A 57,671-nucleotide genomic window follows, 5' to 3' on the forward strand; every position below is an offset into this window, starting at 1 on the left:
GCGATAAATGAATCATTTTTAGAACAAGTGAATGCATAAATCTATTTTTTTTAACCGTTATGCTTAAAAATAACTACACTATTCTATTTTCTAAAAAAGAAATAATAGCATCGCTTCTAATCATATTATTTTAATTCCCAGCAAAAAACCAACTCCCAAAAAACAAGAGTTGGCTTTTTTATCTATTATTCTTTCGTTTATTACAAAAAAAGAGCAACCTTAGTCTGCTAAGGTTGCTACATTACGTTAAGTCTATTCTTCTTCAGCCATAAATGTATTGAACACTTCTTCAATCATGTCCCATTCTTTGTCTGTTTCAATTTGTTCTAAATTACCTTCTGTGCCATCTTCATTTTCGATATACGCATAAGCTTGTAATTCTACTTCTTCATCTTCTGGCACGCCAGCAGGATATAATAAAACGTAATTGCGGCCAAATTCTTCTTGCCCGTCAATTGTTAATAAAATTTCGTAAAGTGTTTCATTTCCTTGGTCATCTACCAAAGTAATATGTTCGTGACCTTCATGGTTATGGTCATGATTGTGATCATGTGTGTGTTCTGACATTTTATTTCCTCTTTTCTTGCATTTTAAGTTAAAATAACTTTTTTCCTGCACCATCTAAATAATTTTGTAAAATCATTACTGCTGCTAGCTTATCAATGACTTTTTTACGTTTGGCGCGCGATGTATTCGCTTGTTCAACTAACATTCGCTCTGCTTGCACCGTTGTCAATCGCTCATCTTGATAATCGACAGGTAAGTGGTACAGTTCCTCCAATTGTTTACCATAAGCTAAGGATGCTTCTGCTCTTGGTCCAATTGAATTATTCATATTTTTCGGAAGTCCAACAACAAAGCGTTCTACTTCGTACTCATCGATAAGTTCTTTCAAACGGTCAAAGCCGAATTTACCTTCATCTTCATTAATACGAATAATTTCTACGCCTTGTGCTGTCCAGCCCATCGGATCACTGACTGCAACGCCAACCGTTCGTGATCCGACGTCTAAACCCATAATTCTCATTACAAGTTAACTCCATGATTTTCTAGATAGAAACGGATTAATACTTCCAAAATTTCATCTCGTTCATGGCGGCGAATCAGATTACGTGCCTCACGATAACGAGGGATGTAAGCCGGGTCTCCAGAAAGTAAATAACCAACAATTTGATTAATTGGGTTGTACCCTTTTTCTTCAAGCGCACGATAGACGATTGCTAGTGTTTCACTTACTTCTTTTTTGCGACTGTCATCAAAATCAAAACGGACTGTTTCATCTGTAAAACCCATTAATACGACACCTCTTTCTTCATTTAAGTTTGTATGCTCTCCGAGTCCATTGTACTAAACATCCTCAGAAACTACAAACAAATACTTTATGATTAATTTTAGTATACCCTATTTTTATGATAAAATTGTGAAATTCCTGCTAGTTTTTTAAGCACTGCTAAAAAATGTTTCAAGTTTACCAATCAATCTACTAAGAAAAAAACATTTTCATCTCATTAAAATACGCAAAAACGTTACTTTATTACTTAAATCATTATTAATTGACGAAAAACTTGTTTTTCGCTTAAAGTAATCATAAAAGGAGGTTTTATGTATGCAATCTACAACATTTACACAATTTCAAAACGAATTAACGATGCATCCACTCGTCTTACTTTATATTTCTACACCTACATGCAGTGTTTGTCATGCTATCAAGCCAAAAATCGAACATGCTCTAACAGACTTGCCCATGTTTGTCTTAGATGCACATGTATACCCTGAAGTTGCTAGCGCCTATCAAGCCTTAACTGCCCCCGTCGTTTTATTATTTTTTGAAGGCAAAGAAGTTCATCGACAAGCACGATTTATTGATATTCCCAAACTAGTAAAATTCGTCCAAAGTTATCAGTCTATGAATCTATCGGTTACTTATCAAGATTTATTCAACTAAAAAACGTCCCATCATCTTCAAAAATGATTGGGACGTTTTTTTATTCTTCTAAATCAGCTGCTTCTGCACCAGAATGTAAGAAGTAAATCAATGTTTGCAATTCATTAGTTAAATCAACGTTTTGAACTAAAACCCCATTTGGCGCAGTAATTCGTGCAGGCGTGAAATTCAAGATTCCTTTAATGCCGGCAGCCACTAATTCGTTCACAACATCTTGTGAGCGTTGTGCAGGAACAGTTAAAATCGCAATATCAATTTGTTGAATCGCAATTTGTTCTTTCATATCGCTCATTGGATAGACTGGAATGCCATCCACGATACGTCCAACAATCTCAGGATTGACATCAAATGCTGCACTTACACGGATGCTATTGCTTTGATGGAATTTGTATTTTAATAGCGCACTTCCTAAATTACCGACCCCAATCAATGCGACATTTGTCATTTGATCGTCATTCAATGTTTTCGCAAAAAATTGCATTAAATCATTGACATCATAACCGTAACCTCGTTTTCCTAATTCACCGAAATAAGAAAAATCACGACGAATCGTTGCACTATCCACTTGGACAGCTTCACTAAGTTCAGTTGATGAAACTTTCTTCTTGCCCGCATTATTTAAAATTCGCAAATAGCGATAATATAAGGGTAAACGTTTTGCTGTTGCTTTTGGTATTTGATTTTCTTTCACTGTATTTAAACCTCCGATTGTGAAAAATTCACTTTTACAACGAGTATCATATCAAAAATATTTAGAAAAAAGCAATTTGATTGCTCACAGATCTTCTTTTTTTCACAAATTTTCGACAAATCGCGGTTTTGAGCATCTCGCTAACTCCTCTTAAATGTGATAGACTAACAATAAACTCGTATATTATACAAATTTGAAAGACGTGAAAAATTATGATTTTACTACAAGCAAACCAAATTGCTCGCTTGTTTGGAGCAGAGGTTCTTTTTGAAAATATCCATTTAGAAATTAGCACGCGTGCACGGATTGGTCTTGTTGGACGAAACGGTGCAGGGAAATCCACACTATTAAAAATTATTGCTGGTTTAGAAGCACCTGATGCCGGCACTATTTCTAAAAATAAAACGGCTACTTTAGGGTACTTAGCACAAGATACTGGTCTACATTCAAACGCAACCGTCTGGGAAGAAATGCTTGGTGCTTTTGCAACCATTCGACAAATGGAAGAACGCATGCGTCACTTAGAAGTTGCAATTAGTGAAACTAATCCAACCACTAGTAATTATGAAGCCATTTTAAAAGAATATGACCACTTACAACATGAGTTCTCAGAAAAAAATGGCTACGGTTATGAAAATGAGATTCGCTCAGTCTTACATGGGTTTAAATTTGATGAAACCTTCTATGGACAAACCATTGATACCCTTTCTGGTGGACAACGGACTCGTTTAGCTCTTGCTAAAATGTTATTGCAAAATCCTGATATTTTGATTCTGGATGAGCCGACTAACCACCTAGACATTGAAACTTTAGCATGGTTAGAAAATTATTTGCAAGGTTATTCAGGTGCATTACTAATCGTCTCTCATGACCGCTACTTTTTAGATAAAGTGGTAACCGAAGTCTATGAAATTAGTCGCCAAAAAATGCGTCATTATAAAGGAAATTATAGTCGCTACCTTGACTTAAAAGCAGAACAATTAGCCAGTGATTGGAAAGCCTATGAAAAACAACAAACAGAAATCAACAAATTAGAAGACTTTGTTGCTCGGAACTTGGTGCGAGCCTCCACAACCAAACGTGCCCAGAGTCGACGCAAGCAACTAGAAAAAATGGAACGTATGGATCGGCCACAAGGAGATGAAAAATCAGCGCACTTTTTATTCGCTATCGAAAAACCTTCTGGTAACGTTGTGCTACAAGTGGAAGATGCTGCTATTGGTTATACCGATAAAGTGTTATCTGCTCCGATTCAATTAGATATTCGTCGCAAAGATGCAATTGCCCTTGTTGGTCCTAACGGAATCGGCAAATCTACTTTATTAAAATCAATTATTGGCGAGATTCCTTTTGTCCAAGGAACTGCACATTTTGGAACGAATGTATCTGTCAGTTACTATGACCAAGGACAAACAAATTTACATGGCAATAAAACTATTTTAAAAGAACTTTGGGATGAGCATCCAACAACACCAGAAGTAGAGATTCGTTCCGCATTAGGTGGTTTCTTATTTTCTGGCGAAGATGTTGAAAAACCAATCACCTTATTAAGTGGTGGCGAAAAAGCCCGCGTTGCTTTAGCTAAACTTGCCATGAATAAAGAGAACTTTTTAATTCTTGATGAGCCAACTAACCATTTGGATATCGATAATAAAGAAGTCTTAGAAAATGCTCTAATTGATTACGAAGGCACGCTCTTCTTTGTTTCGCACGACCGCTACTTTATCAATCGGATTGCCACGAAAATTATTGAATTATCCGAAACTGGTAGCAAGTTGTATTTAGGCGACTATGATTACTACTTGGAGAAAAAACAAGAAGAACTAGAAATTGCTGCTTTATTAGAGGAAAAAGAAGAAATCATCCCCGTTTCGACAGGTAAAAAGAACTTCCAGCAAAGCAAAGAACAACAAAAAATTGTTCGCAGTCTGCAACGAAAAATTGAAAAAATCGAAGAAGGGTTGGCTACTTTGGAAGAAGAGATTGAAGCAGCACAACTTAAAATGACCGATCCAGCTATTTTGAATGATCATGTACAGTTAAATGAATGGAATCAAACAATTGAAATAGCACAACAAAAACAAGAAGCTTTAATGGAGGATTGGGAAGCGTTAAGTTTAGAATTAGAAGAACAAGCATAAATTTAGGACGTGTTAGGAGCGATCGGGTTGAAAAAGCAACAAAAAAATTGGTTACTTATTCTTTTAGGTAGCGGATTGATTCTTACAAGTTTCGTTGGATTTATGATTCAAAATAGGGCAACTAATAATTATGATAGTATGTATGAAGAAACAACTCTCTACGCAGAAGAAGGGCCACAAAGTGAATTTGCTTACCGAGCAACCGAACAATTACGTGGCAAAGGGATAGATATTCCTTTATTTCTACAAACCGATGAGCGTTGGCAAGAGGAATATGTAGACGACTCTTATACGTATACTCTAGCAGAAAATGGCAGTGGTTTTGCTTCCCTAGCAATGCTGTTGTCCTACTATGATGCTACTGAATATGTCTATGATGATTTATATGCACTGACATTTGGTGATTACTTCACAGCTGACGGTTCTTTGAAATGGAAGTTCTTTGAAGAAGCCAGTGAGTCTTTTGGGACACCTGTTACCAGCTTAGGGAATAATTTTGATAAAGCACAAACACTTTTAGCTAATCACCAACCAATTATTGTTTCATTCAAACCAGGAACATTTATTGATTCTGAACATTTTATCGTGTTATTCCAAACTGATGACCAAACAATTCGTGTGTTAGATCCACTTGATTCGCCCGAAAGAGAAATTTATACAATTGATTTTGCACCAAAAGATCTAACAGATAAGATTCAAAATTATTGGGCTGTTTTGTAAAAGACAGCTCTTTTATTGAACATGTGAAGTAGTAATCAATCCCATTTTAGTTTATACTAAAAGAAAAAATAGAATTGGAGTGATTTCAAATGAAAATTGGTATTCCAAAAGAAATCAAGAATAATGAAAATCGTGTCGCACTCCCTCCAGCTGGTGTATATGAGTTAACGCAAGCTGGTCATATTGTCCTAGTTGAAACAAATGCTGGGGTCGGTTCAGCAATTACCGACGATGCCTATCGTGAAGTTGGTGCTACAATTGTAAGTAATGCTGCCGAAGTGTGGGCTGCTGATATGGTCATCAAAGTCAAAGAACCTTTAGAATCAGAATATACTTATTTCCGTGAAGATTTACTATTGTTCACTTATTTACATTTAGCAGCCAATAAACCTGTTGCGCAAGCTCTTTTAGCCGCAAAAGTCAATACCGTAGCTTATGAAAACGTGCAACTCCCGAATGGTTCATTACCTCTTTTAGCACCAATGAGTGAAATTGCTGGGCGAATGGCTGCACAAATTGGTGCCGAATTTTTAGAAAGTCCAAAAGGTGGCAAAGGTATCTTGTTAGCTGGGGTTCCTGGTGTACGTAAAGGAAATGTAGTCGTTATCGGTGGTGGTGTTGCCGGAACTAATGCCGCGCAAATCGCACATGGTTTAGGCGCAAATGTTACTATCTTAGATGTCAACATTCAACGTTTGAAAGAATTGGATGCACAGTTTAATGGAAAAGTACAAACGCTACTGTCTAACTCTTTCAATATTCATGAACAATTACAAACTGCTGATTTAGTCATTGGTGCCGTACTCATTCCTGGACGTAAAGCACCAACTCTTGTCACTAGACAAATGGTCCAAGACATGCCGGATCATTCAGTCATCGTTGATATTGCGATTGATCAAGGCGGTATCTTCGAAACAGGTGCAAAAACCACTACGCATGATAATCCAACATATGTCGAAGAAGGTGTGATTCATTACGCCGTAGCCAATATGCCCGGTGCCGTTGCACAAACAGCAACCTTCGCCTTGAGTAATGCTACCCTTGCATTTGCTAAAAAATTAGCTGACACACCATTAGAACAATTAATTAAAGAAGATTCTGCCATCGCAAGCGGCGTGAACACTTATCAAGGACATCTCGTTCATTCGGCAATTGCTGCTGATTTGGATTTACCTTTTACTCAATTGAATGATTTAATTTAATGAAAAGACTAGGTTTATTATAAAAAACAGTGAGGAAAGTCAATGTACCGATTTTCCTCACTGTTTTTTTATTTTATGCATAATATTGAATCGCATCATTTAATGCTTGGGCTGCACCTGTATATTTTTCATCGTAGTACGCTGTAAATCGTTCATCACCGACATACATCAATCCTAATCCTTTATGCGCTTCTGGTGAATACGTTGGCCATGTATAACTCAACCATTTTTTGTGTAATTCATAAATTTCTTTGGCAACATCACTTTCTAAATTAGGATCTTGCAAATATACATCGATTTTTTCGAATAATTGTTGTTCTGTTGCTTGCATCTCCGCCATTTCTTGTTCGGTTAAATTCAAATATTTATCATTTGATGCTTCAACTGTTTTCTCCCCATATTTTTCTCTAATTTCTGTTCCATATTGACTTTCGTTTTCCGCTACTTTTTGTTGCTTAAATGCTTCAAATTTTTCTTTATCTGACATGATTCTCTCTCCTTTATAGTGTTTCATTGTTTGCTGAACAGTCGTTAATAGTCGGTCAATTTCATTTCGTCTTTCGAGCAATTGTTTTTGATGACTCCTCAACGCCTGTTCTACATTAAAGTCAGGATTGTCTAGTATTTCCTTGATTTCTTCTAATTTCATATCTAATTCACGGTAAAATAAGATTTGCTGCAGACGATCGACTTCTTTTTGTCCGTAAATCCGATAATTTGAAGAATTTACTCGGGAAGGTTTTAGTAAATCAATCTCATCATAATATCGAAGCGTACGCGCGCTCACTCCTGATAACTGTGCGATTTTTTTAATTGTATATTCCATTTTGACACCTGCTCTTCCGCTTTTTTTATCAAGTAACTTCCTGACAAACATATCATAAACCTTTACGTAACGGAAAGGTCAAGCGTAAAAATCAATTAATTTTTATTTTTTGAAAAAAAGAGTTCCTTCTATGAAAATACTACTTGTATCGTGAAAGATTTCGTGTACAATCAGAAGCGGTATTAGTTATTTAGGAGGGTTTCATGAAAAAGTTTATAGGGGATAAAACATTCTATCGGATGGTACTGACAATTGCCGTTCCCATGATGATTCAAAACGGTGTCACCAATTTAGTCAGCTTTTTAGATAATATTATGATTGGACAAGTCGGCACAGAACAAATGTCTGGTGTTGCTATTGTCAATCAATTGATATTCGTCTTTAATTTAAGTATTTTTGGCATTGTATCTGGTGCCAGTATTTTCGGAACACAATTTTATGGGAAGCGAGATTTTGTAGGGATGCGTCATGCCTTTCAATTCAAAATCATTGCCTGTCTTGTGGCAACCATCGCTTCAGCTGCATTACTTTTTTTCTTCAAAGATTCCTTGATTGCACTTTATCTTCATTCTGGGAATACAGGCGAAAATCTTCAATTAGCGTTACAATCAGGGCAAGAATTTTTGACAATTATGATTCTAGGTTTATTTCCATTCGCTATTTCTCAAGTCTATGCTAGTACTATTCGAGAAATGGGAAAAACCGTTGTTCCAATGTTTGCCAGCAGTATTGGGGTCGTGACCAACACCGTATTAAATTATTTACTAATTTTTGGTCATTTTGGCGCACCAGTCTTAGGTGTAAGAGGGGCAGCAATTGCTACAGTGATTGCTCGTTTTGTCGAATGTTTCATCATTGTTTATTGGGTTCATCGACATAACACTGAAAATCCTTTTGTCATCGGGGCTTTTCGTCAATGGCGATTACCAAAAAAACTCGTTTTACAAATTATAAAAACGGGTGCACCTTTAATGGCCAACGAAATTCTTTGGGCAAGTGGCATGACGATTATTCTACAAGCCTATTCTGTTCGCGGGTTAACCGTGATTGCCGGAATCAACATCGCATCAACGATTTCAAATATTTTTAACATTTTATTCTTAGCTTTAGGTGGTGCAACTGCCGTTATTGTTGGGCAACTATTGGGAGCGAATAAAATGGCGGAAGCCAAAGACAGTGCGCGTAAAATTATTTTCTTTTCCGTTGCAAGCTGTTTTGTGATTGGTGTGCTAATGTTTGCTATCGCACCAATGTTCCCAAGTATTTACAATACGTCAGAAGAAGTCAAAACATTGGCAAGTAGCTTTATTCGTGTTGCTGCCATCTGTATGCCAATTTACGCGTTTAATCACGCCAGCTATTTTGTCCTACGCTCAGGTGGAAAAACAATGATTACATTCTTATTCGATAGTGTCTTTATTTGGGTGATTATTTTACCACTGGCTTTCTTCCTAAGTACACACACGCAATTACCAATCGTAACTGTCTACTTTATTTGTCAGTTTGTTGAGATAATCAAGAGTATCATTGGCTATTTTTTAGTGAGATCAAGCGCTTGGTTGGAAAATATTGTGGTTGAAAATGAAGCAACAGAAACATAAAAAAAACGAGACATCTGTATATAGAATACAGATGTCTCAGTTTTTCTCATGACTATTGTACCAAAGATTTCTTACGCCACAACAAGACTTTATTATAGCCTTCAAAGAAATAATAAATCGGTAATGACCAAAAATATTGCATTAAATGAACATACTCTTTTTTAATTGGATGATTATTTTTAAATCGCATCAAGGCATACGTTTCCCCCATCTCAGTGATCTCTTCACCCGTTTGACAAAATCCTTGGCGTTCATAAAAACGTAATCGACGATAACGCTGCTCAATATTTGTCGCTTGTTCATTCAATTCTTCAATCACCAAAGCAATTTTTTTATCTTTGAATTGATTTGTAAAAAATTTCAATGCTTCTTTACCATACCCACGAGACTGAATAGCATCGTCAATCGCAAAGTAGAATAAATACACCAAATCTGCTCGTTCTATATAATACATCATACCCACAATCTTCTCTTTATCGTATAGACCTAGTAAATTTCCCTTGTTTTGTTTGATTTTATTCAATAAGTATTTGAAAGGTACGCGTTCTTCCGCAGGGAAAGATTTCTCATACAACTGATTGAATGCCGAAACTTCCGAAGAATCCGGCATAATTTTTTTAAATGTTAACATATTTGTTCCTCGCTTATTCTAAATTTTTAGCTTTTTAGGTTTTATCATGTACCTAATAGCTTAAATCTAGACTCTACTATAAAGGTTAGAACAATTCTAAGGTCAAGCTTTTTTCACTTGAATTTGTAATTCTGTTAAATATTCACTCGGTTGGTTCGTTTCATGAAAATCAAGTAAGTAAAATTCATAAATTGGCGAACATACTTCATAACCAGCTTGCGTAATTGCGGTTAAAAGAGTTTCCACATGTTTTGTTGAATAATGATAGGTTCCTTCATATAAATAGCTCGCATACTCTCCTGCAGGCAACGAAAACTGATTAAATCCCACATGCTGTTGATTATCTAAAACAAAAACCGATTCGTAGGACAAGCCCATCTGCGGGGTATAATGAGCCACACCACCTACATAATGGTAGTCATAGAAATTTTTGATATCCAATAATTCCCCATACAATTGCAACAACTCAGTTTCAAAACTAGCTTCTCCATCAAAATTGACTTCCCGTTGAAATGCTTGTCGTTCAGGAAGTGTTTTGATACGCATTTGTTGCACAAATTGTCGTTCTTTTGCTAACTGCGCTAAAATCTCAGCCCGCATGTCTAACCCCGCTAATTTCTTGTTTAATTCCGCAATTTCATTTTCCAGTAACACACGATTATTTTGAATAATATGATTGGTTTCCTCGATATTTCTTTTCGACAAATACGCTTGAATCGTCTCCAACGATACATTTAAGCCCCGTAAATCACGAATAATATTTAAATTGTAAATATCAGTTAACGAAAAGACACGGTAATTGTTCTCCAACCGTTTTGGATTCACTAGACCAAGTTTTTCATAATGACGAATCGTATGAGTAGAAATGCCATACAATGCTGCAATTTCTTTAATCGTAAAATATTTAGGTGTCATTTGTTATCCTCCGCTTATATTCATCTCAACTGTACCGTTTTTTGGAGTGGTTTGTCTAGTGATTATATATTCTTAGTATTGTCGCTTCTTTTTTGTACCCTTACAAAGATATAAACTACGTCTAAAATGAAACATATAACCTATAAAATTGGCGAAAGTTTGTATCATTTTAATCGGTCTTTCTCAAAGTTTCTTATCAACATTATGAATTCCTAACGCTAAATGATTAACTATTTAATAATCAGCATATCATTTTCATCGAATTGACAATTTTCTCCATAAGCGACCTCCCAATAATAACCATCACGGTCTTGAAAATATCTTCCATATCCGCCGCATTCAGTAGTTTGTGGTTCTTTAACTATAGTTCCTCCAACCTCTCCAACACGTTTCATCAATTGGATTATCATTCATTATGCTTTAGAGATAACAATATCATCTTCTATGAACCTTTTCCGCTATTACATATAAAAATAAAGTTTTAATAGACTGCTTGATACAACAAAATTACTCTTGAGTAGCGCTTGTGTTTTCTAGTAGATTCTCTTAAATATTACTAAGTCTTTCCAATTAAAATAGAGCCAAACTATCTCAATAGTTTGGCTCTATTTATAAATTATCATTCATCTATTGTTTTATTGCTCATCAATCGATTAATATGCACTGTTAAATAAGCTACTTCTTCTTTTGTTACTTTAGTATTGTTCAATATTTCGATATAGTCTTTAACATTAAAAGCAATGGTTAGAGCTTTTGGATAAAGTTGTGTGATTTGTTCAAATAATCCTGAATCATTCTCGGTAATCATTTTTCCTTCAAAATAACGTTCAACAAAAAATTTCAGATGAGTAATAAAGCGCTGGTAGTGCACATCTTCGCGATCAAAGTCGATTTTCAATTCATATTTAACGATATCTGATATGCCACCAACTAGTTTTGCATATGCCATGCCTTTGCTAGTAGAAGAATCCACGTTTTGTGCATTAATGATATGAAAAGCGATATTTGCTGCTTCTTCCGGAGGTAGAATCTCTCCTAACTCTTTTTTTAATAGCTTTAGAGCATACTCTCCCACCGAGAACTCTATAGGATAATAGTTTTTAATTTCCCAGTACACACGGTTAAGGATATTTAGACCATTCTTATGCCTTTCGATTGAGAAATTTAAATGATCGCTCAAAGTAAAGAAAATACTAGTATTCAGCTGCGTATTCAATAGTTCCTCTGCTTTTTTAATAATTTGCTGTGTAATATCAAAATAAACGGCTGGAATCGAGTCAAATAAACGTAAATATTCTTGAATTTGTCGGTTATCCACAGGTATGAATACACGGTTTACGTCTTCGTCAGCAACAGTTTGACCGATTTTTCGGCTATAGCCAATCCCTTTGCCAAAAAAGACATATTCCTGTTGCTCATCGTCTATAGCTAAGATAGTATTAGGATTTAGTATTTTTCTAATAATCATCCCGCATTCTCCTAGTCTAAATTCTGCCCATTGCTTTCAATAACCTTTTGATACCAGAAGAAAGAATCTTTCTTCATTCGTTTCAAAGTTCCTTGACCTAAATCATCTTGATCTACATAAATATAGCCATAACGTTTAGTCATCTGTGAGGTAGAAACACTGATTGAATCAATCGGTGCCCAGCTTGTATACCCAAACAAATCGACGCCTAATTCTACTGCTTCAATCATCTCTTTGATATGCTGCTTCAAATAGTTGATTCGATAATTATCGTGGATTTGTTTATCCTCAGTAATTTCATCCTTAGCCCCCATCCCATTTTCTACAATAATCAATGGAACATTATAACGGTCTTGAAGTTCAAGAAGCGAAATTTTCAAACCTATAGAATCTATCTGCCAACCCCATTCAGTCGAAGGAAGATAAGGTTTTTTTACGCCCATAATCGTATTTCCAGACGTTTGTTCCAAAGAAGAGTCTGCAGATTCTGTTCTAGACATGTAGTAGCTAAAAGCTAAATAATCAGCTGTGTGCTCTTTTAGTATTTTGTCATCTTCGGCAGTTTTTTGAATGTTAATGCCTTTGTTTTTAAGATGCTGTTGATATAAAGTTGGATACTCGCCAAAAATCTGAATATCTGCATGTGCGTAGTTATTTAAATTACTTTCGAAAGACAATAAGACATCTTCTGGTTTACAGGTATTCGGATATGTTGTCAATTTCGTAAGCATACATCCCATTTGACTTCCTGGAATTATTTCATGGCACAGTTTAGTAGCAATAGCAGCTGCTACATACTGATGATGAAGTGCTTGATAAATTGCATACTCTAAAGAATATCCGATACATTGTTCTTCAATTATTCCAGCAGTAGTAAATGGATGACGCCCTACACTGTCAATCTCATTAAACGTTAACCAATATGTCACATATTCACCGAATTCTTTAAAACAAACTTCTGCATATTTAACGAAAAGATTAATCAATTTTCGGTCTACCCAGCCATTGTATTTCTCCGATAAAGTCAAAGGCATTTCATAATGAGAGAGTGTTACAATTGGTTCAATGTTATATTTTTTTTATTCTTTAAAAATATTTTTATAAAACTCGATTCCATAGATATTGGGCTCACTTTCTTCTCCTGTAGGAAATAAACGTGTCCATGCAATAGAAATCCTCAATGCTTTAAATCCCATTTCCGCAAATAACTGAATATCTTCTTTATACCTATGGTAGAAATCAATTCCTCTGCGCTTAGGATACCATTGAATTTCTGAATCACTTTTGGCTTTTTCAATCATTTCACTTGTTACAGTATTATGTGCTTTGTAATCTTTTACATCCACATTAGGTTTAAACGTTGCTACATCTGCTACAGACATTCCTTTATTATCTAAATTCCAAGCACCTTCTACTTGGTTTGCGGCAATCGCACCGCCCCATAAAAAATCATTACGCAATGGCATCTTCTTCCATCCCTTCAATTATAAATAGTTTTTCTTCCTTGGTTACTTTTACTTCTTCTACAATATTTAATGTCACATTCTTAGGTTCTGTAATTACAATCATAGTTGTAGGATCAAATCCAGCTTTCTGAATCCCTTCAAGGTCAAACTTAATCAGTACTTCTCCTTGATTAACCTCTTGCCCTTCTCGAACAGAACTTTCAAAATATTGCCCGGACAAATTGACAGTCTCTAGACCAATATGGAAGAGAATTTCTATCCCTTCATCTGTCTGCATGCCTAGTGCATGCTTTGTATTATAAATCATTGTGACAGTTCCAGTAATTGGTGCATATAATTCACCTTTCGTTGGTATAATTGCTACACCATCTCCTAACATCTTACTTGCAAAAACATCATCATTGACTTTTGATAACGGAATCACTTTTCCTTCAACTGGTGCATTAAAAATAAGGTCATTTGATTTTATGTTCTCTTTTTTTTCGTCATTAGCTGGTTCCTTCCATAAAATCATTACTGCGACAAAAGAAGCTATGAAAGAAACTACTAATCCAATTATCGCATACATAAGGTTGCTCGGAAGAGTTTCTGAAATAAACATGGATAGACTAGCAATTCCTGGTCCTACCGCAACATAAGCTTCCACACTTAAAAGTCCTAGTGTAGCTCCACCAATCAAACTACCAAACATCACTCCGTATAAAACACGTCTGTGTAAAATTGTTACACCATATAAAGCTGGTTCAGTAATTCCAAAAAGCGCAGATATCCCCGCAGACACAGCTGTCGCTTTTAATCCCTTATCTTTTGATCGAATTGTTACAGCAAAGCATGCTCCTGCCTCTGCAATATTATGCGCTAAAGAAGCCGCATTATAAATAAGTTCTTTCCCAGTTTCTCCCAGAGACGTAATCACGTATGGAATCATCGCTTTATGCATGCCTGTTACTACCATAAACGGTAAGAAAGCTGCCAACAACGCTACTGCAATCCAGCCAAATCGAGAAAACACAGCCATAATTAGACTTGCAAAACCTTGCCCAAATGTAAATCCAATTGGTCCAAGCAACAATAGTGTTAATGGTACAACAATTAGTAATGACATCATCGGAACAAAGAAACTTCTAATAACTTTCGGGCTGATTTTTGTAAAGAATTTTTCTAAAAATGAGTAGCTGATTACACATAAAATTGCTGGAAAGACTTGGTAAGCATAATTGATGTTCTGAATCGTTATCCCTGCCAAATTTGTGCCCTCAGTAATTAATGTAGTCAAACCGGGAAGAAGTAAGGCACCGACTGCAGAAACCGCGACTAGACTGTTAACTTTCAGCTTGTTTGCTGTCGTAATAGCTACTAATAGTGGTAGAAAATATAATGGTGCATCTCCCACAAACGTTAAAATCTGATATGTTGGTGTTGCCTTGTCTAATAAACCTAATAAGTTTAGTAACATCAACAATGATTTCAAGATTCCGCCGCCAGCTATTGCTGGAATCAACGGTTGAAAAATACTAATAATAAAGTCTAGCACAATCGTTTGCCATTTTTGTTTTTTCTTAGATCCTTCACCTTTATCTAGTTCAATTCCTGAAAGTAATTTTTCGACTTCACGATATACTTCTACTACTGCGCCACCAATAATCACTTGTGTCTGAGCCGTTTGCGTGATTCCCAGTACGCCTGGAATACTTTTTATCGCCTCTGCATCTACCTTACTATCATCAACTAACGTAAATCTTAGCCTTGTCGAACAGTGTTCCAAATGAGAAACATTTTTCGCTCCACCTATATTTTTTAAAATTTCTTTTGCTACATTTCGCTCGTCCATTCTTTTCCCTCCATTTTTTAAGCAAAAAAAACCGAATCGAATCATTCCTCTAAGAGAGATGATTCAATTCGGTTATGCCTACTATTACGTAGTAACACGCCTTGTATTAAGTTAGCTTTAGTATATATCATTTTTAAGAAAGCGTCAACATTTCTTTTTAAATTTTATTTATGCATCAATACGTCTTATTTTCTCCCATTTTTTAGACCGTATTAATTCTAATTCATTAAGTTTGTTGCTAGCTTGAATATATTTGATAGCTATATTTTATATCTTATAACTTTCTTATTCAGTCAACAAAAATCGTTATCTATTTACGAATGTTTCACTTAACTCCATTCCTACTATCCAACAAAAATTCTAACATTATTCTCCGCAATAATTCCCCCATCATAATTTCGCAAAAATTGATTTTAATATTCGGCAATGAACACCTAAAATATCATTACTTACTTGAGTTACATGAAAATCGCCTTTCACACTTAAGATTGAATAAGCTAGCTCACGAGAAAGACCATAATGATTAACGAGAAAGGCGATTGCTTCCATCGCAGCTTGGTGCGTGGCTTCATCTAAAGTTTTTCCAAAACCATGTGTTTCCCAATGTGTTGACGATTCCAATAATGGATTTTTACCAATTTGAAGATTTTTATGCAAAATTAATTGCACGCGACCATTGACACTGCCCTCGATTGCTGTCCCACTTAATTCACCATCACCTTGAGCAAAATGGCTATCGCCAACGTAGAATCCTGCACCTGGAACTTCAATATTATAATACATCGATGTACCTATGACAAAATTTTTATTATCAACGTTGCCACCAAATCTTGCTGGATGCAATGTACTAATTTTTCCAGAATCTTTCGGTAAGACACCACACACGCCAAAATGATAATTGACAGGAATGTCAACTTGTTCTTGAATTGCTTTTCGTTCAACAGTACCTTTAGGTGTCACTAACCCTGGCGCATCAATTGGTCGTGGATAGTCATAAGTAAATAAGGGATACGCTACTTGACGTTCTTCATCCACTTGGTAAATCACAATCGATTCTTTTTGATCAAAGTCTTCTGCTAAATAGCCCCAATTTGCTAAAACATTCGAACCATAAGGCATACGTGGTTTCATATCTAAGATTTTCACTTCTAACACATCACCTGGTTCAGCATCTTTTATGAAAATTGGTCCAGTAATTAAATGATCACCCATTCGAGTCGTAATTGTTTCATAAATTTCTTGAATCGCATCATCAAACAACAAATCTGGTGCATCCCCTGATTGGTGATTCAATGCCTCAATCTCAACAATATCCCCCGATTCCACTGTTAAAAGACTTTCCCAATTACTCTCGTAGTAGCCCCATTTAACCGTGTTAACAGTAGCAGCAAGTGTATGAATTTTTGTCATGATATATCCCTTCTTTCTTATTTGTTTTCATTGGTATACATTGGTTCTTTTCTTAATTATACCTTGTTTTACAGTTATTATAAATATGAGTAGTGAAAGAATAAAAATATTGCAAAAATTTCTAGTCAGTTCTTTCGCCATAGTAAGAGAAAAGATAAAACAAAAAAACGGCTAAAAAGCCGTTTTTTTGAGAAAAAATTGATACTATTTCCGATACATTTTCAATTCCAAGAACAAGTCATTATATATCCCGATATATTCTGGTCCTAAGTCTTGATAGACTTCCAAATGAGATACTAATTCGTCAGATGGATAGAATTGTTCATCGGATGTGATTTCTTCTGGTAATAGATCCAACGCTTTTTTATTTGGTGTGGAGTAACCAATATATTCCGCATTTTGTGCCGCATTTTCTGGTTCGAGCATGAAATTAATAAACTCATAGGCTCCTTCTTGATTGGCTGCTGTTTTAGGAATGACGATGTTGTCGAACCACAGATTGGATCCTTCTTTAGGAATGACATAGTGCAAATGCTCGTTTTCCCACATCATATCAGCTGCTTCACCAGAAAAGGTAACAGCAACCGCACTCTCTTCATTTGCCATATACATTTTAATTTCATCGGCAACGATAGCTTTAATATTCGGTGTCATCTTTCGTAGCTTGGCTACTGCTTCATTTAGTTCTGTTAGATTTTTGCTGTTAAGTGAGTATCCTAGACTATTTAAACCAAGCCCTATCACTTCACGAGCACCATCAATCAACATAATATTATCCTGCAATTCTGGTCGCCATAAGTCATCCCATGAAGTCATATCCTCACTGTCGACTACTTTATCATTATAGACAATACCTAATGTGCCCCAAAAATAAGGAATAGAATATTGATTTTTCGGATCAAAACTCAAATCCAAAAAACGAGGATCAATGTTGTCTAAACCTTTGATTTTTGAATGATCTAATTTATTGACTAGTTTTTCATCCATCATTTTTTGAATCATGTATTCACTTGGAATCGCAATGTCATACGAAGTGCCACCTTGGCGAATTTTTGTTAGCATAGCCTCATTTGAGTCAAATGTGTCATAATTGACTTTATAGCCAGATTCTTTTTCAAATTTTGTCAACAATTCTGGATCAATATAATCGCCCCAATTATAGATATTCAGCACTTGTGCACCAGCCATACCGGTCGCTTTTTCTAATTGACGGACACCAAAAATTAAGACCAAAATAATGAAGACTAAACCAATAATTAATGATTGTAATCGTTTCATTGTAAATCGGTCACCTCGCTTTTTTGTCGGTTCTTACGTACACGGCGAGAAACATTTTCTTTACTAATAAAGTAATAACCCACGACTAAAACCATCGAGAACAAGAAAACTAAAGTGCTTAAAGCATTAATTTCTAAGCTAATTCCTTGTCTTGCCCGAGAATAAATTTCAACTGATAAGGTACTAAATCCATTACCAGTAACAAAGAAGGTTACCGCAAAATCGTCTAATGAATACGTAAATGCCATAAAGTAACCAGCAATAATTCCTGGTGTCAAAAATGGCAAGATAATATTTTTCACCACTTGAAAAGTATTCGCACCTAAATCTCTTGCTGCATCGACCATTGAATCGTTCATTTCTTTTAACTTTGGTAGAACCATCAGCACCACAATAGGGATACTGAAAGCAATATGTGATAATAAGACACTCACAAATCCTAAGTTAAAACTACGGAACAAACCACCAATCATGGTGAAGAAAATCAGAAAGCTTGCCCCAATAATAACATCCGGTGACACAAGTAAGATATTATTCATACTTAATAACGCATTTCGTGTTGAACGGTTCTTTGTATAATAAATCGCCATTGCGCCAAACGTACCAATCACTGTCGCAATCAACGCTGATAAAAAGGCTAACATAAATGTATTCAATACAATAATCAGCAAACGTGAATCAGCAAAGACAGCAGAATAATTCTCCCAAGTAAAACCAGTAAATTGATTCATGGTTCCCCCATCGTTAAATGAGTAAAAAATCAAATAAAAAATAGGCACATACAATAGTACAAAAACAATGGCTAGATAGAGACGAGACCATTGAAATTTCTTCATTTTCTTTGGCCTCCCTTCTTCTCACCAGTCAGTAGCATGACGACAAACATAGCAATGATTAAGACCACACCAATCGTTGAACCCATGCCCCAGTTTTGTGTGACTAGGAAATGTTGTTCAATCGCTGTTCCTAACGTAATCACACGGTTTCCACCGATTAAACGAGTCAACATGAATAATGAGAGTGAAGGAATAAAGACAGCTTGTACACCGCTTTTCACGCCATTTAAAGATAAAGGAAAAATAACACGACGGAAAGTTTCAAAATTATTAGCACCTAAATCACGACTGGCACTAATTAACGAAGGATTCATTTCTTCTAGTGCATTATAAATTGGCATAATCATGAATGGTAGCTCAATATACGCTGCAACGACGAGAAAACTAAAATCGGTAAACAAAATTTGCTTAGGACCAATGCCCATGATTTCTAAGAAATGATTGACCCCGCCATTAATACCAAAAATACCAATAAAGGCATACGCTTTTAACAATAGATTGACCCACGTTGGCAAAATAATTAATAATAACCACAAATCTTTATGCTTCAATTTGGTTAAAAAATATGCAGTTGGGTAGCTGATGAGTAAAGTAATTGCAGTAATCAAAAAAGCATACCAAACTGAATTGAAAGTCATCGTTAAATACTTACCCGAAGTAAAATACGCTTGGTAATTGACAAAAGAAAAGTTGCCATCCATATCAAAAAACGATTGATAAATAATCAACAGCACAGGTGCAATTACAAACAACAACAACCAAAATAAATAAGGAATCGCATAAATGCGTCTAATTCTTGTCATTTCGTCCCCCCTACTCTTCATAACTTTCTAAACGAGCATCGAAATCTTCTTCTGATTCATTGAAGCGCATGACATGAATGTCTTCTGGTTCAAATGAAAGGCCAATTTGACTACCTTCAACAGCTTTCTTCGTCGAATGAACCATCCACTCATTTTCTTGTTCATCATAACAAATAATTTCATAGTGCACGCCACGGAATAATTGAGTATCAACACGCACATTTAGTTTCCCTTTTTCCATAGATGTGAGAGTTAAATCTTCTGGACGAATAACCACTTCGACTGGTTCATTTTTCCGCATGCCACCATCAACACATTCAAATGTTTTGCCAACAAATTCCACTAAATTATCGTCAATCATCGTTCCGTTGACAATATTACTTTCGCCAACAAAATCAGCAACAAAATGGTTGATTGGTTCATCATAAATATCTACAGGCGTCCCACTTTGCACAATTTTTCCCTTGTTCATTACAAAGATTTCATCGCTCATTGCTAGTGCTTCTTCTTGATCATGCGTAACAAAAATAAAGGTAATGCCTAATCGTTGTTGTAATTCACGTAATTCATATTGCATGTCTGTACGTAATTTTAAATCCAGTGCAGATAAAGGTTCATCTAGTAATAATACTTTTGGTTCATTAACAATCGCTCTTGCAATCGCCACACGTTGGCGTTGTCCGCCAGACATTTCACTAATTTCACGATTGGCATACCCATCTAACTGAACAAGTTTTAAAGCATCTTTGACTTTCAATTCAATTTCTTTTTTTGGTAATTTTTTTATTTTCAAACCAAAAGCAACATTCTCAAACACATTCATATGCGGAAACAAAGCATAATCTTGAAAGACAGTATTCACTTGGCGTTGATTCGCAGGCACATCATTGATTCGTTGTTCTTCAAAGAAGACATCCCCTTCGGTTGCCTCAGAAAACCCAGCGATAATTCGCAAAATGGTTGTCTTTCCGCAACCTGATGGACCAAGCAGCGTATAAAATTTGCCTTCTTCTATCTCGAAATTCACACTCTTCAAAATCGTCTCATCATCGTACCGCTTCACCACATTATTAAATGAAATGATTGGTTTTCCCACTTCTCTTTCCCCCTCAAATTGATTGATTATATGTCTTCGTTTCGGAATGATTATACGTAGTTTTTGGTTGAAAATTTCACGTTTACTACAATTATATAGCTTCATTTTTTTGTTTCTTAAAACATACTGTATAAGAATAATTTTTTTTACACAAAAACACAAGTATATTCTTTCAAAAAGATAGTTTTTTTTCAGCAAAAAAGAAACTATGATATGATAATAGTATTAAATATTTTTTTGTAAATAATACACAAACTTTAAGTGATAAATAAGTTTCTGTTAAAACAAGGAGTGAATAAAATGAGCAACTTTTTAGCATTCGAAGTGACACAAACGGGAAATATGTTTTCACGAGGCGTTGTTCGTAAAGAACATCAAAAACTACAAAATAATCATGTAGAAATCCGTATTCATTTTTCAGCTATTAACTACAAAGATGCCTTGGCAGCTACTAAAAATGGCGGCGTAATTCAAGATTATCCAAAAATCCCCGGTATTGATTTAGCTGGGGAAATCGTCGCATCCAAAGATGAAAACTGGCCTGTCGGACAACAAGTTCTTGTAACAGGCTACGGTTTAGGTGTTAGCGTTGATGGTGGGTTTAGTCAATACCAACAAGTTCCTACTGATTGGTTAGTGGCTATCCCAGAAGCTTTTTCTACAAAAGATGTGATGCTTTTAGGAACAGCTGGGGTAACGGCAGCATTGGCAGTCCGCTCGTTAGAAGAAACAAATATTGCGAAAGAAGCCCCAATTGTTGTGACTGGCGCTTCAGGTGGTGTTGGTAGTATTTCCTTGGCCTTACTTCATTCCTTAGGATACAGTAATGTTATTGCATTATCTCGCAAAGCAGAACTTAGCGATTGGCTCACTCATCTTGGAGCAACAAGCGTGCTTTCACCAGAACAATTTTTCCCAGAAAAAATCAAACCTCTAGGTAAGCAGACAATTGCTGGCTTAATTGATACCGTAGGAGGCGAACAATTAGGTAACCTATTGCCACAAATAAGTTATGGTGGACGTGCTTTGTTATGTGGGAATGCAGGTGGCATTCAATTAAAGACAACTGTCTTACCCTTTATTTTAAGAGGTATCCAATTGATTGGGATTGATTCTGTCGCCATCGATGCGGACACACGCAAAGAGATTTGGCAATTTTTAGCCGAAAATCAGGCAATTTTATCTCAATTACATTATCAAGAAGTTTTATTAACCGATCTCGATGAAACAATTGAATCCTTATTAGAAGGCACACATCAAGGTCGTACACTAGTGAATATGGAAGTGAAATAAATGAGAATCTTAATTACTGCGGGCGGAACTTCTGAAAAAATCGATGACGTTCGTGCCATTACTAATCATTCAACCGGCCAATTAGGTTGTCTAATTGCCGAAGCTTTTTTAACACAAGAAATTACTGTGGACTATGTAACCACTGCCCAAGCCTTGCAGCCTGCTGCACAAGAAGAATTGACAATTTATACGATTGATGACACACATTCTTTAGCCGAAATGCTCGATTCCTTATTACAACAGCACACGTATGATGCGGTTATTCATAGTATGGCAGTCAGCGATTTTTCTCCTGTTCAAAGCTTATCGCAAGAACAATTCTTAGATAAAATCAATCAACTAATCGTCCGACAACAACCTGTAACCAAAGAAGATTTACAATTATTTTCTGAATCAACACAAGCAAAAGAAACCAAAATCTCATCTAATACTGATCAACTTTATCTGGTTTTAAATAAAACACCTAAAGTGATTCAACAAATCAAACAACGTCAACCAGAAACGATGCTGATTGGTTTTAAATTATTGGTGGATGTTCCAAAAGAAGAATTGATTTCTGTGGCTTATCAAAGCTTACAAAAAAACCAAGCAACCTATGTGTTGGCAAATGACTTAACTTCCATTCATAATGGGCAACATCATGGTTATTTAGTGAATCAAAACGGTGAAGTAGAAGCGGAAGCAACAAGTAAAGGGCAAATCGCTCAATTAATTGTCAAAGCAGTGACAAAGCACGTATAATAGAAAAAAATACGCAAAGGAGAATCATAATGGTAAAACGGATTTTATTAGCAGTCAGTGGCAGTATTTCGGCCTATAAAGCTGCTGATTTAACAAATGAGTTGACCAAAAAAGGCTATGAAGTGGATGTCATGATGACTGCCAGTAGTCAAGAATTTATTACACCCTTGACGCTACAATCATTATCCAAACGCCCCATTCATACCGATGTAATGAAAGAAATTAATCCTGACAAAATCAATCACATTGAACTTGCTAAACAAGCTGATGTATTCGTAGTAGCACCCGCTAGCGCAAATATTATTGGCAAGTTAGCAAATGGATTAGCAGATGATTTAGTCTCAACAGTTGCTATGGCATTACCTTTTGATACGCCAAAATTGGTGGCTCCGGCAATGAATACAAATATGTATTTAAACCCAATTTTACAAAAAAATCTTGCTATTCTAAAAGAAGTTGGGTATAAAGAAATAGCGCCTCGGGAATCATTACTTGCTTGTGGGGATTTTGGTTCTGGCGCGTTAGCAACCGTGGAAACGATTGTAGAAAAAATCCTTCAAACACTTGAGGGATAAGGAGGATTTTTAATGAAAAATACATTTACGATGGTTTTAACTGCTTTTTTTCTGGCAATCTTAATTTTATTAGCTAGTGTACCTTTCCTCGGATTCATTCCATTAGGCATCATCAATGCGACGACGCTACACATTCCTGTTATTATTGCTTCTGTTGTGTTAGGACCAAAAATTGGGGGCTTTTTAGGTGGTTGTTTTGGCATTATTAGTATGATTCGCTCAACAGTCATTATCACGCCACTTTCTTTTGTCTTCTCACCCTTTGTTTCGCCATTAGGAACAACTGGTGCCGGCAGCTGGAAAGCTTTATTAATTGCCTTGATTCCTAGGATTTTAATCGGGGTCGTTCCTTATTTTGTTTACAAATGGTGTACAAAGTTCTTTAAAAACAAACGCAGTGTAAGTCTTTTTATTGCTGGAATTGCTGGTGGGTTAACCAATACTATTTTAGTAATGAACATGATTTACTTCCTTTTCCAAAAAGAATATGCGGCACAAATTGGTGAAGTAGGTAATGCCGTTTATGCTGCGATTATTACCGTTATTTTCACTCAAGGAGTCCCAGAAGCGATTGTCGCAGGTATTGCAACCGCAGCAGTAGCTTCCGTCTTATTGCGAATGATGAAAAAAGAACCAATTTAAATAAAAAAACTTATGACCTCTGTTTTAAACAGTGATGTCATAAGTTTTTTTATTTTATTTAAGCCGTTGTTACTGCGGTAATCAAGACTTCGCCTGATTGAACCGTTGGCTGTGTGGTGCCAATCACATCAGCATAGTCTTGTGTATTTGTAACGATAATCGGTACTTGTGTACTGTAGCCTTCCGCTTCAATCGCTGCAATATCAAAGTTCACTAGTTTATCGCCTTTTTTCACTTTAGCATTTGATTCAACAAAACTTTCGAAATGTTTGCCCTCTAATTGAACAGTATCAATTCCGATGTGAATTAAAACTTCTAAGCCATCATCTGATACTAAGCCAATCGCATGTTTTGTAGGGAAAATTGTTAACACGGTGCCATCAAAAGGCGCAACTACTTCACCAACCGTTGGTTCAATCACAATACCTTTCCCCATGATACCTTCAGCGAAAGCCGCATCTTTTGCTTCACTTAGAGGTAACGCTTTTCCTGAAATTGGTGCAAAAGCTTCTTGTTTACCTAACGCTTTTTTCTGACCTGTAAATGATCCTTTTGCTTCTTCTTTACTCAATGCAGTTGGTGCATCATCACTAAATCCAATCACCCAAACTAAAGCAAATGCCGCAATCAATGCCGCAGCATCTAAGATCATTGCATAGATAGCAAATTTAGGATCGCCTTCATTCGTAATTAAGTTCGGATAACGGAAAATACCTAAACCACCCATACGATAAGATTGTGTGCCTAAAGCCATCGCAATTGCTCCTGTCACACCACCAACAATACATGATACCCAGAAAGGACGTTTTTTCGGTAAAGTAATACCGTAAATTGCTGGCTCAGTTACTCCAAAGATTCCTGAGATGAAGGCTGGAATAGACAATTCTCTTAATTTTAAGTTCTTAGTTTTTAACATAATCGCTAAAACAGCACCTGTTTGCGCAAATGATACACTGCCACTTGGAGATAATAAGGCTGTTGGTGTACCTTGAGATAATGAAATGATAACGAATGGAATGATTGCCCAATGCAAGCCAAACATTACCAATATTTGCCAAGAGAAACCTAAAACTAAACCAAAAAGAATTGGGCTAAAGTTTTGAATACCTAACAATAAATCTCCTAAAGCATCTGAAGCAACGTTCATCACTGGACCAATAATTAAGAAAGTCAACGGAATTGTAATTAAGGCTGTAAAGAATGGCACTAAGAATAGCTTCACAACATCCGGAATAATTTTTCTTAATTGTTTTTCAAGAAATGCAGCAAATGCAGTTGCTGCAATAATTGGCATTACAGAAGAGCCATAACCGGCTGCAGGTACAGAAAACGGAATGCCAAAGAAGTTTAACCCACCTGTTTCTGCAAATGTTGCCGCAATCGAACCATCAATAAATCCTTTGTAAATCATACTTGAGGCAATCATCATTCCGACGAACGGTGAACCGCCAAATTTTTGCATCGCTGTGTAACCAATAAAGAATGGCAAGAATAGGAATAGTCCATCACCCATTGCATTTAAGACAGCATACGTAGAAGTTGCTGCAAATTCAGACCCTAATGCAAATGAAAGAATGGCTGCTAGCCCTTTTAACATACCGGCTGCAGATAGTGGTGCCAAAATAGGTTGGAATATACTTGAAATAATGTCTACGAATTGGTTAAAAAGATTCCCTTTTGGCCCAGAATCTGTTTCTGGTTCTAACGTTCCTAAAACAGCGTCAACATCTTTTCTGACATCTGGTACATGATTGCCAATAACCACTTGGTATTGTCCACCAGATTTCATCACCGTTACTACGCCATCCATATTTTTTAAAGCTTCATCATTTGCTTTGCTTTCATCTTTTAATTTAAAACGCAAACGTGTAATACAGTTTGTTAGAGAATTGACATTTTCTTTACCTCCAACTTCTCTAACGATGTCTTTTGCTAATTCTTCATATTTTCCCATTATGTTTTCCTCCAAATTTAGATTGTTTGTTTTATTTAGAGGTTTCGCCAACTGAATGTCACGATCCTAGCCTTTCCACAGGCATTTTTATAACTCCTTTCTATTTGCTTTTATAATAAGAGTCACCTCTTAGTTCATCTTTTCAATAATTCGGGCAATGTGAATAGTGATGTATACCTGTTCATCTCTAGACGTATTGTAATCCCAGCGTGTTTTTAGTAAATCAACGACTTTTTTAGTTGCTTCAAAAGCCTCTGGATATTTTCTCACAACGAGCGTAAATAACTCATTTTCCACCATGTCCTCTTCAATTTTATTATGACTAGGGTTTAACACCCGTTCCGAAAAGAAACGTAAGTGTGTAATAAATCGTTGGAAATAAATATCGTTCTCAATAAAATTAATCTTCAAAGTGTATTTGATTACCGTCAAAATCTCTTCAATCATTTGCGTAAGATCGATTGCACTTTCATTTGTTGAATCAATCGCTGCATTCACAATGTGAAGCGTTAAAAAGCCTGCTTCATCATCCGATAACTGAATCCCCATTCGCTGATTGACGACTTGAATAGCTTGACGCGCAATCTCCAATTCATCTGGAAAAAAACGTTTCACATCCCAAAGAAGAAAGTTTTTCATTTGGATATTGTTTTTTGTTCGCTGAATAGCTGTATATAAATGATCGGCAATGGCAATAAAGGTCGTTTCATTCAAGTCTTTTTGTAATTGCTTACGTGCGTAGCTTAAGATTTCATAGGAAATTTTGATAATTTCTTCTGGAATTTCGGCAAATAATTTTTCAATACGTAATTTTTCAAATTGACCAGACATTTCAAATGTTTTTTCAACTTTTGATACATCCACTTCAAAGCCTGGTTTCTTCTGAAAACCCAAGCCATTTCCCATTAAAACAACTTCTTCACCCTCATCATTCAAAGCGATCACTACATTGTTATTCAAAATTCTAAGAATTTTCAAATGCTTCACCCTTTTCTTTATTCAGTTTCAGCATCTAAAAAGACAGAAAAAGACCTAAACGGATCCCTTTTTCCGTTTAGGTCTAGCTTAACTGAATAATAACTATCCTGATGTAAATATACTATAGCATCAAAATATTGTCAACGCTTCCATTAAAATTTATTTATTGTTTTTCACAAAGTTTATCATCTACAAAAACATCAAAGAAAAAAGACTGTAGAAATTGAAAAAAACTTTCTACAGTCAATCATTCATCTTTTATTTTTCTTCACCAATAATACGAACTTCTGTCTCTAGTGCCACATCAAATTTCTCTTTAATCACCGCTTGAATATGGGCAATTAATTCGACATAATCAGTTGCTGTTGCTTGGTTAATATTCACAATAAAACCAGCGTGTTTTTCAGAAATTTGCGCACCACCCCAAACAAGTCCTTGAATGCCTGCATCTTGAATTAATTTCCCAGTAAAATGGCCTTCTGGTCGTTTAAAGACACTTCCACAAGAAGGGTATTCTAATGGTTGTTTTGATTCTCTTAAATAGGTTAATTCATCCATTTTGGTTTTAATCACGTCTTTATCCCCTTTTTCCAAGGCAAAACGTGCATTCAAAATAATCCCTTGCATTCGTTGAATATCACTGTGACGGTAACTAAAATTCATTTCCTCACTTGTTAACGTACGAATTGTGCCATCAGGGAATAAGACATCACTTGAAACGAACACATCTTTGATTTCACCACCGTACGCACCAGCATTCATAAAGACAGCTCCACCGACACTTCCAGGTATGCCACAAGCAAATTCTAAACCAGTTAATTGATTATCTAGTGCCGCATAACTCGTATCGATTAAGCGCGCGCCTGCTTCCACTTCAATCACATCATCAGTCACTTGAATGGTATTCATTTCTAACAACATAATCACTACGCCACGAATCCCACCATCACGTACAATTAGGTTACTTGCATTACCTAAGACTAACCATGGTATATTTTCTTTTTGGCAATAATTCACCAAAGCTTCCACTTCATCTCTAGTTTTAGGAAAAGCTAAAACATCTGCAGGTCCACCAGTTTGAGTAAATGTATAATTCATCAATGGTTCATTTAACAATAAAGCCATTTCGGGAAATTCTTTTACTAATTCTTCGTTTTTCACTAACAAAAAGCTCCTTCTCTTAAACGTCTTGTACATTTTACCACGTTCTTCACAAACTGACTACTAGTTCCCACTTTCTTCAAGTTGTCTTAACATTTCTTGACATATTTCATGACTTTTGGCGATGTTTTCTTGACGTAAATCAGCCCTATCACCTGTTTGAACAGCGTGTAAAAATTGTCGCACTTGTTGCTCGAAACCGCGTTTTTCCAAGGTATTGGTCCAATCGCCGAATGTTTGCAGACACTCGTCATCACCTTCCAACGATTTAAAAGTCACCAAATCATCCACCATATAAGTTCCTTGTAAACAATTCACTTGATAGCTTTCACGATTCGCCCCACTTTTCAAATCCATGGTTAAAATAGCCGTCGTCGTTGCTGTTTCTAGTTGCAATAAAGCAGTCTCCATATTTCCCTGCGTTTCGCGAATTGTACTTTTGATTTGTAAAATCGGGTCATCTAATAAATAAACTGCTGTATCAACTAAGTGTAAAAAGACATCGAATATTTCGAAAGCTGTCGGTTGGATAGAATACGCACGATTTTTTTGTAAAAAAATCATCCGTTTATCCGTTAGTTGTTTCAATTTTTCAACCATCGGTGCAAAACGGCGATTAAAACCAACCATTAATAGTTTATTCCGTTCCTTGGCTAATTGTTGAAGTTCATGGACTTGCTCAAGATTCTCACTGATTGGTTTATCAACAAAAACGTGCACATCATGCAATAAACATGCTTTAATCAATTCATAATGACTGGCTGTTGCGGTATGAATAAAGCAAGCATCAATTTTTTCTGCAAGTACTTCTTGTAAATTATTCTTCATTGTTTTTAAGTTATAACTGTTTTGTAATTTGGTTTGTACTTCTTGATTTCTAGTAGCAAAAATGAATTCTGCTTGATCTTGCATTTTACTATAAGTTGGCAAATACGCTTTTTGCGCAATACCACCTAATCCAATAACACCAATTTTCATCCTGACACTCCTTGCAAAGTTATTCTTACTTTAATATTACACCTTTTTTCGTTAGAATACAGTAGTAGAGTTAAATTTGGAAAAGTTATCAATCGGCAAAGAGGTGAGGAAAATGAATTTTATCGCAATGGATTTTGAAACAGCAAATGCACAAAAACACAGTGCGTGCTCCCTAGCACTTGTCATGGTTCGCAATAGTCAAATTGTTGGCGAATATTATACCTTAATTAAACCAGAAACAGACTTTTTCTGGCGAAATATTCAAGTACATGGAATTCATCCAGAAGATGTCAAACAAGCACCGAAATTCCCAGAAGTTTGGGAAACTATTGCACAATACTACAATCAACATAGTTTGATTGTTGCGCATAATGCTGGTTTTGATACGGGTGTTTTAGCTGGTTGTTTAGATTACTACGGCTTACAACAGCCTAGTTACCTTTCTTTATGTACTGTCAAAACTAGTCGTAAACTGTATCCTGAAGTACCCAATCATAAATTAAATACGATGTGCGATTTTCTTAATATTCCCTTGAACAATCACCACGATGCATTAGAAGATAGCCGTGCATGTGCGAATATTTTGTTACATCAAGAAAGAACGTTTGGTGTGGAACCGTTGAAGAAATTGGTGTTGATGAAATAAAAAAAGTTTGTTCTGAAGTAATTAATAACCTCGGAACAAACTTTTTTTATTCCCCGACCAACAAGCTCATCAAACGAACATCCAAATACTCGCCATCTTCGCTTTTGGCACCACGTGCTAATATTGCTTCTGTTTGAAAATCAAATTTTTCATATAAATGAATCGCTCGTGTGTTACGTTCTTGAACCGTTAATTCAAGCCGTCCTAATGCAGATTCATCGTTTACGATTGCAAGTAACTCTTCTAACATTAAAGTTCCTAGACCTAAGTCCCAATAATCTTTAGCAATAAAAATACCAACTTCACCAATATGAGCAATTCGCGCTTCATCGCTAGCACGGATAGAAGCCGCTCCAATTGCTTGATCATCTGCAAAAGCTAACAATAAAAAATTCGTATCACTTTCATAGATAGTATCTAATTGTGTAGCTAACAAGTCTTCGGGTAAGTTCATCCCGCGCTCATCCATAATCAAAAAATCAGTTTCTTGGCTGACTTGCTGAGAAATCGCCAACAATTCTTTGGCATCGTTTCCAGTGGCTTCACGTAAGGTAATTTCTACTTCACTCATCCTTGTCGCTCCCATACGTCTAAAATCCGTTGTTTCAATTGTTCCGCCTGTGGACCAAACGTCTCCAAGTGCACTACTCGTTTTTGTTCATCTTGTCTATCTTTTTCTAGAATTAATTCTAAATAATCCTCAGGCAAAGCATCTTCCAATAAATTGCCCCATTCGATGACTGACAAGCCATCTCCTTCAAAATATTCATCTAATCCTAAATCGGCTGCCCCATGTTCGACACGATAGACATCCATATGATACAAAGGAATTCGTCCTTGAGTGTATTCTCTAATAATTGTATAGGTTGGGCTTTTTATCATTTGGTCAATTCCTAAACCTTTGGCAATACCTTTTGTTAATGTTGTTTTTCCAGCACCTAAATCACCGGTCAACACTAAATTATCACGAGGTTGTGCGACTTCCCCAATAATTGTTGCTAGTTTTTCTGTTTGTTTAAGGTTTTCTAAAGCAATCATAAGTTCTCTCCATTTTCTATTAATTCTTGCATTAGTATAGCTTCTTTTTTTTGAAATAGCAAAAAAGCTGTTACAACTTCCTTTTTGGGAAATTGTAACAGCTAGGAGTTCATTCTTAGCTCATTAATGATTGAGCAGCAGTAATAATTGATAATTTATATACATCTTCTTCATTACAACCACGAGATAAATCAGAAACTGGTTTGTTCAATCCTTGCAAGATTGGTCCAATCGCTTCAAAGTTACCAAAACGTTGCGCAATTTTGTAACCAATGTTTCCGGATTGTAAGTCTGGGAAGACAAAGACAGATGCTTTACCAGCTACATCTGATTCCGGTGCTTTTAATTGAGCAACTGATTGGATATAAGCAGCATCAAATTGTAATTCACCATCAATAGCTAATTCCGGTGCTAATTCTTTTGCAATTTTTGTTGCTTCAATTGTTGCATCAGCTTGAGGTGCTTTGGCTGAACCTTTTGTTGAGAAGCTCAACATTGCAACGCGAGGCTCAATGTCAAACATTTCAGCTGTATGTGCAGATGCAACTGCAATTTCAGCTAATTCTTGTGGAGATGGCGCTACGTTAATTGCACAATCAGAGAAGATATATTTCTCTTGTTCGTTTCCGCGCATCATTAAGAAAGCGCCACTTGTACGGCTAATACCAGGTTTTGTTTTGATGATTTGTAAAGCAGGACGCACAGTATCACCAGTTGAATGAATCGCACCAGATACTAAACCATCCGTAATGCCCATATAAGTTAACATTGTACCGAAGTAGTTTTCATCTTTTAACAATTCTTCAGCTTGTTCTTTTGTCACTTTGCCTTTACGACGTTCCACAAAAGCTTCCACGATTTGATCCCAACGACCACAATTGTCTGGATCGTAAATTGTCATATTTGAAATGTTGATTCCACGAGTCGCTGCTGCTTTTTCAATTTCATGTTGTTTACCGATTAGGACAGGTTCGATTAATTCTTCCCCTTTTAATCGAGCAACTGCACCTAGAATACGTGTATCAGATGCTTCAGGAAAAGCGATTCTAATCCCACGACGTACGATTTTAAATTTTAGACTGTCAAATAATTCCATGGATGATAACCTCCAGATTTTTTATACATTTCCATTCTACACCAACTTTTAAAAAAAGAACAGTTTTTTTCTCTGTATTAATTTAAAAAAAACTAATTTGTTACGACTTACACAGAGTTTTCATAATCTGCTACATGATAAAAAACCGTCTGTTATACTCGCTCTGGCAACTGCCAATCAATCGGTGTTTCGCCCAATTCAATGAGTGCCTGATTCGTCTTAGAAAATGGTTTAGAACCAAAGAAGCCACGATGTGCTGATAAAGGACTTGGATGAACCGAACGAATAATCACATGGCGTGAATCAATCATCGACATCTTTTGTTGCGCTGGTTTCCCCCATAAAATAAAAACGACTGGACGTTCACGTTCGTTTAATTTTTTAATAATGGCATCGGTCAATTGTTCCCAACCTTTACCTCGATGGGAATACGCTTGGCCAGCACGAACGGTTAGAACCGTATTTAGCAACAACACCCCTTGTTGCGCCCACGACGTTAAAAAGCCATGATTGACTGGTTTAATCCCCAAATCAGCTTCTAGTTCTTGATAAATATTTCGTAAAGAAGGTGGAATTTTGACACCGGGTTGTACAGAGAAAGACAAACCATGTGCTTGATTTTCTCCATGATAAGGATCTTGTCCTAAAATAACGACTTTAACCTTCTCATAAGGCGTTTGTTCAAGTGCTTCAAAAATGTGATACATATCTGGATAAATCGTTTGTGTCCCATACTCTTGCTTTAAAAATTGCCGTAATTCTTGGTAATAAGGCTTTTGAAATTCTTCTTCTAAGATGCCTTGCCAACTATTATGAATAATTTCTTTCATTCGCTACTGTTATCAAATCGTACATTGACGTTTAATAACCCACCCTCCTTTATTTAACACCTCAAGTGGATAAATCTTTTTTCTTCGTCTCTAGCTTACTATTTTTTCTAACACAAGCCAAGGATTCTCTTTTCGCTTCAAGAAAATTAAGAGATTTTATGGTAAACTACAAGAAAAGGAGAGGAATTATTGAGATGATAAAATTAATTGCTTCTGATATGGATGGCACGTTATTAAATGCCGAAATGCAAATTTCTGAAGAAAATGTAGCAGCAATCCGCTACGCACAGTCACAAGGGATTGAATTTATGGTTGCAACTGGTCGAAATCGAGCGGAAGCTCTTCCTCCATTAACGCAAGCTGGTATTGAGTGTGCAATGATTACACTAAATGGCGCACAAGTATTTGATAAAGCGGGAAATTCCTTGTTTAGCGCACCGATTGAACAGACAGTCGTCCAAAAAACGCTAGCACTTTTGGATGAACACGAAATTTATTATGAAATAGCTACGAATGAAGGAATTTATACTGCAAATAAAGAACAACGTATTGAAAATTTTGCTTCTGCCATTGCAGAAATGATGCCTCATTTAACTTACAATATGGCGATTGCCATGTCTGTCGCACGCTTAGATTTTTTCCCGATTCATATTGTCGAAGATTTGCATGAATTAGTTATGCGTGACGATCTTTCTGTTTTAAAAATTATTTGTTTCCACAAAGAAGGTGCCAAACGTCTCGGACCAGTAGCCAAAGAAATTGATGCTTTTGGTGATTTGGCAGTAACTTCTTCTGGGCAAAATAATATTGAAATTAATCATCGTAATGCACAAAAAGGAATTGCAGTGAGTCATGTAGCCAATGATCGCCAAATCCCCTTATCAGAAGTCATGACCATCGGTGATAACTTAAATGATGTGAGTATGTTGCAAGCTGCTGGTGTTAGTTTTGCTATGGGGAATGGTTTACCTGAAGTCAAAGAGTATGCAAAATACGTCACAGAAACAAATATCGAATCAGGCGTTGGCAAAGCGATTCGTCGAGCAATTGATGAAAATCTAGCTTAATGTCCTAAAAAAATAGTGGAGGTGAGAACATGTCTGAATTTTTTATTCAAGATAAGCAATTGAGCAATGTCACTCGTACAGTGGTCAAAGATGCAGATGGTCATTCTCTCTATTTACTGGTTGGGCGTTGGGGAACAAAAGGTGATGCACTTTCTCTTTATAGCATGGATGGTGCACTTGTTGCTCGGATTAAACAAATTAGTTTTACATTTGGCAAACGTTTTGAAATCTATGAATCGTACAAGAAAGTCGGTACTTTACATAAGATTTTTAATTGGCCGGGAGATTTTTATTACATTAATCAACTAAATTGGCGTGTTCACGGAGATATTTACAATCATCGCTACAAAATCCATCATTTTACCAAAGAAATTATGCGCATGGATAAAGCTAGCTATCTAACAGGTGATTATTATGTTCTCTCTGTCGTGCATGATGAAGATGCGCCAAAATGCATCTGTATTGCGGCCATCTTGGACTATTGGTTGTATAATCGTAAAAAAACAACTTATCCTTTGAAGCCATCAAAAATTTTTGATTAAAAAACAAAGCGCCCTGAACACTGACTTGTTCAGGGCGCTTTGTTTTACGTTAAATTTTCTTCTGCATATGGTAATAATCATGGCCACTTAGCACTTGTTGTCCGACAACGACAAAGCCTTTACGTTCGTATAAACGTTGGGCATTTGGATTGGCTAAATCGACACACAAGCCAATACGATGCTTGCCTTCTCTTTGCGCAATTGTTGGTAAAGCATCTAATAATTCGGAACCAACGCCTTGCCCGCGGAATTTTTCATCCACACAAATCGTATCTAAGTACCATTCATCAGGGAGTGTCTCCGGGTCTAAAAATAATCGTTGATCGTCCATCCCTCTAGCAAGGAGGACACGTGAAAAAGCTTCATCAATCTGTGGCTCATCTTCAGAAGGATAACCAAACGCAACCCCTGCCACTTGTCCATCAATTTCATTCACTAATCCTCGTTGATAGCCGTAGCGGTACGTCGGATCATTTACTGCTTCGGCTAAAATAGAGATGGTCTCTTGGTCTCCAACTTGTTGGACAAAGGGTAGTTCCATGTCTTTTAAAATAATCAAAACCAGTTTAGCAATAGCTTTGGCATCTTGTTTTGTTGCAAAACGAATCATCTTTCTCCCTCTTTCAATGAAAACTATAGTTATTTCTGCTGAATAATGAAAATTTTGTTATACTAATGCTAGGAGGTCAAACAATGAATATTCTATATATCACAATTTCAGGGAATACCCGCTCATTTGTTACCCGCATGCAAGCATTTGCTGCTGAAAAACATACAGAAAATCCTAAGTTCCCTATTATACAATTAAAAGAAATCCATGACAATAGTTTGAATGAAGTGGAAACAGAACCCTTTTTTGTCGTTGTGCCAACTTATTTAGAAGGTGGCAACGGTGTAGATAATGGCGATCAGGAAATTTTGACGGAAGCTTTACGTGAATATATTGCGTTCTCAGACAACGCCTCTTATTGTTTAGGTATCATCGGTAGTGGCAATAAGAATTTTGGTCATCAATATTGTTTAACTGCTAAACAATATGCAGAACAATTTCAAGTCCCCTTCCTCGCAGATTTTGAGCTACGAGGAAATCAAGGAGAAATTCAGAGCATTTACGAGAACCTTGTTCAACGATGGGAACAACATACAAATAAATAGATTATTTTTAACGAGGTGATTTTTTGTTTCACGTATTAAGAACTTTTCTCTCAGTTTATGAGACGCATAATTTTACACGCACGGCAGATTCTTTATTTTTATCACAGCCGACTGTCTCTGCTCAAATCAAGAAGCTGGAAGAACATTTAGGTGTCACATTATTTATTCGCAATGGAAAACAAGAAATTTTGCCTACGAAAGAAGCTGATTTCTTATATCCACGCTTTCTAAAAATCATTGAGGAATGGGAAGATGCAACTCATCATGTCAACACGCAACAACATTTTCGTGAACATTGCATTTTCGCGAGTTCGCAAACTTGTGGGGCCTTTTTAATGCCTAAATTAGCTCCTGTACTGGTTCGAAATTTTCCGTTGATTGATTTTAGTTTTCCAATCATGTCGAGCGAAAAAATTGTTTTTTCGCTTGAAAAATCAAAGATTAGTTTTGGTTTGATTGAAACACCTGAACGCAGCAATCAACTGGATCGTCATCTGGTTACAACGGATCAATTAGTTTTGGCTGGTGATTTACTTTCTGACCATTGGATTTTACCTGACTCTTCTTCACCATTAGGAAGTATCAATGAAAACTATTTAAAAGTCCGAAATTTAGTGCCTCATATCATTCGTACCAATAACCATGAAATGACGTTGTCGCTTATTAAAAACGGCCTAGGAAAAACGATTATTTCCAAAATTGCTTTGGACGACTCGATTCCTTGGGAACCTTTGGAACTAGAAAGTGAACGTAATATGTATTTCTTAACTAGACAAAAAATCGTCTCTGAAGAATTGGCGGTTGTTTCCACTTTTATTCAAGAATTGTTACAAGAAAAAAATAATGAATTTGAACAGCCAGATTTTTCTTAATTGAAAAATCTTGGCTCTTTTTTAAAGGAGGGAGTTCATGAGTGAACAGTTATTTGTTGTTTGTGTCGTCTTAGCAATTGTGATTTTTATTACAAGCATTGAAATTTATCAGCGCATAAAATTAAAAAGAATAGTGCAAGAAAAATGGGGCAAGCCCCCTTATCAACCTCGGTTTGATAAAGAAGAAAGCTTGAAAATGGCTTGGCAAGATGAACGATCTTTTGCTACATGGGATAGCGAAATTGATGATATCACTTGGTACGATTTAGATATGTTTACCATTTTTGAACAAATTAATGCGACCTATTCCAGTGTCGGTTCGGAAGCCTTGTACCAACAATTGCGTCACTATCATTGGCAACCAGATTTGCAATTAGAAGAATTGATTCAATTTTACCAAGCACACCCTGCCAAACGCGAGAAAATCCAATACCATTTTGCCCAATTAGGCAAACAAGATCGCAACTTTTCTAAACATTATCTTGCAAAAAAAGAAAAACAAACGCTTGGTTCGCTGCCATTTTTTCTATGCTTAGGTGCTCTACCTTTTGTTGGGATTTTTTTACTGCTATTCGGACAATCACTTGGTCTGGCTCTGTTATTAGGAAGTATCGTCTTTAATATGATTTATTACCATATTCAAAAAGCACGTTTAGAAACCGAATTGAACAGCATGCGCTACTTAGTACAAACCATTGCTATTGGGAATAAAATTGCCAAAATAGACCACCCCTTGCAAAAAGATATGCAGCACGCACTGACAGCTATTAAAAATATTCCACGCTTCGGTTTTTCTTTCCGTACCAAAAGTAACTCCGAAGCAGAATTACTTTTTGATTACTTCAATATGATGGTCATGCTGCCTTTTATTTCGTATGGCTTTGTGCTTGACCGCATTGTTCGTCACAACCAAGAAGCAATTCATTTGTGGGAATTGCTAGGAAAATTAGAAGTTGCTGCAGCTATTCTAAACTTTCGAAGCTTTATGCCCTACACTTGTCAGCCAGTTATACAAGACGGTCCCGTTCAAGCACAGGACTGTTATCACCCTCTTTTAACCGACGCTGTGGCGAACCCTGTCGATTGGTCAAAAAATACACTAGTTACTGGCTCCAATGCATCTGGCAAATCAACCTACGTCAAAAGTATTGCAATTAATTGTCTGTTAGCACAAACCATTCAGACCGCTCTAGCAACTTCTTTTACGTTACAAGCTGGACATGTCTTAACCTCGATGGCGATTGAAGATGATTTATCTGAAGGTGATAGTTATTTTGTCGCAGAAATCAAATCGGTCAAACGTTTACTTGATAAAGTTCAAACGCAGGAGCATTGTTACTGCTTTATCGATGAAATTTTGAAAGGAACAAATACGATTGAGCGCATCGCCGCCTCGTCGAGTATCGTCGATTGGTTGACTACTTTTCCGAGCTTAGCAATTGTCGCAACACACGATATTGAACTCACTGAGATGTTAAAACAGACCTGCGAAAACATTCATTTTTCAGAACAAGTGACCGAAGAAAAAGGCGTCTCTTTTGACTATCTTGTGAAACCAGGACCTGCCACCACACGCAATGCGATTGAACTGCTAAGTGTCCTGCATTATCCACAAGAAATTATTACAAAAGCCAAAAATGAAGCTGCCTATTTCGATCAACATCGTCAATGGCTGTAAAAAAGAAGCGAACATCCTGCTAGGGCTTCGCTTCTTTTTTATCCACACTTCATTTAGGAATAGACCATTTTGTTTTGGCGTTTCACAAAAATCCAACGAGTCATTTTATAGGAAAACAGACTATTTTCGACCTTTGTTCCGCTTTCACATAAATGCAGTCTTTTTTGATTGTGAAACAAACAAGACTCATTCAAAAAATTGAAGGGCTTGACTGTACTGTTTACCTTGAACGATATCATATTGAATCATTTGGTAATCCTTATAAACTTCTTGTGCTTGCTTGTTTAAAGGCAACGTGTCATGCCATTTATCGGTTAAATACATGCCTTTTTCAAAAGCAGGCATCTCTTTTTCAAGAGTTAAGAGTAATTGATAAAAAGGCGTCAACGCTAAGCCACTACGTTGAAATAAATTGGGTGCAAAATAAAAAGGACTTGTCACCTGTTTAGCTTCGGTTGGTAATGCTTGTCGCGAATCCCACATCAAAAATTCCGTCTCATGAAGAGCGATTGAATTCGCTGCTTGCGTTTCTTCGGAATAAATCCCTGGTAAATGATCGCCCCAGAAAACGACTAATGTTCGTTTTGGCAATGACGCTAAAGCATCCAGAAAATCAGACAGTGCTTGACTACTATAAGCAATATCCTGCAAATAATTTTCTAAATTGTCACGGTTAGCTTCTCCGCTGGCTTTGTAAGGTATGTCGTTGTATTTTCCATTGTATGGCATATGCGTCTGCATCGTAACCAAATGGATAAATTGCGGTTGTTGTTCCTCTGCCAATAAATCAAGAATTTGCTGATAAGCTGCTTGATCTGAAATATACGGATTATTTTCTATTTTATCGGTATAAGCAATGGTCTCTTGATCTAAGAAAGTATCAAAGCCAAACACATCATAGACATCTTTTCGTTTATACATCGACGTATCATAAGGATGGATTGCGGTTGTCTGATAACCTCTATCTTTAGTTAATGAAACCAGTGAAGGCATTTGCTTCATCTTTGGCACTAATAAGGTATAAGGTGTGGTCATTTGTGGATTAAATAATTCCATTGAAAAACTTGTGAGAGCTTCAAATTCAATATTCGCTGTACCACCTCCGTAATTTTGCGATAACATTTTCCCACTATACGTTTGTTCTGCTTTGTCATAATAAGCAGCTAAAGGATCTCCAGTCACTTTGACATCTGATAGATGACTTGGATCTGAAAAACTTTCACTCATGACATAAATAATATTAGGTTTATCCGTCTCAGTTGTAGGTACTGTATATTTTTCTTTGATTTTTTCAATGGCTTCTTTGGAATAACCAGCTGGTTCGTCCATCGCTTCTACGCGTAGATTAAATAAAAAGCCACCCATAAAGCCAGTATTGTAATAATTCATCTTTTGTGAATAAGGAATCCACAACGCTGAACGATTATAGGCTTTTCGCAACAAGTTACTTTCATCGTTGAAATGACTGACATACACCAATCCCAAGCTAGTCAAACAAAAAACAAGCACGCGGATAACTTGTTGTTGCTTCGTCAATTTACGACTACGATAAAGTTGCCAAATCACTAATAAAATCGCCCCTCCTACTGCCATCAAGGCAAGAATAAAGGGAATCGTCCCAATCATTTCTTTCAACAAACCAAACTGAGTTACCATTTTTAAATCATCGGGATAAATCGGTTCTTGGCGATACAACATTTTTAAATAGGTCGCGTACCCCAGTAGACCAATTGTGACACTGTAAAATATTGCACCAACAATCAAAGAACCTGACAAACTAGCCAAGAAAAGATAAAAAATCAATAGTACCAAACTACCCAGCAAAAATTTTTCCGTATGCCACGAAAAAGCAAATTTTAACATCAATTCGGTAGAAAGATTGTTTTGACACCATTGTAAATATAAATTACTAACTATAATACCCATAAAAATAGCGCATAATTGTAAGCCTATTTTTAATTTTGAGTTTATTTTTCTCAAACACAACCCTCCCTTTCTAAAAAAAAATTGTTTTCTTCCAATTATTATAGAGGAAGTCTATTCGGTTGACAATAAAGACAAGACAATTGACTTTCTAATAAGATAATGATTTAATGGTTTAAAAATATCAACGGAGGAATGGTCATGGCCGATTTAACAGCACTAAAAAAAGAATTTTCTGAAGTCAGTGATTTTTTAATTGCACTCGGTGATGAAAAACGGCAAGCAATTATTCTTGCCTTAATGGCAGATAAAGCTTGTCAAGGAATCCGAGTAGGTGACTTAAGAGAAGCAGTTAACCTTTCACGCCCCGCAATTTCTCATCATTTAAAAATTTTACGAGAAGCAAAATTGATTGATTATCGGACAGAAGGAACCAAAAATTATTATTATTTAACTCATGAAACCAATAAAATCGAACAACTACAAAAACTACTGACAAACGTTACCACTATTATCAGTCAGGAGGATTCAAAATGAAAAAAATTTTAGTTGTATTAACGAATGTCACACGCTATCAAGGAACGGAAGAACCAACGGGGCTATGGTTAGGAGAAGCAACTGAGTTTGTGGCGGAGGTGCAAAAAGCTGGTCTTGCAGTCGATTATGTTAGCCCTAAAGGTGGATTCGTTCCGCTTGATCCTCGCAGTATGAAATACACCGATGCGTCAACATTAGCGCTTTATGAATCGGAGGATTTCCAACAAAGAGCGTTGACCCAATCGTTAGCGCCTGAAGATATCCATCCAGAAGATTACGTCGCAATTTATTATACTGGTGGACACGGTGTGATGTGGGATTTCCCTGACAATGTAGCATTACAACAAATTGCCCGAACAATTTACCAAAACGGTGGTTACCTTACTTCTGTTTGTCATGGTATTGCTGGTTTGTTGCATATCCAAGATACGATGGGAAACTATTTGATTGCGAACAAATCGATTACTGGTTTTACAAATACGGAAGAATTTCTAGCTGGAAAAAAATCAGTGGTTCCGTTTTTTAATCAACAAGTAGCCGAAGCTCATGGCGCACACTTCAAGAAAAAACGTGCCTACAAAGATTTTGCCATACAAGACGGACGAATCATTACTGGGCAAAATCCTTTTTCCGTGCATTCGGTTGCCAAATTATTACTAGCAGCACTTTCTTAAACTCTCTATTTCCATATGTAAAAAGGACAAAAACAAGAAGGTCTTGTTTTTGTCCTTTTTATTACTCATGCTCAACACTTGGATCAAACATTTTCAAAATAATTTTCCCTTTGGCACGTCCTGAATGTGAATACTCGAAAGCTTGCGCAATTTGTGTAAACGGCAAGACACGATCAATTACAGGATGAATTTTTTCTTCTTCAATCATTCGACTTAAAATAGCCAATTGTTGCCCACTGGGTTTCATAAAAAGAAAATAATAGTCTGCTTGCGTTGTTTTTTCCAATTTTGTGATATTTCTAGTCACTAAACGAAAAGCGAATTTTTTCCAAAATGGCACGTTATACTCGTCAGCAAAACGAGCGTTGGGTAAACCTGAAATACTAACCACTTTTCCACCAGGTTTAATGATACGAAAAGCTTGTTCTAAGATTTTGCCACCTTGTGTATCAAAAACATAATCATAATTTTCTAGTACGTCATAAAATTGCTGTGTTCGGTAATCAATCACCTCGTCAGCACCTAATGACTCAACTAGTGCACGATTCTTTTCACTAGTAGTTGTCGCAACATATGCTCCCATTTGTTTAGCTAATTGAATAGCAATAGTGCCGATTCCTCCAGAGCCCGCTTGAATTAATACCCTTTGTCCTGGTTGAATCTGCATGATATCATGTAACGCTTGATAACTAGTTAGACCAACTAAGGGAACTGCCGCCGCTTCTTCAAAGCTCAAATTTTGAGGCTTTCTAGCAATGTCTCCTTGGTCAACCGCAATATATTCAGCGAAGGTTCCGATTCGATTTTTTTGCACACGTCCATAAACGGCATCGCCTTTTTTGAATGTCGTAACTTTCGCACCGACTTCTGTAACAACTCCCGCAAAGTCACTACCCAGAATTAACGGCATGTGATACTTCAACAACATCTTCAAACCGCCATCTTTGGTTTTTAAATCAATTGGATTAATACTCGCCGCAACAATTTTTACTAAAACGTCATTTGCTCCAATCTTGGGCATATCAACTGTTTCAATCGTTGGATACTCTTGTTTGTAATGCGTGATTAATGCCGCATTCATTTTTCTATTCATCTGTATTCCTCTATTCAATGGTTTATATTTTTAAACGATTAATCTAAAAAAGTGTACTTCATCGGTTCAAAAAAATCAACCATTAAGTCCTAAAAATGAATTGACTAATGCATGTGTTATGCTAAACTAAATTTTTATTTATCTAATAAGGAGGAAAATCATTGGCTATATATGAAAAAATTTATCATGATGTCACCATTCAAAATCGCTACCATGCAATTGGTAATTATGAGGATCAAACAGGTGGCTGGGCATATCATAACTGGGCACACGTGGTAAATGTGACACAAACCGTAGCAAAAATTTTGACCCAGTTGCACGTTTCCGATAGTTATCTGGAAGCTGCTAAAATTGCAGCCATTCTTCACGACACAGGGGCGATTGATGGTAAAAAGGGACACGCAGAACGAGGAAAATTATTTGCAGAGAATTACTTCAACGAGCATCACCTTTCTCATCCCTATCAACAAGAAATCTTTTCTGCGATTGCAAACCATAGTGGAGGCTTTGATACAGATGATTTAATGACTCTGGTCTTAATTTTTAGTGATAAATTAGATATTACCACCTCACGAGTAGCTAAAGAAGGATATCAAGTGACTGGTATGCGACAACTACAACACATCACACAAGTTGATTTTGAGTTAACCAAAACAGACTTGGTCGTGCATTTTACAACCACCCCTATTATAGATTTAACTGAATTAACTCAATTTTATTTTATGGAAAAAGTCTTTAAAGCGATTCACGCCTTTGCAGAAAAACTTCAATTATCCCCAAGTGTTCAATTGAATGGCACCTCTTGGGAAGCATTCCACTAGATCTACTCATTTAAAAAGACGAGCAACGTATCGTCGCTCGTCTGTAATCTTTATTTCCAAAAGTCATCAAACATCGTAATCGGTAAGTGACGTTTATGTTCGGTTTTAAGCCACCATGCTTCAATTTTGGCTTTATCGTCAGCAGGTACTTCTCTACCTTCCAGATAATCGTCAATCGCATCATACGTCACTCCTAAAGCAACTTCATCTGCAATTAGAGGTTTGCCATCTTCTAAATCAGCTGTTGGTACTTTAGTATACAATTCTTCTGGAGCATCTAAGGCTTTTAGTAATTGTTTGCCTTGACGCTTATTCAAACGTGCCAATGGTAAAATATCCGCGCCACCGTCACCAAATTTTGTGAAGAAGCCTGTAATATTTTCTGCTGCATGATCTGTTCCTAAAACGGCACCTGAAAGTTCACCTGCAATCGCATATTGTGTGACCATTCGTTGACGCGCTTTGATATTCCCTTTATTAAAATCAGAAATAGTCAGACCCACAGCCTCTAATTCAGCGACTTGCGCATCAACTGCTGGTTTAATGTTTACGACTAACTGACTATCTGCATCAATAAAGGCCATGGCTTTTTTGGCATCTTCTTCATCTGCTTGTTCACCATAAGGCAAGCGAACCGCGATAAAATAATAATCTGAATCATTGGTTTCTTGACGCATTTCCTCCATGGCTAATTGTGCCAAACGTCCAGCTAACGTTGAATCTTGTCCCCCACTAATTCCTAAGACAAAGGTTTTTAAAAAAGGATGTTTACGCAAATAATCCTTTAAAAAATCAATACTTTTGCGGATTTCTTCTTGTGGATTAATCTCAGGTTGAACATGTAATGTTTGAATAATCTCTTGTTGTAAACTCATACTCATTTCTCCCTTATTCGCTGATTGTTTTTACTTGTTTGCGAACTTTTTCCATAATCGCCATTTTATGATTCCAGCATTCACTTGATAAATCAACTGGATATGGTTGTGGATTCAAGTCACGTTTGTATTCTTCCCACAATGCATCCAAACAACTATAAGAATAAGCTTTGATATGTTCCAAATCAGGTAATTCATAAACAAGTTGTCCGTCTACAAAAATATCTTCCAATAATGGACGTGCATCAAAATTAGTCACCGTTTTACTGATATACGTATGCACTGGATGGAACATATAGATACTTTCTTCCTCTGTAGGATTTTCATTCCAAAGTGTCACGTAATCTCCTTCAGATTTTCCGTCAGCTTTACGCGTAATACGCCAAACTTGTTTTTTACCAGGTGTAGATACTTTTTCTGCATTGCTAGACAATTTAATCGTATCTTCTAATTCTCCTTGGTCGTTTTCAATCGCCACTAATTTGTATACAGCCCCCAAAGCTGGTTGATCATACGCTGTAATTAATTTCGTTCCAACGCCCCAAACGTCAATTTTAGCTTTTTGCATTTTTAAGCTTAAGATAGTATTTTCATCTAAGTCATTTGATGCGTAGACTTTTGCTTCAGTAAAGCCAGCTTCATCTAATTGTTCACGCACTTTTTTAGAAATATACGCCATATCGCCACTATCAATACGCACACCTAAGAAATTAATCGCATCGCCCATTTCTTTAGCGACACGAATCGCATTCGGGACACCAGATTTTAACGTATCATACGTATCAACTAAGAAGACACAATCTTTATGTGTTTTCGCATAAGCCATAAAAGCATCATAATCATTACCATAAGATTGAACCAATGAATGGGCATGTGTCCCACTAGCAGGAATGCCAAAAATTTTGCTAGCACGAACATTACTTGTGGCATCTGCCCCACCAATAAATGCAGCACGTGTTCCCCAAATTGCAGCATCCATTTCTTGGGCACGGCGAGAACCAAATTCTAACAGCGGATCATCACCAATGACTGATTTAATTTTAGCCGCTTTTGTGGCAATCAATGTTTGGAAATTAACAATATTCAATAAGGCTGTTTCAATTAACTGTGCTTGAGCCAATGGACCTTCTACTTGAATAATTGGTTCATTATTAAAAACTAAATCTCCTTCTTTCGCTGAACGAACTGTACAGGTAAATTTAAATTCTTTTAAATAAGTCAAGAAATCTTCTGGATAACCTCCAATTTCTCGTAGATAAGCAATATCTGTATCGGTAAATGTTAAATTCTCTAAATAATCAACTAAGCGCTCTAAACCGGCGAACACAGCATACCCATGTTTAAATGGCATCTCTCTAAAATAGCATTCAAAAATGGCATGCTTGTCAGCACGACCTAGTTCCCAATAGGTTTGCATCATATTGATTTGATAAAGATCTGTGTGTAACGTTAAACTGTCATCCGAATAAGTTTTTTGCATAGGACTACTCTCCTGTCTATTTTCTACCTTTATATTATAACAAATAATAATGAAAAACAGAACAATCGTCCTCGTAAATGCTAAAAAGAGTCCCATTCATTGATGCAACGACAAAAAAATCCGAACAACGCAAGATTGTTCGGACAAATGATTGGATTATTGAATAATATGCTGGAAGATGTAAGTGCCTAAACCGCCATCTTTACAAAGCCCTGCTTGTTCCTGACAAGCTGCTTTGACGGTATCGCTCGCATTCGCCATTGCCACTGAAACGTCGACAACTTCAAACATCGGCAAATCATTCTCTCCATCGCCAATGCCATAACTTTTCGCTTGTGGAAAACGAGCCAGATAATTTTGAATTGCAGTCCCTTTAGTTGCCAGCGGATTCACCACTTCTAGCGTCTGTTGATACGATTCAAAGACAAATACTTCTGAAGAAGACAGTTTCGTACGCATCCGTTCCTTTTCTCCATCGTCAGCAATCATAATTTCAACTTTCACCACTTGTAAATCAGGATGATTACGCAAATACGTTGCGACATCTGTGACATTTTGACAATCGTGAGTAAAGAAAGCTTCTTTCATCTTCATAATACCGATGCCTTTTTCTCCTAGTTCATCAGCAAATTTCTGATGCAAATCCATAAAGTGTGCTTGGTAACGTTCCACGGAATTCACTAAAATCGTTTTATCCGTATGTACAAAATAAAACATATCTTCTTCTTCCAAAGCAGCAATAATTTTTTGACAACTCACATGGGCCAAACAATTTCTTAATTGTGGAGCTTGATTTGCCATTTTTAACCCAGCGCCATTACCATAAATCATATCACAAGGCAGTTGAGTAGTTTCTAATAGTTCCTGCGCTAGTTCATACCCACGTCCAGTGACAAAAACAAAATGATCCCCTTGTTGATGAAGCGCACGAACGGCATCAATATTAATTGTCGGAATGGTCTGTCCAAAATCTTGGAAAGTGCCATCGACATCTGCAAATACAATATTCATTTCTTTCCTCTTTCCTATTCAAATAATTCGATAAAAATTGCAGCAATCGTTGGATCAAATTGCGTGCCAGCATTGGCTTTGATTTCCGCAATCGCTTTTTCATGTGACACTGATTTTCGATACACACGGTTATTGGTCATGGCATCATACGTATCTGCGATAGCTAAAATACGGCAAATTAATGGAATATCTGTTCCTTTTAAACCATGAGGATACCCTTTGCCATCCCAACGTTCATGGTGTGACAAAATTAGATTTGCTAAAGGTGCTAATTCGGGTGTTGCTTGGGCAATTCGATAGCCAATTTCAGTATGACGCTGCATTTCTTTCCATTCTTCAAGCGTTAATTTACCTGGCTTATTGAGAATGCGCGGGTCAATTCCGACTTTTCCAATGTCATGTAATAAACAGACAAGTGCTAAATCATCCAATAACCTTGGATGTAAATCCATTTTCATACCGACTGCCTTGCAATAACGTAATAAGCGTTGTGAATGCTCTTCGGTTTCAGTACTATTTTCAAACAATGTCACTAATAGTGTATTAATAATCGAATTGCGATAACTTTTACCATCTAATAATTTCTTATGATACATATGTTCTTCTGCTCTACTCATCGTTTCAACAAGTGTCGTCTTTGTACTATCCATTGTAGAAAAACCTAATGAAATGCTTGCAGTTACACCACCAATATTTGCTAATTTCACAGGTGTCTCACGAATCGCCTGCACAATCTGCTCCGCTTCTTTGGAGGATGTTTTTGGCATAATTACAACAAATTCGTCACCCCCCCAACGAGATACAATATGTTCAGAGGAACAATTTTTTTCAAATACACGGGCAACTTCTTTTAATAGCTCATCACCTGCTTTATGACCAAAAACATCGTTTGTTAATTTTAAGCCATTCACATCTCCCATCACTACTGTAATCGGAAAATTAGCTGGTTGGCTATAACAATTAAAATGTTCTTCTAAATAATGTCGATTATATAAGCACGTTAATGGATCATGATAACTTAAAAACTCAATTTGTTGATGGTGTTTTGTTTCCTCATGAATATCTCGAAAAACGATGACAATTCCTTGTGCTTGGTCCCTCGCATCTTTTAATAGGTTGGTGCTTAACGCAACAGATAACCAACATGAATCTTTTGTTAAAAGAGTGGCCGTTTTTTCCAAATGGCACATATCATATCCACCATCGATACAACAACCACTTGGTAAGTCGATTTTTTCTTTGGTTTTATTATCATAGATGGTAAAAACTTCTGAAAATGAACGACCAATTATCTCCTGTTTTGACCAACCTGTAATTTTTTCTGCTGCCACATTTACTGTCCGTACATTTCCTGTCATATCTGTGGTGACAACTCCGTCACCAATTGATTGTAAGGTAATACGCATCAGTTCTTCTTCATGGACCAATTTATTTTTCAATATTTCACGGTCTGTCACATCAAATGCAATACAATAGCTGAATTCTTCGCCACCATAACTAATAAAACTTGAGTAAACATCTAGTAAGCGTATCTCACCATTTTTCTTACGGTGGGGTAGCGCTGAGAATAACACATTATCTTTATTCTTTTGCTTATGGGCAAGTTGGACTTTCTGCACATTAATCTCTTGTAAATTTAATTGTAGAAATTCTTCTTTTGTATATCCATAAAAATGACACGCAGCTGTATTTGCTTCTAAAATTTGACCAGTATCAGAATCAAAAATTAATTTAATTGCTGAATGTTGATCAAACATTGCTTGGAGACGCTGGGACAACCGTTCATTTTCTTCTTTAAATTTTAGATTTTGCGACACATCTTTACTGTAAGATAAAATATAAGGAATCCCAAATGAGCTGAATATAGGGGTTAGTTCTGTTTGAAAAGCTTGATTATGTGCAACTGCTTCATAAAAAACCGGTTTAGAGGTAGTTAACGCAAGATTCAAGTTCGTTTCAATCATTGTTAATGTAGCTCCATCATATATTTCAGATAACATCTGCCCCTCTTGTACGCGTTTTCCAATTAGTTTTTGATGTAACGCGTTACTTATTATATAGCGAAATTGACCATTTTTAAATTCTAGTAAGGACAAAATATAGTTTTCACTATGAAATAGCGGCTCCACAATGCGAAAAATTTCATCTCTGGATTGTTTTTCTTTTTCATCAGCCATTTGCTCATTAGGGACTCGTAAAAAGATAACTGCTCGGTTTTCTAATGGCATGACACTTACCGTTAAAAATTGATTCTTCTTAGCCATCCAATATGTACGTTCTTGTGTTTTCTTGAATCGGAGAGCATAGCTGCATAAAGTCAACCAGTTTCGATAATCATTAGGTACTTGCTTAAATACATCCGAGGCACGTTTTCCCGTTAATTGACTCATTGGGCATCCAACAAAAAAAGAAAACATCTCATCTGCTTCTTCAAATAAAAAATCCGTAATTTCTCCATTTGAATCCATGAATAATTCCACATAACAAGAACCAATTAAATTTCCTCTCGCCAATTATGCCACTCTCCATTCTTTCGTATCTTTTTTATTTTAGCAATTGGTTATTGGAAAAGCAATGACTGTGGTTTGCTTTTTGAAGGAAATAAATTTTCACACTAAATCGCAGGTTCCTACTGCATGACTAAATTATTATGAAAAGCATTCACCTTTGGTATCATTTACTATTTACAAGCAAAACAAAAACGACAAACCCTTGATACACAAAGGTTTGTCGTTAGTAATTACATCATGCCGCCCATCATTGATGGATCCATAGCAGGAGCTGGTGCAGCTGGTTCTGGTTTGTCAGCAACCACTGCTTCAGTTGTTAATAGTAATGCAGAAACAGATGCTGCATTTTGTAATGCGGAACGAGTTACTTTAGTTGGGTCAACGATTCCGGCTTCAACCATGTTTACCCATTCGCCGTTGGCAGCATTGAAACCAACGCCTAAATCAACGTTTTTCAAGCGATCAACAATAACTGATCCTTCGTAACCAGCATTTTCAGCGATTTGACGAACGGGTTCTTCTAATGCACGTAGCACAATGCGGATACCTGTCGCAACATCGCCTTCTTCTTCTAAGGCAGCTACTTTGTTAATTACGTTAACTAACGCAACACCACCACCAGAAACCATACCTTCTTCTACGGCTGCACGAGTCGCATTTAGGGCATCTTCAATGCGTAGTTTCAATTCTTTTAATTCTGTTTCAGTTGCAGCCCCAACTTTGATGACTGCCACACCGCCAGCTAATTTCGCTAGACGTTCTTGTAATTTTTCACGGTCAAAATCAGATGTTGTTTCACCGATTTGGTTTTTAATAGCATGAACACGTGCTTCAATTGCTTCTTTCGTGCCAGCACCTTCAACGATTGTTGTATTGTCTTTATCAACAACCACTTTGCTTGCTTGACCTAATGTTTCAATTGTAGCATCTTTCAATTCTAAACCTAAATCTTCCGTAATTACAGTACCACCAGTTAAGATAGCAATGTCTTCTAACATCGCTTTACGACGGTCTCCGAAGCCTGGTGCTTTAACAGCCACTACATTGAATGTTCCACGAATTTTGTTTAACACTAATGTTTGTAAAGCTTCACCATCAACATCATCCGCAATCACTAATAATGGTTTAGATTGTTGTAAAATTTGTTCTAGTAAAGGTAAGATATCTTGAATGTTTGAGATTTTTTTATCTGTAATTAAGACATATGGATTTTCAAGTTCTGCTTCCATTTTATCTGTATTTGATACCATGTATTGTGATAAATAGCCACGGTCAAATTGCATACCTTCTACAACGTCTAATTCTGTTTCGATACCTTTAGACTCTTCAATGGTAATAACGCCATCGTTGCCCACTTTTTCCATTGCATCTGCAATGTATTGACCAACTTGTTCGCTACCTGAAGAAACTGCGGCAACTTGTGCAATGGCTTCTTTTGAATCAACGATTGTTGAGATATTGTGTAATTCTTCAACCGCTGCTTTTGTTGCTAATTCAATCCCACGACGAATGCCTAATGGGTTCGCACCAGCAGTAACGTTTTTCAATCCTTCACGCACAATTGCTTGTGTTAAGACTGTCGCTGTTGTTGTACCGTCTCCGGCAATATCATTTGTTTTAGAAGCAACTTCAGATACTAATTTTGCTCCCATGTTTTCAAAATGATCATCTAATTCGATTTCTTTTGCGATTGTTACCCCATCATTGGTAATTAGTGGTGAACCGTAAGATTTTTCTAAAACCACGTTACGACCTTTAGGGCCTAAAGTTACTTTTACTGTATCTGCTAATTTATCTACACCGCGCAACATTGCTGCACGAGCATCTTCTGCGAATTTAATTTCTTTTGCCATGATTTTTTCACCTCAAAGAATTTTTTTATTTTTGTTTATTATGATTATTCTACAATTGCGACGATATCTTTTGCTGAAAAAATTAGATATTCTTTACCGTCGTATTTCACTTCTGAACCAGCATATTTTTCAAATAATACAGTATCGCCTACGCTAACTGGTACAGCTGCTAGTTCACCATTATCTAAGACGCGACCTTCACCTACAGCGATAACCGTTCCTGTTTGCGGTTTTTCTTTTGCTGCGGATGCCAAAACAAGTCCTCCGACAGTTTTTTCTTCTTCTTGTGCGACTTCGATCAACACACGATCACCTAATGGTTTTAACACGATAAATCCCTCCAATTAATTTTTCCTATTTTTTCGTTAGCACTCTCATTAGTAGAGTGCTAACTCACAAAATTAATATTACCATTTTCATGAGAGAATGCAAGTCTTTTGAATCATTTTTTTAATAAAAGTCAAAATTGGTAAAACTTCTCCTCTTTCTTGTAACCTATTCAGTATTTCAACTATTTGTTATAATAGAAGAAATCAGGAAAGGAGAACGATATGTCTGTAAAAAAATATAGCGTACTAACCATCGGTCTATACGTACTTATCTTCTTATCACCACTGCTCTTTGCTACTTTTCACGCACAAGCATGGGGTGTCATTATTTCTTATTTACTTGGTGCGATTCTTATGATTGCCATGTATTTAAAACAAACCAGTTTTCTTTCTTTTGAGAAAAAACAACCAAATTGGCTCTTAGTCATCTTATTAGGAGTCTTGGGTATCTTTGGATCCATTATTCTCCAAAATATTGTCATTCAAATTGAAGTCTTATTTGGACAAAATCCAGTCTCCCAAAATACAGAAGGCATTGTACAAAATGTGTTGGCTCAGCCACTCTTTTTCATTGCTGTAATGATTGGTGCACCCATTATGGAGGAATTCGTTTTTCGACGTGCGATTACAGGATTACTAGAGCATTATATGAATGTTTGGTTGGCAATTGCGATTAGTTCGTTTTTATTTGCACTGATTCATTTCGATGGTCATTTACTGTTGTACTTCTCACTGGGATTCTTTTTCAGCATTCTTTATAAAACAACTGGAAAAATTTGGACCTCGATTCTTACTCATGCTGGAATGAATGCACTTGTTCTAATTGCGCAATTAGTATTAACCACCTCCTAAACATAGTAAAAAGAAGCAGCACGTTCTCAAACGAAGTGCTGCTTCTTTTTTTATAGTATTTCCCCGTTGCTCTTAATGACTTGTTGGTACCAATCAAATGAATCTTTTTTGCTTCGCTTCAATGAACCTTTGCCTTCGTTATCTTTATCAACATGAATAAAACCATAACGTTTTTCCATTTCTCCGGTTCCAAAACTAACAATATCGATAATTCCCCACGGTGTGTAACCAATTAAATCAACGCCATCGACTTCAATTGCCGTAAGCATTTCTTTAATATGGGCGCGTAAATAAGCAATTCGATAAGGATCATGAATTTTGCCATCGGCTTCGACTTGATCATATGCGCCAAAACCATTTTCCACAATAAACAATGGTAAATTATAGCGTTGGTAAATTACATTCAAAATGTATCTTAATCCAACTGCATCAATTGGCCAACCCCAATCACTAGACTCAATATAAGGATTTTGTACGACTTTCGCATGTGGGTATTCTGGTACATCTGCTTGCCCGGTCACGTCAGCTAATGTACTGACTGCCCCAGACATATAATAACTAAAACCAATATAGTCAACAGTGCCCTCTTTCAACGCTTGCAATTCTTCTGGCGTATACTCAATCGTGTAGCCTTTTGCTTCCCATTCTTTTAATGCATACGTTGGGATTTCACCACGAGCATGCACATCGCTATAAAAGAAACGACGATTCATGACTTTGACCGAAGCCATCATATCATTCGGATGACAAGAATAAGGATAGACGGGTACATAGGCCATCATACAACCAATTTGGAAATCCGGATTGATTTGGCGCCCTAATTTGACAACTTTGGCACTGGCAATTAATTCATTTAAGCCCGCTTGATAAATCACTTCTTCCCCGTTTTCCTCTTCTGACACAATAATTCCTGAATTTGTCCACGTATGAACAGCATGCTGTCCATCCGCTTGGTTATTAATTTCATTGAAGGTCATCCAGTATTTGACTTTGTCCTTATACCGATTCATCACCACTTCGGCATAATGAACAAAAAAGTCAATCACTTTCTTGTTGCGAAAACCACCATATTCTTTGGCTAAATGATAAGGCATTTCAAAATGCGACAAGGTAATCACAGGTTCAATCCCCGCATTCAATAATTCATCAAAGAGATCATCATAAAACTGCAAACCCGCTTCATTAGGATCTGTCTCATCGCCATTTGGGAAAATACGTGTCCAAGCGATTGACGTACGGAAGGCTTTCAATCCCATTTCCTTAAATAATTGAATATCTTCATGGTAATGATGATAAAAATCAATTGCTTCGTGGTTCGGATAGTTTTCATTTGGTAAGACGCCATCCGTAATTTTTCGTTCAACCCCATGGCGACCTGCTGTCATCACATCTGCAATACTGATACCTTTGCCAGCTTCTTGCCAACCACCTTCAATTTGATGGGCGGCAACAGCGCCGCCCCACAAAAAATCATTTCTCAACATTTGTCAACCTCTCCTCTTATGCCGTAACTTCTTCACCTGATTCTTGAGCTGTATTGATTTGATCCATTTTTCTCACGAATGGTAAGTAAATAAAGAATCCGACAGTTAGTACAACAAATTGTAATAAGGCCGCTTGCCAACCGCTAATTAAAAATCCAGAAACTACTGGTGGCATTGTCCACGGTACTTGAACAGCTGTAAATAATGGAACTAAACCTGTATACAATGCAAAGTACGTAATAATACTAGACACAACCGGTGTTAAAATAAATGGTACTGCCATAATTGGGTTCATTACAATTGGTGTTGCAAAAACAATTGGTTCGTTGATTCCAAACATCGCTGGTGCTAAAGATAAGCGTCCTAATTGTTTGTATTGTGCAGATTTTGCAAAGAATGCCATAAACATTACTAACCCGATAGTCATCCCTGCACCAGTCACATTAATAAATTGATCATAGAATTGCTGTGTCACAATATGTCCACCATTTGCCAAAGTTAATTCTTTACCAGCATTGACAATATCAGTATTCGCTAAAGAGTTTGCTTGTAAAATTGGTCCCATAATTCCACCAACAATTGTTGAACCATGAACCCCAAAGAACCATAAGAATGGTGTTAAGAAACCTAATAACAACGCACCACCTAATGAATCAGTTACTCCTTGCATTGGACTTTGAATCATTTCATATATCAATTCGACAACCGTTGTATTCATGAACGCATCAAATAATGCATACACAATCATCGCAAATGTAATAATTGCTGAAGCTGGAATCAATGCAGTAAATGAGTTTGCTACGTTAGATGGTACTTGTTCTGGTAACTTAATACGAATATCTCGTTTTAAGAACCATGAATAAGCCCAACCGACAAATAAACCAACTAAAATCGCACTAATCATCCCTTGACCACTTGTCCAAGTTTTATCAATAACGTTGCTAATAGTTACATTGGTTTCTGCATCTGTCACTGAAGAGCGCATCGTTAGTAAATAAACGACCAAACCAATCATACCTGCAGGTAAACCTTCAAATCCTTCATTTTTCACATAAGAATAAGCAATACCGACAACTGCAAAAATTGCCATAATCGCAAATGAAGCACCATACGCTTGGTCAAAATACACTCCTAGCCCTGAATCTGTTACCCAATTAGAGACGGCTTTAATCGGAAAATTTGATAATAGCAAGAAAATAGAGCCGACAATTGTAAAAGGCATTGTGTAAAGCATCCCGTTACGTAACGCAGTGATTGCTTTTGTGTTTACAAATTTTAATACAGGAGGTAATACTTTGTTATTCATAAATTCATTCATTTTCAAAACTCCTTTGTTGGTTTATTTTTCAATACGACGATACACATCAATAATTTCTTTGGCTAAATCTGTAAATGCAATTGATGTCATTAAATGATCTTGTGAATGCACCGTTAACAATGTAACTGTCATGTGATCACCTTGTGCTTCTTTTGTTAAAAGATTTGTTTGCGAATGATGCGCTTCCACTAATGACGCTTCTGCATCTTTAATTTTTTGATCGGCTAATTCAAAATCACCTGATTTCGCAGCAGCGATCGCTTCCATTGCATCACTTTTGGCATTTCCTCCGTACATAATTAAGCCCATAATCGCTTCTAAATTTTTTTCATCCATTGTTTTTCTCTCCTTTTCGAATCCGTTTACATATTGACTATAACTATTTCCCCCAATTTATAAAAGCCTTTTCAAAACATAAGAAACATGTTTCAAGAAAAAAAACAAAAAAATAGTAAACTTACGCAAAATCTGCGAAGTTTACCATTATTATTCTTTCTGATAGGAATAGCACTTATTTTAGTTGATTCCTCTCGTGATGTGCTTGATGCGCTAAAATTTCTATTAAGGCAATCACTGGAACCTGAGTGGTTAAATTAATGCTATGCTCTTTATTATCTGTGATTTCAGGCATATAGTAAGATAGATTATAATCAGCTAAACGTGCAATCGTTGAATGCTCATTATTGGTAATACTTAAAATTTTTGCACCATAACGTTTAAATTCATTTAATTGGGTCAACGTCTCCTTCGTTTCACCTGATACTGACAAAACAATCACTAAGTTACCATCTTGCCCACTTGGTGCTACCGGTGTAAACACATCGGTTATACTATAACAATTCATTCCTAGATTGATAAAATAACGACTACCATACATCCCCAAAATGCCACTCGTTCCAATACCAATAAACGTAATTTGTTTTGCTGCTATAATCATTTGTATTGCTGTGGCTAATGTTTGCCGATAATCGTCTTGATTCATACGCTTTAAAAAATTATCTACTGGAATCGCTGCATCATAAAAATAATCTATCATTGATATTTTTTTCGCCTGTAACTCTTGTTTCATCGCATATTTTAATTCAGAAAAACCTGCATATCCTAATTTGCCACTGGTTCGGACAATTGTTGATGTGGATACATGGCAAGCCCTTGATAATTCACGTATTGTCATTGTTGCAGCTTTATCCATATGTTTTACAAGATAATCATATACAATCATTTCTAAATCATTTAATGCGGCTATTTTTGCACTATCAAACATTCTCGTATCCTCCTCAATAAAAAAGAAGAGCACATGCCCTTCTTTTAAATCGCAAATAATGCTGATGCTTTATCTGGGTCAGTATCGTAAACATGTACGGTTTCACCAACACCTAAATCATGTTCCCGCAACACATTTTCCATCGTCATATGAGCCAATTCTTTCAAATTGTTTTCACGACTTAAATGGCCTAAATAAATTCGTTTGGTGTTATCTGTTAAAATATCTGTCATAACTAAAGCGCCATCTTCATTTGATAAATGCCCACGATCACCTAAAATACGCTGTTTTAAGTTCCATGGGTAAGCTCCCATCCGCAACATTTCTAAGTCATGATTACTTTCCATCAAGTAAGCATCTGCACCTCGAATGGTTCCACGTAGATAATCGCTGCAATAACCTGTATCAGTTAACATGACAAACGATTTACCATCTTTATAGAAACGGTAGAATTGAGGTGCTGCTGCATCATGTGATACACCAAAACTTTCAATATCCATATCACCAAAGGTTAAAATTTTGCCCATTTCAAAAATATGTTGTTGCTCAACAGCAACATTTCCAATCAACGGCGACATAGCTTGCCATGTTTTTTCATTAGCATAAACATCCAATTTGTACTTACGTGCAAGAACGCCCACACCATGAATATGGTCACGATGCTCATGTGTCACCAAAATAGCGTCCAATTCATCTGGACTACGACCGACTTCACTTAACAATGAAGTGATTTTTTTTCCGCTTAAACCAGCATCTACCAAGATTTTTTTCTTCTCTGTCTCAATAAACAAAGAATTACCTGAACTACCACTGGCTAAAATACTGATGTTAAATGCGCTTTGTTTCTCCATTGTTTGTGACTTCCTCTCCTAAATTCAACTTGCATTCATTATACCTGTAATTTCATGTATTTTCTACCGTTTGGACTGGAGTATTTGTCACAATTCGATTGGTTAACGCATTGACTCGTTCAATTTGGACTGTTTCATCTGGTCCTTCAATTGCGACAAACCAAGCAGGAACGTACACATTTTTCCCGCGTACACGCAAATTTAATGTATATGCTAGACGTTGCCATTTAATCGTTGAATTGCTGGGAATTTTATTATTAATGTACAGGGTATTAATCGCATCTTCTTCCGAATACAAGTTGCTTGCTTCACGCAAAGGCATCAAATTTGATATATGTGTTTGTGTATACTGCACCACTTCTAATAATTCAGCTTGACGTTCTAATGAAAGAACTAAACGACTAGAGGAATCATCAATCGGAATCCCCTCATAGCTCTGTGCTGCTCGAATTTCAGGATAGTCATCGTCGAGTTTTGACCATTCTGGAACATACATATATTCTTTTCCAAATAATAATTTATTCTCTTGCATAAAGAATGTTTGCAAAACAGCCTCTACCTTATGATCATCACTAATATAAACTTGATCGTCAACACTATGAGTCAAGGTCGTCTCATCTACCATGGTTTGCTGATTTAATAGATTAGGATTATTTAGTCGTTTGCGTTCTTGTTCTAGTGCGGTTTGCA

General features: G+C 36.5%; 57 protein-coding genes and 1 pseudogene (1 of these 58 running past the window's edge). 19 read left to right on the plus strand and 39 right to left on the minus strand.

What is annotated here, in order from left to right:
• Positions 1-252: 252 nt before the first annotated feature.
• The 3 genes from BAU17_RS10460 to BAU17_RS10470 are packed head-to-tail and all read right to left on the minus strand — an operon-like array spanning position 253 to position 1,293.
• Positions 253-567 (minus strand): DUF1292 domain-containing protein, encoded by a 315-nt coding sequence (locus BAU17_RS10460; protein ID WP_161902772.1) that lies wholly within the window; start codon positions 565-567, stop codon positions 253-255.
• 28 nt (positions 568-595) lie between these two features.
• Entirely contained in the window at positions 596-1,027 is a 432-nt protein-coding gene (gene ruvX / locus BAU17_RS10465; RefSeq protein ID WP_161902773.1) for a Holliday junction resolvase RuvX, read from the minus strand.
• Complete coding sequence (locus BAU17_RS10470; RefSeq protein ID WP_161902774.1) at positions 1,027-1,293, minus strand: IreB family regulatory phosphoprotein; 267 nt, start codon at positions 1,291-1,293, stop codon at positions 1,027-1,029. The genes ruvX and BAU17_RS10470 overlap by 1 nt, the downstream gene beginning before the upstream one ends.
• 313 nt (positions 1,294-1,606) lie before the next feature.
• Here BAU17_RS10470 and BAU17_RS10475 point away from each other — a divergent pair, with 313 nt between their 5' ends.
• Entirely contained in the window at positions 1,607-1,945 is a 339-nt protein-coding gene (locus BAU17_RS10475) for a thioredoxin family protein (RefSeq protein ID WP_161902775.1), read from the plus strand.
• A 40-nt stretch (positions 1,946-1,985) separates the two neighbouring features.
• Here the strand turns inward: BAU17_RS10475 and BAU17_RS10480 are convergent, their stop codons facing one another.
• Positions 1,986-2,636: a redox-sensing transcriptional repressor Rex gene (locus tag BAU17_RS10480; RefSeq protein WP_161902776.1), complete on the minus strand. Its 651-nt coding sequence runs from the start codon at positions 2,634-2,636 to the stop codon at positions 1,986-1,988.
• 212 nt (positions 2,637-2,848) lie between these two features.
• Here BAU17_RS10480 and abc-f point away from each other — a divergent pair, with 212 nt between their 5' ends.
• From abc-f to ald, 3 genes are all read left to right on the plus strand, one after another.
• Positions 2,849-4,777 carry a ribosomal protection-like ABC-F family protein gene (gene abc-f / locus BAU17_RS10485; RefSeq protein WP_161902777.1) on the plus strand — a complete coding sequence of 643 codons (1,929 nt, stop codon included), beginning with the start codon at positions 2,849-2,851 and terminating at the stop codon, positions 4,775-4,777.
• 27 nt (positions 4,778-4,804) lie between these two features.
• Positions 4,805-5,497 carry a C39 family peptidase gene (locus tag BAU17_RS10490; RefSeq protein ID WP_237579119.1) on the plus strand — a complete coding sequence of 231 codons (693 nt, stop codon included), beginning with the start codon at positions 4,805-4,807 and terminating at the stop codon, positions 5,495-5,497.
• Positions 5,498-5,586: 89 nt separating this feature from the next.
• Entirely contained in the window at positions 5,587-6,699 is a 1,113-nt protein-coding gene (ald, locus tag BAU17_RS10495; protein ID WP_161902778.1) for an alanine dehydrogenase, read from the plus strand.
• A 73-nt stretch (positions 6,700-6,772) separates the two neighbouring features.
• On the opposite strand, the gene BAU17_RS10500 is transcribed toward ald, so the two are convergent.
• The gene (locus tag BAU17_RS10500; protein WP_161902779.1) at positions 6,773-7,525 is read right to left on the minus strand and encodes a MerR family transcriptional regulator; all 753 of its coding nucleotides are present in this window, start codon (positions 7,523-7,525) and stop codon (positions 6,773-6,775) included.
• Between the two features lie 203 nt (positions 7,526-7,728).
• On the opposite strand from BAU17_RS10500, the gene BAU17_RS10505 reads away from it, so the two are divergent.
• The gene (locus BAU17_RS10505) at positions 7,729-9,126 is read left to right on the plus strand and encodes an MATE family efflux transporter (protein ID WP_161902780.1); all 1,398 of its coding nucleotides are present in this window, start codon (positions 7,729-7,731) and stop codon (positions 9,124-9,126) included.
• Positions 9,127-9,178: 52 nt separating this feature from the next.
• Here BAU17_RS10505 and BAU17_RS10510 read toward each other — a convergent pair whose 3' ends face one another.
• From BAU17_RS10510 to BAU17_RS10560, 11 genes and pseudogenes are all read right to left on the minus strand, one after another.
• Positions 9,179-9,757 carry a GNAT family N-acetyltransferase gene (locus BAU17_RS10510; RefSeq protein ID WP_161902781.1) on the minus strand — a complete coding sequence of 193 codons (579 nt, stop codon included), beginning with the start codon at positions 9,755-9,757 and terminating at the stop codon, positions 9,179-9,181.
• Positions 9,758-9,859: 102 nt separating this feature from the next.
• Positions 9,860-10,672 (minus strand): MerR family transcriptional regulator, encoded by an 813-nt coding sequence (locus BAU17_RS10515; RefSeq protein ID WP_161902782.1) that lies wholly within the window; start codon positions 10,670-10,672, stop codon positions 9,860-9,862.
• 230 nt (positions 10,673-10,902) lie between these two features.
• Positions 10,903-11,067: a VOC family protein gene (locus BAU17_RS10520; RefSeq protein ID WP_202622318.1), complete on the minus strand. Its 165-nt coding sequence runs from the start codon at positions 11,065-11,067 to the stop codon at positions 10,903-10,905.
• A 224-nt stretch (positions 11,068-11,291) separates the two neighbouring features.
• Positions 11,292-12,140, minus strand: coding sequence for a PRD domain-containing protein (locus tag BAU17_RS10525; RefSeq protein WP_161902783.1), 849 nt, complete (start codon positions 12,138-12,140; stop codon positions 11,292-11,294).
• Positions 12,141-12,151: 11 nt separating this feature from the next.
• Positions 12,152-13,606, minus strand: a pseudogene (locus tag BAU17_RS10530) (glycoside hydrolase family 1 protein).
• Positions 13,593-15,437: a beta-glucoside-specific PTS transporter subunit IIABC gene (locus tag BAU17_RS10535; protein ID WP_161902784.1), complete on the minus strand. Its 1,845-nt coding sequence runs from the start codon at positions 15,435-15,437 to the stop codon at positions 13,593-13,595. Before BAU17_RS10535 ends, BAU17_RS10530 begins: the two are co-directional and overlap by 14 nt.
• A 390-nt stretch (positions 15,438-15,827) precedes the next feature.
• The gene (locus tag BAU17_RS10540; RefSeq protein ID WP_161902785.1) at positions 15,828-16,847 is read right to left on the minus strand and encodes an acetamidase/formamidase family protein; all 1,020 of its coding nucleotides are present in this window, start codon (positions 16,845-16,847) and stop codon (positions 15,828-15,830) included.
• A gap of 204 nt (positions 16,848-17,051) precedes the next feature.
• The gene (locus BAU17_RS10545) at positions 17,052-18,125 is read right to left on the minus strand and encodes an ABC transporter substrate-binding protein (RefSeq protein WP_161902786.1); all 1,074 of its coding nucleotides are present in this window, start codon (positions 18,123-18,125) and stop codon (positions 17,052-17,054) included.
• Positions 18,122-18,961: an ABC transporter permease gene (locus BAU17_RS10550; RefSeq protein WP_161902787.1), complete on the minus strand. Its 840-nt coding sequence runs from the start codon at positions 18,959-18,961 to the stop codon at positions 18,122-18,124. The genes BAU17_RS10545 and BAU17_RS10550 overlap by 4 nt, the downstream gene beginning before the upstream one ends.
• A complete protein-coding gene (locus BAU17_RS10555; protein ID WP_161902788.1) occupies positions 18,958-19,764 on the minus strand; it encodes an ABC transporter permease in 807 nt (268 codons plus the stop codon). The genes BAU17_RS10550 and BAU17_RS10555 overlap by 4 nt, the downstream gene beginning before the upstream one ends.
• A 10-nt stretch (positions 19,765-19,774) precedes the next feature.
• Positions 19,775-20,860, minus strand: coding sequence for an ABC transporter ATP-binding protein (locus BAU17_RS10560; protein ID WP_161902789.1), 1,086 nt, complete (start codon positions 20,858-20,860; stop codon positions 19,775-19,777).
• Positions 20,861-21,160: 300 nt separating this feature from the next.
• On the opposite strand from BAU17_RS10560, the gene BAU17_RS10565 reads away from it, so the two are divergent.
• Genes BAU17_RS10565 through BAU17_RS10580 form a run of 4 tightly spaced genes read left to right on the plus strand, consistent with a single transcriptional unit; the run spans position 21,161 to position 24,111 of the window.
• The gene (locus BAU17_RS10565; RefSeq protein WP_161902790.1) at positions 21,161-22,153 is read left to right on the plus strand and encodes a YhdH/YhfP family quinone oxidoreductase; all 993 of its coding nucleotides are present in this window, start codon (positions 21,161-21,163) and stop codon (positions 22,151-22,153) included.
• Positions 22,154-22,894 (plus strand): phosphopantothenate--cysteine ligase, encoded by a 741-nt coding sequence (locus BAU17_RS10570; RefSeq protein ID WP_161902791.1) that lies wholly within the window; start codon positions 22,154-22,156, stop codon positions 22,892-22,894. It abuts the gene before it with no gap.
• 29 nt (positions 22,895-22,923) lie between these two features.
• The gene (coaC, locus tag BAU17_RS10575) at positions 22,924-23,469 is read left to right on the plus strand and encodes a phosphopantothenoylcysteine decarboxylase (RefSeq protein ID WP_161902792.1); all 546 of its coding nucleotides are present in this window, start codon (positions 22,924-22,926) and stop codon (positions 23,467-23,469) included.
• A gap of 12 nt (positions 23,470-23,481) precedes the next feature.
• The gene (locus tag BAU17_RS10580) at positions 23,482-24,111 is read left to right on the plus strand and encodes an ECF transporter S component (RefSeq protein ID WP_161902793.1); all 630 of its coding nucleotides are present in this window, start codon (positions 23,482-23,484) and stop codon (positions 24,109-24,111) included.
• Positions 24,112-24,169: 58 nt separating this feature from the next.
• Here BAU17_RS10580 and BAU17_RS10585 read toward each other — a convergent pair whose 3' ends face one another.
• From BAU17_RS10585 to BAU17_RS10600, 4 genes are all read right to left on the minus strand, one after another.
• On the minus strand, positions 24,170-26,065 hold the full coding sequence (locus BAU17_RS10585) for a beta-glucoside-specific PTS transporter subunit IIABC (RefSeq protein WP_161902794.1): 1,896 nt from the start codon (positions 26,063-26,065) through the stop codon (positions 24,170-24,172).
• A gap of 129 nt (positions 26,066-26,194) precedes the next feature.
• Positions 26,195-27,043, minus strand: coding sequence for a BglG family transcription antiterminator LicT (gene licT, locus BAU17_RS10590; RefSeq protein ID WP_161902795.1), 849 nt, complete (start codon positions 27,041-27,043; stop codon positions 26,195-26,197).
• Between the two features lie 258 nt (positions 27,044-27,301).
• Positions 27,302-28,204, minus strand: coding sequence for a UDP-N-acetylmuramate dehydrogenase (gene murB, locus BAU17_RS10595; protein WP_161902796.1), 903 nt, complete (start codon positions 28,202-28,204; stop codon positions 27,302-27,304).
• A gap of 63 nt (positions 28,205-28,267) precedes the next feature.
• The gene (locus tag BAU17_RS10600; protein WP_161902797.1) at positions 28,268-29,182 is read right to left on the minus strand and encodes a Gfo/Idh/MocA family protein; all 915 of its coding nucleotides are present in this window, start codon (positions 29,180-29,182) and stop codon (positions 28,268-28,270) included.
• Between the two features lie 112 nt (positions 29,183-29,294).
• On the opposite strand from BAU17_RS10600, the gene BAU17_RS10605 reads away from it, so the two are divergent.
• Entirely contained in the window at positions 29,295-29,828 is a 534-nt protein-coding gene (locus BAU17_RS10605) for a 3'-5' exonuclease (protein ID WP_161902798.1), read from the plus strand.
• Between the two features lie 46 nt (positions 29,829-29,874).
• On the opposite strand, the gene BAU17_RS10610 is transcribed toward BAU17_RS10605, so the two are convergent.
• From BAU17_RS10610 to BAU17_RS10625, 4 genes are all read right to left on the minus strand, one after another.
• Positions 29,875-30,399: a GNAT family N-acetyltransferase gene (locus tag BAU17_RS10610; protein WP_161902799.1), complete on the minus strand. Its 525-nt coding sequence runs from the start codon at positions 30,397-30,399 to the stop codon at positions 29,875-29,877.
• Positions 30,396-30,866 carry a tRNA (adenosine(37)-N6)-threonylcarbamoyltransferase complex ATPase subunit type 1 TsaE gene (gene tsaE / locus BAU17_RS10615; RefSeq protein ID WP_161902800.1) on the minus strand — a complete coding sequence of 157 codons (471 nt, stop codon included), beginning with the start codon at positions 30,864-30,866 and terminating at the stop codon, positions 30,396-30,398. The genes BAU17_RS10610 and tsaE overlap by 4 nt, the downstream gene beginning before the upstream one ends.
• A gap of 115 nt (positions 30,867-30,981) precedes the next feature.
• The gene (pta, locus tag BAU17_RS10620) at positions 30,982-31,962 is read right to left on the minus strand and encodes a phosphate acetyltransferase (protein ID WP_161902801.1); all 981 of its coding nucleotides are present in this window, start codon (positions 31,960-31,962) and stop codon (positions 30,982-30,984) included.
• A 152-nt stretch (positions 31,963-32,114) separates the two neighbouring features.
• Positions 32,115-32,792: a uracil-DNA glycosylase gene (locus BAU17_RS10625; protein ID WP_161902802.1), complete on the minus strand. Its 678-nt coding sequence runs from the start codon at positions 32,790-32,792 to the stop codon at positions 32,115-32,117.
• A gap of 194 nt (positions 32,793-32,986) precedes the next feature.
• On the opposite strand from BAU17_RS10625, the gene BAU17_RS10630 reads away from it, so the two are divergent.
• Both BAU17_RS10630 and BAU17_RS10635 read left to right on the plus strand, forming a co-directional pair.
• Positions 32,987-33,859, plus strand: coding sequence for a Cof-type HAD-IIB family hydrolase (locus BAU17_RS10630; RefSeq protein WP_161902803.1), 873 nt, complete (start codon positions 32,987-32,989; stop codon positions 33,857-33,859).
• Between the two features lie 29 nt (positions 33,860-33,888).
• A complete protein-coding gene (locus BAU17_RS10635; RefSeq protein ID WP_161902804.1) occupies positions 33,889-34,401 on the plus strand; it encodes an LURP-one-related/scramblase family protein in 513 nt (170 codons plus the stop codon).
• A gap of 49 nt (positions 34,402-34,450) precedes the next feature.
• Here BAU17_RS10635 and BAU17_RS10640 read toward each other — a convergent pair whose 3' ends face one another.
• Entirely contained in the window at positions 34,451-35,011 is a 561-nt protein-coding gene (locus tag BAU17_RS10640; RefSeq protein ID WP_161902805.1) for a GNAT family N-acetyltransferase, read from the minus strand.
• Positions 35,012-35,094: 83 nt separating this feature from the next.
• On the opposite strand from BAU17_RS10640, the gene nrdI reads away from it, so the two are divergent.
• Genes nrdI through BAU17_RS10655 form a run of 3 tightly spaced genes read left to right on the plus strand, consistent with a single transcriptional unit; the run spans position 35,095 to position 38,106 of the window.
• On the plus strand, positions 35,095-35,556 hold the full coding sequence (nrdI, locus tag BAU17_RS10645) for a class Ib ribonucleoside-diphosphate reductase assembly flavoprotein NrdI (protein ID WP_161902806.1): 462 nt from the start codon (positions 35,095-35,097) through the stop codon (positions 35,554-35,556).
• A gap of 23 nt (positions 35,557-35,579) precedes the next feature.
• Positions 35,580-36,428: a LysR family transcriptional regulator gene (locus BAU17_RS10650; RefSeq protein WP_161902807.1), complete on the plus strand. Its 849-nt coding sequence runs from the start codon at positions 35,580-35,582 to the stop codon at positions 36,426-36,428.
• Positions 36,429-36,465: 37 nt separating this feature from the next.
• The gene (locus tag BAU17_RS10655; protein WP_161902808.1) at positions 36,466-38,106 is read left to right on the plus strand and encodes a MutS-related protein; all 1,641 of its coding nucleotides are present in this window, start codon (positions 36,466-36,468) and stop codon (positions 38,104-38,106) included.
• 186 nt (positions 38,107-38,292) lie between these two features.
• Here BAU17_RS10655 and BAU17_RS10660 read toward each other — a convergent pair whose 3' ends face one another.
• On the minus strand, positions 38,293-40,032 hold the full coding sequence (locus tag BAU17_RS10660; RefSeq protein ID WP_161902860.1) for an LTA synthase family protein: 1,740 nt from the start codon (positions 40,030-40,032) through the stop codon (positions 38,293-38,295).
• Positions 40,033-40,230: 198 nt separating this feature from the next.
• Between BAU17_RS10660 and BAU17_RS10665 the strand changes: the two genes are divergently transcribed.
• Complete coding sequence (locus tag BAU17_RS10665; protein ID WP_161902809.1) at positions 40,231-40,566, plus strand: ArsR/SmtB family transcription factor; 336 nt, start codon at positions 40,231-40,233, stop codon at positions 40,564-40,566.
• The gene (locus BAU17_RS10670; RefSeq protein ID WP_161902810.1) at positions 40,563-41,240 is read left to right on the plus strand and encodes a type 1 glutamine amidotransferase domain-containing protein; all 678 of its coding nucleotides are present in this window, start codon (positions 40,563-40,565) and stop codon (positions 41,238-41,240) included. Before BAU17_RS10665 ends, BAU17_RS10670 begins: the two co-directional genes overlap by 4 nt.
• 61 nt (positions 41,241-41,301) lie before the next feature.
• Here the strand turns inward: BAU17_RS10670 and BAU17_RS10675 are convergent, their stop codons facing one another.
• Entirely contained in the window at positions 41,302-42,333 is a 1,032-nt protein-coding gene (locus BAU17_RS10675; RefSeq protein ID WP_161902811.1) for an NADP-dependent oxidoreductase, read from the minus strand.
• A 161-nt stretch (positions 42,334-42,494) separates the two neighbouring features.
• Between BAU17_RS10675 and BAU17_RS10680 the strand changes: the two genes are divergently transcribed.
• Positions 42,495-43,154, plus strand: a complete 660-nt coding sequence (locus BAU17_RS10680) for an HD domain-containing protein (protein WP_161902812.1) — start codon at positions 42,495-42,497, stop codon at positions 43,152-43,154.
• Between the two features lie 50 nt (positions 43,155-43,204).
• On the opposite strand, the gene nadE is transcribed toward BAU17_RS10680, so the two are convergent.
• The 6 genes from nadE to groES form a co-directional block, all read right to left on the minus strand.
• Positions 43,205-44,029 carry an ammonia-dependent NAD(+) synthetase gene (nadE, locus tag BAU17_RS10685; protein WP_161902813.1) on the minus strand — a complete coding sequence of 275 codons (825 nt, stop codon included), beginning with the start codon at positions 44,027-44,029 and terminating at the stop codon, positions 43,205-43,207.
• Between the two features lie 13 nt (positions 44,030-44,042).
• Positions 44,043-45,509 (minus strand): nicotinate phosphoribosyltransferase, encoded by a 1,467-nt coding sequence (locus BAU17_RS10690; RefSeq protein ID WP_161902814.1) that lies wholly within the window; start codon positions 45,507-45,509, stop codon positions 44,043-44,045.
• Between the two features lie 156 nt (positions 45,510-45,665).
• Positions 45,666-46,520: an HAD-IIB family hydrolase gene (locus BAU17_RS10695; protein ID WP_161902815.1), complete on the minus strand. Its 855-nt coding sequence runs from the start codon at positions 46,518-46,520 to the stop codon at positions 45,666-45,668.
• A 14-nt stretch (positions 46,521-46,534) separates the two neighbouring features.
• Complete coding sequence (locus tag BAU17_RS10700; RefSeq protein ID WP_231474747.1) at positions 46,535-49,033, minus strand: HD domain-containing phosphohydrolase; 2,499 nt, start codon at positions 49,031-49,033, stop codon at positions 46,535-46,537.
• Between the two features lie 227 nt (positions 49,034-49,260).
• Complete coding sequence (gene groL / locus BAU17_RS10705) at positions 49,261-50,883, minus strand: chaperonin GroEL (RefSeq protein WP_161902816.1); 1,623 nt, start codon at positions 50,881-50,883, stop codon at positions 49,261-49,263.
• Between the two features lie 44 nt (positions 50,884-50,927).
• Positions 50,928-51,212 (minus strand): co-chaperone GroES, encoded by a 285-nt coding sequence (gene groES / locus BAU17_RS10710; RefSeq protein WP_161902817.1) that lies wholly within the window; start codon positions 51,210-51,212, stop codon positions 50,928-50,930.
• 222 nt (positions 51,213-51,434) lie between these two features.
• Here groES and BAU17_RS10715 point away from each other — a divergent pair, with 222 nt between their 5' ends.
• Positions 51,435-52,064 carry a CPBP family intramembrane glutamic endopeptidase gene (locus BAU17_RS10715; RefSeq protein WP_161902818.1) on the plus strand — a complete coding sequence of 210 codons (630 nt, stop codon included), beginning with the start codon at positions 51,435-51,437 and terminating at the stop codon, positions 52,062-52,064.
• A gap of 50 nt (positions 52,065-52,114) precedes the next feature.
• Here the strand turns inward: BAU17_RS10715 and BAU17_RS10720 are convergent, their stop codons facing one another.
• From BAU17_RS10720 to BAU17_RS10745, 6 genes are all read right to left on the minus strand, one after another.
• Positions 52,115-53,548 (minus strand): 6-phospho-beta-glucosidase, encoded by a 1,434-nt coding sequence (locus BAU17_RS10720; protein ID WP_161902819.1) that lies wholly within the window; start codon positions 53,546-53,548, stop codon positions 52,115-52,117.
• A gap of 16 nt (positions 53,549-53,564) precedes the next feature.
• Positions 53,565-54,866 (minus strand): PTS sugar transporter subunit IIC, encoded by a 1,302-nt coding sequence (locus tag BAU17_RS10725; protein ID WP_161902820.1) that lies wholly within the window; start codon positions 54,864-54,866, stop codon positions 53,565-53,567.
• A 21-nt stretch (positions 54,867-54,887) separates the two neighbouring features.
• Positions 54,888-55,202: a PTS lactose/cellobiose transporter subunit IIA gene (locus BAU17_RS10730; RefSeq protein ID WP_161902821.1), complete on the minus strand. Its 315-nt coding sequence runs from the start codon at positions 55,200-55,202 to the stop codon at positions 54,888-54,890.
• Between the two features lie 175 nt (positions 55,203-55,377).
• Positions 55,378-56,130: a MurR/RpiR family transcriptional regulator gene (locus tag BAU17_RS10735; protein WP_161902822.1), complete on the minus strand. Its 753-nt coding sequence runs from the start codon at positions 56,128-56,130 to the stop codon at positions 55,378-55,380.
• Between the two features lie 44 nt (positions 56,131-56,174).
• Positions 56,175-56,981 (minus strand): MBL fold metallo-hydrolase, encoded by an 807-nt coding sequence (locus BAU17_RS10740; protein ID WP_161902823.1) that lies wholly within the window; start codon positions 56,979-56,981, stop codon positions 56,175-56,177.
• A gap of 52 nt (positions 56,982-57,033) precedes the next feature.
• Positions 57,034-57,671, minus strand: the 3' portion of a protein-coding gene (locus BAU17_RS10745) for a two-component system regulatory protein YycI (protein WP_161902824.1). The gene runs 226 nt beyond the window's last position; only the last 638 of its 864 coding nucleotides appear in the window; the start codon falls outside the window, past its right edge — the gene reads right to left on this strand; the stop codon is at positions 57,034-57,036.

This window comes from Candidatus Enterococcus willemsii, assembly GCF_009933335.1.
GTDB classification, from domain to species: Bacteria; Bacillota; Bacilli; order Lactobacillales; family Enterococcaceae; genus Enterococcus_F; species Enterococcus_F willemsii.

Bases quoted from the DNA above. Each gene is read 5' to 3' on its own strand.
- BAU17_RS10500 (WP_161902779.1), bottom strand. From the start codon at position 7,525: ATGGAATATACAATTAAAAAAATCGCACAGTTATCAGGAGTGAGCGCG.
- BAU17_RS10515 (WP_161902782.1), bottom strand. From the start codon at position 10,672: ATGACACCTAAATATTTTACGATTAAAGAAATTGCAGCATTGTATGGC.
- ruvX (WP_161902773.1), bottom strand. From the start codon at position 1,027: ATGAGAATTATGGGTTTAGACGTCGGATCACGAACGGTTGGCGTTGCA.
- coaC (WP_161902792.1), top strand. From the start codon at position 22,924: ATGGTAAAACGGATTTTATTAGCAGTCAGTGGCAGTATTTCGGCCTAT.
- BAU17_RS10695 (WP_161902815.1), bottom strand. From the start codon at position 46,520: ATGAATATTGTATTTGCAGATGTCGATGGCACTTTCCAAGATTTTGGA.
- BAU17_RS10660 (WP_161902860.1), bottom strand. From the start codon at position 40,032: ATGGGTATTATAGTTAGTAATTTATATTTACAATGGTGTCAAAACAAT.
- BAU17_RS10605 (WP_161902798.1), top strand. From the start codon at position 29,295: ATGAATTTTATCGCAATGGATTTTGAAACAGCAAATGCACAAAAACAC.
- BAU17_RS10565 (WP_161902790.1), top strand. From the start codon at position 21,161: ATGAGCAACTTTTTAGCATTCGAAGTGACACAAACGGGAAATATGTTT.
- pta (WP_161902801.1), bottom strand. From the start codon at position 31,962: ATGGAATTATTTGACAGTCTAAAATTTAAAATCGTACGTCGTGGGATT.
- BAU17_RS10510 (WP_161902781.1), bottom strand. From the start codon at position 9,757: ATGTTAACATTTAAAAAAATTATGCCGGATTCTTCGGAAGTTTCGGCA.
- BAU17_RS10655 (WP_161902808.1), top strand. From the start codon at position 36,466: ATGAGTGAACAGTTATTTGTTGTTTGTGTCGTCTTAGCAATTGTGATT.
- BAU17_RS10460 (WP_161902772.1), bottom strand. From the start codon at position 567: ATGTCAGAACACACACATGATCACAATCATGACCATAACCATGAAGGT.
- BAU17_RS10715 (WP_161902818.1), top strand. From the start codon at position 51,435: ATGTCTGTAAAAAAATATAGCGTACTAACCATCGGTCTATACGTACTT.
- BAU17_RS10720 (WP_161902819.1), bottom strand. From the start codon at position 53,548: ATGTTGAGAAATGATTTTTTGTGGGGCGGCGCTGTTGCCGCCCATCAA.
- BAU17_RS10635 (WP_161902804.1), top strand. From the start codon at position 33,889: ATGTCTGAATTTTTTATTCAAGATAAGCAATTGAGCAATGTCACTCGT.
- BAU17_RS10540 (WP_161902785.1), bottom strand. From the start codon at position 16,847: ATGACAAAAATTCATACACTTGCTGCTACTGTTAACACGGTTAAATGG.
- BAU17_RS10535 (WP_161902784.1), bottom strand. From the start codon at position 15,437: ATGGACGAGCGAAATGTAGCAAAAGAAATTTTAAAAAATATAGGTGGA.
- BAU17_RS10675 (WP_161902811.1), bottom strand. From the start codon at position 42,333: ATGAATAGAAAAATGAATGCGGCATTAATCACGCATTACAAACAAGAG.
- tsaE (WP_161902800.1), bottom strand. From the start codon at position 30,866: ATGATTGCTTTAGAAAACCTTAAACAAACAGAAAAACTAGCAACAATT.
- abc-f (WP_161902777.1), top strand. From the start codon at position 2,849: ATGATTTTACTACAAGCAAACCAAATTGCTCGCTTGTTTGGAGCAGAG.
- BAU17_RS10525 (WP_161902783.1), bottom strand. From the start codon at position 12,140: ATGATTATTAGAAAAATACTAAATCCTAATACTATCTTAGCTATAGAC.
- BAU17_RS10585 (WP_161902794.1), bottom strand. From the start codon at position 26,065: ATGGGAAAATATGAAGAATTAGCAAAAGACATCGTTAGAGAAGTTGGA.
- BAU17_RS10730 (WP_161902821.1), bottom strand. From the start codon at position 55,202: ATGGATGAAAAAAATTTAGAAGCGATTATGGGCTTAATTATGTACGGA.
- BAU17_RS10550 (WP_161902787.1), bottom strand. From the start codon at position 18,961: ATGAAGAAATTTCAATGGTCTCGTCTCTATCTAGCCATTGTTTTTGTA.
- BAU17_RS10670 (WP_161902810.1), top strand. From the start codon at position 40,563: ATGAAAAAAATTTTAGTTGTATTAACGAATGTCACACGCTATCAAGGA.
- BAU17_RS10640 (WP_161902805.1), bottom strand. From the start codon at position 35,011: ATGATTCGTTTTGCAACAAAACAAGATGCCAAAGCTATTGCTAAACTG.
- BAU17_RS10545 (WP_161902786.1), bottom strand. From the start codon at position 18,125: ATGAAACGATTACAATCATTAATTATTGGTTTAGTCTTCATTATTTTG.
- BAU17_RS10610 (WP_161902799.1), bottom strand. From the start codon at position 30,399: ATGAGTGAAGTAGAAATTACCTTACGTGAAGCCACTGGAAACGATGCC.
- BAU17_RS10625 (WP_161902802.1), bottom strand. From the start codon at position 32,792: ATGAAAGAAATTATTCATAATAGTTGGCAAGGCATCTTAGAAGAAGAA.
- BAU17_RS10555 (WP_161902788.1), bottom strand. From the start codon at position 19,764: ATGACAAGAATTAGACGCATTTATGCGATTCCTTATTTATTTTGGTTG.
- BAU17_RS10690 (WP_161902814.1), bottom strand. From the start codon at position 45,509: ATGCAAAAAACTTATTCGGATGACAGTTTAACGTTACACACAGATCTT.
- BAU17_RS10630 (WP_161902803.1), top strand. From the start codon at position 32,987: ATGATAAAATTAATTGCTTCTGATATGGATGGCACGTTATTAAATGCC.
- BAU17_RS10735 (WP_161902822.1), bottom strand. From the start codon at position 56,130: ATGTTTGATAGTGCAAAAATAGCCGCATTAAATGATTTAGAAATGATT.
- BAU17_RS10470 (WP_161902774.1), bottom strand. From the start codon at position 1,293: ATGGGTTTTACAGATGAAACAGTCCGTTTTGATTTTGATGACAGTCGC.
- BAU17_RS10665 (WP_161902809.1), top strand. From the start codon at position 40,231: ATGGCCGATTTAACAGCACTAAAAAAAGAATTTTCTGAAGTCAGTGAT.
- nrdI (WP_161902806.1), top strand. From the start codon at position 35,095: ATGAATATTCTATATATCACAATTTCAGGGAATACCCGCTCATTTGTT.
- BAU17_RS10600 (WP_161902797.1), bottom strand. From the start codon at position 29,182: ATGAAAATTGGTGTTATTGGATTAGGTGGTATTGCGCAAAAAGCGTAT.
- groL (WP_161902816.1), bottom strand. From the start codon at position 50,883: ATGGCAAAAGAAATTAAATTCGCAGAAGATGCTCGTGCAGCAATGTTG.
- BAU17_RS10570 (WP_161902791.1), top strand. From the start codon at position 22,154: ATGAGAATCTTAATTACTGCGGGCGGAACTTCTGAAAAAATCGATGAC.
- BAU17_RS10505 (WP_161902780.1), top strand. From the start codon at position 7,729: ATGAAAAAGTTTATAGGGGATAAAACATTCTATCGGATGGTACTGACA.
- ald (WP_161902778.1), top strand. From the start codon at position 5,587: ATGAAAATTGGTATTCCAAAAGAAATCAAGAATAATGAAAATCGTGTC.
- BAU17_RS10520 (WP_202622318.1), bottom strand. From the start codon at position 11,067: ATGAAACGTGTTGGAGAGGTTGGAGGAACTATAGTTAAAGAACCACAA.
- BAU17_RS10580 (WP_161902793.1), top strand. From the start codon at position 23,482: ATGAAAAATACATTTACGATGGTTTTAACTGCTTTTTTTCTGGCAATC.
- BAU17_RS10740 (WP_161902823.1), bottom strand. From the start codon at position 56,981: ATGGAGAAACAAAGCGCATTTAACATCAGTATTTTAGCCAGTGGTAGT.
- BAU17_RS10475 (WP_161902775.1), top strand. From the start codon at position 1,607: ATGCAATCTACAACATTTACACAATTTCAAAACGAATTAACGATGCAT.
- nadE (WP_161902813.1), bottom strand. From the start codon at position 44,029: ATGAGTTTACAACAAGAGATTATTCAAACATTACATGTTCAACCTGAG.
- BAU17_RS10725 (WP_161902820.1), bottom strand. From the start codon at position 54,866: ATGAATGAATTTATGAATAACAAAGTATTACCTCCTGTATTAAAATTT.